The sequence below is a fragment of the Amycolatopsis sp. WAC 01375 genome, assembly GCF_003947325.1.
In the GTDB taxonomy this organism is placed as follows: Bacteria; Actinomycetota; Actinomycetes; order Mycobacteriales; family Pseudonocardiaceae; genus Amycolatopsis.
The window spans coordinates 1-55045 of record NZ_QHHW01000062.1 but is presented as its reverse complement, the minus strand read 5'-3'; the positions used below and the strand labels follow the sequence as shown (position 1 = coordinate 55045).

The following is a 55045-nucleotide window of genomic DNA, read 5'->3' as shown; positions in this document are numbered from 1 at the left end:
TCACACGCCGGGCCGCAGTATTCAGCGTCCGGGGTGGCGGCAATGCTGGTGTCGCAGTACCCGCAACGGTAGATCTCCCCCGACTCCGGGTCGATGCCCAAGGCGTGCAGCCGTGCGGCGGTCTCCTCGGGAGTCTCCTCGGCGGGCGCGGCCTCGGTGGCAGGCTCCGGCGCGGCGGTCTCCTCGGCGGGCGCGGGCAGCTCGGGGACGGTGACGCCGTTGGTGTGGCACTCGGTGCACAATCCGCGCTGGCGGACGCTGCGCCGCTTCTCGGAGTCGGACAGCACGAGGTGGCAGTCGGGGTTCGAGCAGAGGGAGATCGCGCCGTCAACGAGGGTGAGGTGAGCGTTCACGGGAGCGGCGACGGTGGTGGTCATGTTTGCGTTTTCCTTTTCGCTGTTGTGGGGTTGTCGTCCGGAGTTTTGGCGGCTCCGGGTGGGGTTTTCGTTTCCCCCTGACAACGACAATATTACCTGGTTTTGCGCCGAAAAGGGAGTGCTATCGGGTCATTTTTTGGAGATATTTTCGACGTCTGGCCGAGCTGAAGAATGGGGCTTTTTTGCTTTTAGTCCTTGCCTGCAAAGGTGGGTCTTTGTGCTTCATTCCCTCGGCCTGATGTCGTTAAGCCAGGGGTGTCAAGGGCGCTTTTTCCCTTGACACCCCTGGTAGACATCAGGAAGGCCGAGGGAATGAAGCACAAAGACCCACCGAACCGCCGCTTTCCTGCTCCATTCCCGAGGCCTGCCTGGGGGGTCCGGGGGGTGGCGAACGCCCCCCGGGACAACCGATTAACTGCGGCGCCATTTTCGACGTTATGACTCGTAAACCATTCTTTAGAAGCCGACGAGAATGTGCGGCCATCTTTGCCGCGCGATTTGTCTACCAGTCGCCGAGGAATAGAACGCCGCCGAATACATAATGAGGCCGAGCATTGTTGCCAGCAGCCAGGAGATCGGATGGTGAGCCAGGGCGAACAGTCCCTTGTAGACAACGGTCGCGACAAGGGTGGCGAGGGTGTTGCGGATGAGTTTGTCTCGGGTCACGGGAAAACTCCTGGGATGTGAGGATGGCGCCCGACGCCGGCTCGATGCCGGTCGTGCCGGGCGCCGCTACGCGGGCGGGTGGACTGGGTCAGGCGGCGGCTCCGCCCTGGTCCGTGGCCGGCACGCCGAGTTCCCGGGCGGCTTGCCAGATGACGGACGAGACGTAGCGGGCGCTGTCGGAGCGGTGCAGGCTCATCCGGCGGACGCGCTGGCCGTTGAGGACCGCGGCAGTGGTCTTGGCGTAGGGGCGGGTGGGGATGAAAACCCCGCTGGGGAGAGTGACGCCGTGGCTGCGGGGGTCATCGGGCCGTGTGGTCCAGGTGGCCTTGATGCCGTCGATCATGAGGCGGATCCCGACGGCCTGGGCGAACGCCCACGCGGCGAAGCGGTCTACCGTTCGCGCGGCTGCGGGGTCGCCGTTCGCGCGGTGTTTGGCCGCGACGGCGGCAAGGGTGCGGGCTAGGTGCTCGCGGTTGTCCATGTACTTGAGGAGTGCGGCGGTGGGCATGGTGCGGCTCCTGGCGAGTCGGCGGTAGGTACGGGCGTGCTGGGCGCGCCGCGGAGCGGCGCGATGACGGTGTGCTGGGCGTTGCCGCGCCTATGTGTGGGCTGGGGCTCCTCTGGGTGGCCTGGCGGGCCGGTCACGGCCCGCCAGGCCTCGGGCTCACCAGCCGGCGGCGGTGAGGTCGTCGGCCATCAGCTCGAAGGCGAGCCGGTTTTCGGCGGCTTCGCGGTCGTCGTAGTCGCGCCACGCTTCGACCGTGGCGGAGTCCGGGGTGTGTTCGATGACGTGGCCGCCGAGGAGGTCCTGGATCAACTCGGCCGCGGCGACCTCGGTGTCGATGTCGGCGAAGAGGGTCTGGCTGCGCATCGGGTCCTCCTGGGGCTGGGGTGTCTGTGGAACGCGGCTCTGCCCAGTGCGCCGTAGGAGGGGGCCGAAGGTCGGCGGGGGTTCTGGGTCGGCCATTCCGGTGTGATCGCCGCAGGCGACCCCCGGAGGGGGCTTGTCTCACCGGAATGGCCGGCCCAGGTTCATCGCCGCTTGCCCCTGCTGCGGTGTACTGCCCTCGGGCGATCCACTGGCGGTCCAGCTCGGGACTCCGATGAGCGACCAGACCCGGGCGGGACAGGGCCAGCGGTGCGCACGGTTCCGGGAGTCGGGGCCGTGGGCCCGCACGGCACCCGGCGCCTGCCGCTGAAGCCTGGTGGCGGGTCGGTGACGGTGACGCCGCACGGGTTGTCGCCCGACGGTCCGGGACTGTCGGGCGACAACCGGCTAGCGCGAAGGTTCCAGCGGCGGTCGCGGCTCTGCGGGCGGGTCAGGCGGTGAGACCGTTCAGCGGCCGCGGGTTGGCTTTCCCGCGCTCCAGGCCGTTGCGCACGTGACGCCGGGCCTCGGCAGAGTTCCAGTTCTGCACCCCGTCGTGGTGGTGGGCGGCGTTGAGCAGCGCGGTTTCGGCGGCCTGCTCGTCTAACAGTCCGTTGCCGACCAGCTCTCCCAGCGCGGCCGCCGCGGCGAACAGCGTGTCTGCGCGGGTTCCCGGCTGCGCGTGCTCGACGTTGGCTGCCTCGTTGGCCACGGCGGCTCGCACGTAGGCGTCGCGGCGTGTGCCGCGGGGCAGTTGCAGCGGGATCCGTGGCTGCGGCGGCGGCGGCGGTGGTGTCAGCTTGGTGACCAGCCAGTGAGGAAGTGGAGCGACCGGCAGATCCCGTATGACGTGGTAGAGACGTGGGCGGCCGTTGACCCGCCGGACCGATCCGGTGGCCACGATGAAGCCGCCGTCGGCGCGGGTGTCGACGTGCCAGCCGAGTCCGTTGCCGCGGTCTCCGGCCGTGTTGCGCAGCGTGACCCCGGCGGGTGCGGTGAAGTAGCGGTGCTCCCCCGTTCCTGGCGGTCCGGTCTTTCCCGGGGTGATCACGGAGTAGGTGTTGACGGGCTCGGGTTCACCGGCACGATCGGCGAGGATGCGCAGCACGTCACGACCGTGGGTGACTCCCCGCTCGGCCCATTCCGGTGGCACGGGTGATCCGCGTGCCGGGTCGAGGTCAATCACCACGAGACCGGCCCGCCGGCAGGCAATCCCGACGTTGTAGGCGGCCTGTGACCAGATGTCGGTGATGGCGTCGGCATCGGTGGTTGCGGCGTTGTCCCAGTCCTCGACCGCCGGGAAGGTCGAGTACGGGTGCAGGGGGAAGACCGGCCAGCCGCGGCGGGCGGCGGCCAGCGCCGCCTTCAGGCGCGGTGGTGGATTCTGTTGCCGAGCCGGTGTTCCTGTGCCTTTTCTGGGGTCCATGGTGTCCTCCTCCCCTGGCTGGTCAGGGTAGGTGGTGGCGGGGTCGCCGCGCAGGAGGAAACCGCTGCTCACGGGGTCACCACCTGGTCGACGAGCAGGGCGGTCGCGTTGTCACGGCCTCCGTGTTCCGTGCCCGCGCGGCCGATCACGGACGCTGTGGCGGTCGCGACGGTGGTGGTGACCATGTGCTCCCACCGCGGGAGGTGGTGGGAGCACCAGCCCGGCGCCGCCTCGTGATGGGAGTACGCCTCGCGTAGCCAGGCGCGTGCTTCCTCGGCGACGGTGTGGTCGGTGGTCAGCTGGTTCAGGCGGTTGTCACGAAACTCGTAGCCGCGGCAGTCCCCCACCCACGCCAGTTCGTACCCGTCGCCGCCAGCACGGGCGGCGGCCACGACCATCACGGCGTCTTCCACCAGCTCGCGGCGGGCCAGTTCGTTGCGCGCGGCCAGCACGGCGCCCGCGGGATCGAGGCGGCTGCCGTAGCGGGCATGTACCGCGGTGGAGGCGGCGACTCGTGCGGCGTGAGCCGCGTCGGGGTTGTCGCCGATGCCGTCGGCGACGGCCCATGCGGTGACCTCGCCGGTGACGTCGTCGACGAACACGGCGGCATGGTCGGCGTTGACGCGACGGTCGCCGGTGAGGCTGGCGCGGCTGCGGTGGAACACCGGCCGCGCTGCCGGTCGCTCCAGGTGCTGGCGTGCGAGAGCGCGCGCTTCGGCGTGATTACCGGGCGGGGCGGCGGTTTCCGTCCAGCCGCACAGCCCGCACAGTGCCCGTGGCGGCTCGTCGGGGCGGGGCTGGACGGCGGCGACCTTGTGCAGGGCTTGGCCGGTGGTGGCGCGCAGGACGTGGAGCATGGTGATTCTCCCAAGCAGGTAAGGAAAGTGGCGGGTGGAGCCCCGGTGCTGGCGGGGCGGGAGCGCGTCCGCCAGCACCGGGGAGCGAGGGAGCTGGTCAGAGTCCAGCGGTGAGCAGGATCTGGTTGAAGCGCAAGCGCAGCGGGAAGGTCGGGGCGGTGTCTTCGACGGGATACCGCGGGCTTTCTTCCAGGCGCAGCTGTTTGGTGGAGTTCTCGTCGAGTAGCACGAGGCAGGTTCCCTCGTGGGTGTCGACAGACTGCACAGCACCGGTCAGCCCGGCGAGGAACTGCGGGGTGACGTCGGTGACCATGATCGGGTCGCCTTCGCTGATATCGGCGGCCAGTTCGTGAAGGCGCTGTTTTCGGGCAGCGTCGATGGAGGTGAGTTCGTCCGGTGCGGCTTCGTTGATCAGGAATTTCGCCAGTTCGCCGAATCCGTCAGGCGCGTCGCGGACTTCGAGGGCTTCCACCGGAATGCCGTCCAGCGAGTGCCTGGTGGTGCCCTCAGGCATCCAGACCCGGTTGCGGCCCGTGTTGCTGGCCAGCTTGTCGGTGGACTCCTCGTCCAGGAGAACGGTCGCGTGCTTGCCGTTCTTGGCCTGCACGGTGCCGGAGAGTCCGCGGTACCGTGCAGGGTTGATGATGTCGCGGATCGAGACCCGCGCGCCGACCGTGACCAGGGCGGCGTACAGGGCGTTGGTCGCGTCGTTGAGCAGTCGGTGGCGCAGCCTGATGGCGTCACGCAGGGCGTGGGCCTGCGGTTGGGTCAGCTCGTGGACCTGTTTCACGGCGAGATCGGCGTGCATGCAATTTCCTCCGGCGTCGGGGTGGTGGACGCCGGGAAGCAGCACGCCCGGACAGCGGGGTCGCGGCCGGGCCACTGGTGCTGTGTCCTGCACGGCACCAGTGGCCCGGACCGCGACGGCGAGGCCACCTCAGGGGCGCGGCCAAGGGGGCGAGATGGGCGGAACGCGGCTGAACACGGTGAGGCGATGTCTCGCCCGCTCCGCGCCCCTGAGGTGGCATCGGCGCTCGCCCCGCCCGGGCGTGCTCGGCTGAACGCGGTCACCACCCGACGCGGGCGGATGCCGAGCCCCCTACTTGGGGGTGGCGACGCCCGCCGGCGCTCGCGGCCCGAGCCACGGGATCGCAAGGGATCCTCATGAGCCACGGTGTGTGCGAAGGCTTTCTGTGCCCGGCCGTCCGGGCCGTCATTGAGGGCAGCGTGCCTTCGCTGCCTACGTCGAACCGGGTAAGGGCTCAGCGGCAGGACGGCTCGCGGACCAGTGCTTCCCTTGGGTATTCAATCGATCTCGATTGAATACCCAAGGGAGGGGCGTTAGAGGTTCTCGAAGGGGTTGTATTCGGCGTCCGTGCGGATCACGAACTCGTCCGAGCTGGTCGGGATCGCCCAGTAGAGCTGGCCCTCGAAGGTGAATTGCGCGGCATGTGCATGCGGCTTGGCCTTCATCGCCGCTATCGCGACTGCGTCGATATCCCGGTCAGCCGCGGTTTCGCGGGCCCGCATCCAGGCGTTGTAGGCGGCGTCCGGGTCGTACTCGGCGGGATCGGTTCCTGAACTGGCCGTAACATGTCCTTTCCTGTTTAGGGCTTTGTGTGGGCCTCGTGGGGAGGTGCAGGGCACACCGCGCTGCGGTTCCTGCCCTGCCGACGGTCCCGGGGTGCTGCGGTCACCGGAATTCGGTGCGAGTTCCGGGGTGCTGGTCGGCGAGGAGCGCGAAGGTGGTCATTTCGCTGCGGACGACTTTGGGGACTCAAGCGATGGGGCGCCGGGTAGCGGCGTCGCGGAGGTCGAGTTCGACGGTGGCGCGGTTCGGTGAGACCCGCGCCACCGCGGTGACCTAGTCGAGCGTGCGAACGACGACTTCGCGCCGGCGGAGCGGAGGGATCCGGAGGGAAGGGGGCCGGTCATTCCCGTCCGAGGTGGATGTCGAGTTCGGACACGGCCGCGAATCCCTCGGCCAGGAGCGCGCCGGTGGTGAGGTTCGCGACGCGGCGGTGACATTCGCGCAGGAACGTTGATGGCACCGGGTGCGGGCGGCGGCTGTTGCGAGACAGCGCGACCGTGAGGGGTGTCCGGACGATGACCGCGCGGGCCGGGACGCAGTGGGAGCGGGCGAGGGCGAGCCAGGTCCGGCGGTCGGAGACGGTGGTGGAGGTGGCGTCGATGGTCACGTCGGCGCCAGCGGCGAGCAGGATCCCTGCCTGCTCGACGACGTAGGCGACGGCCTGTGCTGTGACGCTCTGATCGTGTGGGCCCACACCGAATTCGCCGCGGGCGGCGTCGAGGGACAGGACGTTGTCGATCCGTCCGGCTTCGAACTCGCGCGTGAGGAAGTAGGTCTTCCCGGCGCCGGGCGCGCCGATCATGACGGTGAGGCCGTTGCTGGTGCCGATCGGCTGGGGTGCGGTGCTCCGGTGGCGACCCATGATCCGGGCCCCTCTCTGTGCGGTGGCGTGTGACGGCCCGTGACGTCGCCATGCCGTGGAGGGGTCCGCCAGGACGGCGGGGGTTCTGCTCGGTGGGGCGGGTGGCCCGCAGCGGAGCGAGGACCGTCACCCGGCCCGGCCGGGCTGGTTCATCGCCGCTTGCCTCTGCACGGTGTGGTGATCTCGTGCGTCAGCCGCGACGCACGAGAGGGCGCGGTGCTGTAGTCACCGCGCCAGCGCGGACGTCGCGAGAGGCGCCTGTCTTGCTCATGGTGTGCGGAGCTGATGATGTGCTGGTGGGAGCGCGCCCGGCGCTCCCACCAGCGTCGGGTCAGGCGGCCAGGTCCATGTCCTGGCCGGTGGCGGTCACCGCGCTACCTGTGCGCTCGCCAGCGTCGGTGTACGAATCGTCCTGGCCAGCCGGCACCTCATCGCCGCTGATAGTCGGCTCGCGCGAGTCGTCTGCCCCGTCGGGCTCCTCCTCGCCGGCTTCGCCTTCCTCCTCGCCATCGATGGCCGTGGAATCGGCTTTCTCCACCGCGGCTGTGGCGGTTGCCGAGGTGTCACGGGGAGCGACGACGAGTTCTTCGACGGGCGAGAGCGCGTAGCCCCAGGTCTTCAGCTTGGTGAGGTAAGAGACCTGCGCGGCGGTGGGGGTGTCCCAGGTGCGGCGCCGGTCGGTTCCGGCTTCGAGCGCGCCCAGCAGCATCATCAGGTTGATCATCGTCGCCCGGCCCGGGGTTGCCTTGGCGGCGGCGTCGGCGATCGGGTGCGTCGCCTTTCGGTTGTAGCGGGTACGCCCGGCCTTCGGCTTGATGTTCAGCAGCGTGGCGGCGAGTTCGTGGTCGGCTTCCATCGCCTTGCGCAGGTCGGTGCCGCCTTCGGCCCACATCTGGGCGATCCACGAGGCGGCGTCCTTCGGAGCGGTCTTGCGGGCACCGAAGGTCTTCATCCACTTCGTCCGCACCTTCACCGCGGAGTCCCAGGCCTTGCCGTTCTTGATCACCGTGCGCCGGGCCTCCTTCTCCTTCTCGCTCATCGGCCCGGCAACCCGTCCGGTCGTGCTTGAGGAGAACGTGGTCTTGCCTGCGCCTGCGTTGCGCTCGGCGTGGCCGTGACCGGCGAAGTCGGTGCAGACGTGCACGGGGATCACGCGCTCGTCGGCTGGCTTCCATCCGTGGTAGTCGAGGTAGACGGCGTGCCCGGTGCAGGATTCGTGCCGCTTCGGGGAGATCTTGATGCCCGGCTTCGTGTTCGGAGCGGTGCGCAAGTCGGTGAGCCTGCGGGCTTTGCCGAAGGAGAGGTTGTCGGGCCGGTCGACGACGGTGACGCCCTCGGCGGTCAGCTTGTCGGTGGTCTCCTGACGCAGCGCCGTTTCCTCGCGGCGGTCACGCAGTCGCTGTGCGAGATGGTCGAACTGCTCCAGGCGCGTGGTGGCGCACTCGGTCAGCGACGCCACGGCCTCGTCGTCATCGCTGAACTCGGCCACCACCGCCGCCTGGGTCAGATCTAGAGCGCCTTCTTCGAGGGCCTTGCGGGCGAGGTCGCTCTTGGCGACCCGGACGGTGGTCTCGACTTCCTTGAGGGGGATCGAGCATTCCCGGGCGATGGCTCGGGCATCCAGGCCCAGCTCCAGCAGCTGCTGGGTTGCCCCGACCTGATCGGCGCCGGTGATGTCGAGGCGGTGCCGATTCACCACGACCTGGTCGACGATCCGGGTCCGCTCCAGCTCGGTCTCGTCAGTGTCGGGCCGCGGTTCGACGATGACACGCACGAACTCTCGCTTGATCTTGAGCGCGGCGAGTGTCCGCCGCTGCCCGTCGTGCACGACCAGCGTTCCGTTGCTGTCACGGTAGGCGCGGATCGGCTCGCGCACTCCGTGGCGGCCGATGCTTCGGACGAAGTCCTTGTCCAGCACGACATCGCGGCGGGTGTTCGCGCCGATGGACAACTCATCCGGGCTGACCTCAAGCAGTTCGGCACCGCCGAACGACGGGCTGGTGACGCTGGTCGATGCGAAGGCCTCCTCGATGGCGGCCGCGGTAGTGTCGGTCGCCGGCCCGGACACCGCGGGAGGTGTCTCGACGACCGGTGCCGGCGGCACGTCGCGGTCGAGTACGGCCGGACTCTCCATGGTGGTCACTGGCATGCTCCATCTCGTGGGTTCGCGGGCCCTGCGTTGTGCCGAGTGCCGGGTTACCGCTGGTGCGTCGCACGGGCTTTCGCGGAATCCGTGCGTCGTCCTCGTGCGGGACGCACTCGGTCATGCACGCGCGCCGCGCCCAGGCCCCACCGGGATGGGCCGCTTCAGCCGGGTGAACCAGCCGCGCGGATCTGGTGACAGTTAAGGAATTCTGCGGCTGGTTCAGCCGTCGGCAGCCTTGACTTTCGGGGCCTGGGCGCGGCGCGCGTGCTAGAGTGCGAGTCCCGCACCACGGACGTCGCGCGATTGCCGCAGCGCTTCTGCCGTTGCCGATCGGTTGGTGCAGCTCGGTTTTCGCTACGCGACGCCACGCGTTCCGTGTAGCGCGGAAGGCGTCGACCATCGACGTGTACTGGGGCCGATCCGGTGCCGGGTTCTCTGCCGCCCACCGCAGTCAGCGGCGTGGCGCGGCGCACTGCGGCGCAGGGGTGTTGGTAGTACGAGCCTGTACCTGCGGCCCGGCCTCGGATGTACTCACACGGTGGGCCTCGACGGTGCGGAGCCGCCGGCATCGCCGACCGCTAAGCCATTGGCGCGCAGCCGAACCGTGAGGTAACGCCTGCGCGGGCGTTTCCTGGACTACCCCGCGACGGAACCAGGGTCTGAGCGCTCCAGCCAGAAGCCCGGCGAGTGGTGGTCGTGGTGTTCGCGGCCGGGCCGCCATCCCGTGATGCGGGCCAAGGCGTCCCACGACCACTGGCCTCGGGGATGTCCCAGCCCTGGTCAGGATCGGCTACCACGTGCGGGATGTCGAACGTGCGCGTGGCGAGTCCGGAGCCGACGGTTCGGTGCTCGATTCGAACGAGGACTCGGCTGTGTGGACTGTCGAGTGTGGTCGGCGCCGCGGTGAACACCGGGCAGGTCCGGCAGTCGGGGTACTGCGGGGAGGTGTCGCGCACGCAGCGCCCGTGATAGCCGAAGGTGGCCAGCTCGGTGGTCCGCAGGGTTTCGTGCAGTGTGGGGTAGGTGCGTGGCCGCAGCGCGCATTGGGCTGGTGGGCGTCCGTAATGCGCGCCGAGGGTGAGGCGGTTCCAGCCACGACCGTCGGGGCCGCGCGGGACGGAGTCCGGCGCGGGCAGATAGAGCGGCATGACGGTTCTTCCTGGATCGGGGATGTTCGAGGCGTGGCTCATCCAGCCGGGGTCACTCGGCCGAATGAGCCACGTCCCGCGGGGTTCAGGGCTGGCGCGGCCGCCGGGTTCCGGGTGCGGGGGTCGGCATCTCGCCTTGCCGCACGGGGCAGGGTGGGAAGCCGTCCCGGTGGACGACCAGGAGCACACGGGGGTGTTCTTCGAGGTGTGCCGCGATGCGTCCACATCGGACACAGGGTCCAAACGTGTGGATGTACTTGATGGGTGGGGTGTTCATCGAGTGACCTCCTGGCTTTGGTGGTTGAGCGGAAGCGCGGTGGCGGCGTGACCGTTTCCCCGCGCTGGGAACAGCGACCGTCCGGCCGGCGCCCGATGGCGCTGTGCAAGGACGTCAGCCCGGCCGCCCCGCGGAGTCGGGGCACACGACCGAGCGCAGCGAGGCCCACTTTCCCGGCGGCCGGGCTGACGTCCTTGCGCGCGGCGCGGAGTCGGTCAGGGTGCGCGCGTCCCCCAGCCGGGTCATGGCGGACCAGAGCCACCGGATTCCGTGGCGGGCATCGCGGCGCTGCGGTCCGCGGAGTCGGTCAGCTGGTCAGTTGAACGAGGACGCCCACCTGGGTGGCGAATTCGATGAACAGGTCGATGCTGACCCACTCCAGGGACCAGAACTGGTGCCGGTCATCACCGGTGTATCGGCGCGACCGGTGGCCGTCCTGCAGGACGGTTTTGTAGGGCAGCGCCGCGGAGGGGTCGATCCCGGACTCCAGCAGCAAATGTGCGGACAACGACGGGGCCAGATCGAACCGCACGATCGGAGTGGCTTGCGGGACCACTAGGTCGTCGCTGTCGAGTATCTCGGCGAGCGTGGCGGGCAGCTCCGAGCTGGGTAGCTTCCCGTCGGGGTGCCGCTCGGGTGCCGGGTCGGACCAGGCGGCTACTGTGCCGTCGGGAAGGACCGCGATCAGCCGGAGTACCGGTTCGTGCCCGCCCGGTGCGGTGGCGAGTGCTGGATCTCCGGACGTGTGCGTGCGTCGTCCGGATACGAGGACGGTCTCCCGGGGGAAAGTGACGTCACCGGCCTGGACCGAGACGACGTTGTCGCGCACGATGAGGCGCCACCGGTCGTCGGCATCTTCGCCTTGGGCGTCGATCACGCCGTTGCACGAGTGGTCGAAGGTGAAGTGCTCCACGGCGTTGGCGAACTCGTAGCCAGAGGGGCGGCGAGCCAGGTCGTGCTGCAGGCTCGCGCCGGGCTTGAGGAAGGTATCGATCAGGTACACCATCCAGTCGGCGCCGAAATAGAACTTCTCCTCCTGGTCGTATTCCAAGGCGTCACCGGACTCGGTGGGAATCCACTGGCATGCCGAGGTGGGCAGCTTGTTGTCGGCTGTGAGGCCGGGCGTGGCCGCGGCGAGAGCACTGTCCGATGTGGTCACTGTGGCGGATAGTCCGTATTGGACGAACTCGTTGAGATGGGCTCGCTCGTGCTCGTTGAGTGGTGGATCGATGGTGATCGAGCCCCAGAAGAAGGTGTTGTAACCCAATGGACTGCGCCTTCCTGGCGGCCACCTGAAAGGTGGCGGGTGGCGCCCCCGGAGCCGGGGGCGCCACCCGCACAGCCGACGGCTGCCGACGCCGCGCCAGGTCGACGAGCCTGGAGCACCCTTGATCGCGCGCGATGTCACATCGTCGACCTGGCGCGGCGTCGGCTGGGAAGTCGGCCAGTCTGGTGCGCCCCGGCTCTGGGGCGTCAGTCCGAACCGGACGTCATCAGCAACCAGGCAGGACGTTGCTGCCGCGGGGTGATCTCGAGGACGCGCAGCGCTCTGGCAAGCCGGCCGTCCCAGTTCCTGCTCAGCCTGCGCCGCTCCAAATCGGCGAACCGGACCTGGGCGGGACTCTCCCAGCTGACGTCGATCACGTGAGCGGCCAGGGCGTAGGACGGCTGTTGAATGTCGCCGTGTGCGGTGAAGGTGACCCCGACTGTGTCGTGTGCGGCGTCGCGGCGCTCGCGGTATCCCTCGACCGTCCAGTCGGTCTCGGCGAAACCCGCGATCCGTTCACGAAGACGCTTCTCGGCGTGCTCGACGAAGTCGTCGTACTCGTCGAAGTGCCAGCTCAGGTCGAGCTGCCCGGACTCGGTGAGGTTGCTGATGTACCAGCCTGCGTCGCCTCCGCCGAGGTCGTAGCCGTAGGCGAGCATCCCGTGTGGACTGTTTCCCATGTTCTGCTCCTGGTGCTGAGCCCGACGCGCTCGGGCAGGTGCGGCCTCGCGGGGTGCGCGGAGGCACGACGGGCTTGGCCGGGCGACGTCGCGGAGCGCCTGCGACTTCGGCCCGGGCCGGCGCGCGGGCGCTCCGCGGCGTCGTCTGGCACGGTCCGGGGCCTCCGGGTCTCCCGGGCCAGATGGCCGCCCGGGAGATTCCGCCGCGTGGTGCGGTCATGGGTGCGTCTGCGCGATGCTGGCCCCGTGCGTGTCGTCGCGGGCACGGTCGGTCGGGTCGGGGTCGAACGTCAGCGGGACGACGGGGTCAGCCGAGCCGTAGAGCTCCAGGGCGACGACGAGATTCTCGCTGCGGCACCGCTGTTTCGCCCGGTTCATCGCCAGATCGGCCGCGTGCATGAGCCGGTCCAGCCGGCCGCCCGCCGCCGAGAGCGTCTTGCGGGTCGGTGTGCTGGTCGCGTCGTCTCGCCGGGCGAGGTCGATCGGGCGGGCCAGTCCGAATGCCGCGCCGCAGACTTTGCCGGCCACTTCGACCTGGCAGGCTGTGACGGTCGATCGCAGCGTTGTCTGCCAGTTGCCGATGGCGTCGAGGTCCAGGAGGGCGACGAACTCGTCACCGCCGATCCTGCCCAGTAGTGCCTTCTCCCCCAGCTGGGCACGCAGCCGGTTGGCGATCTCGCGCAGCAGCCGGTCACCGGCGCGGTGGCTGATCGTGTCGTTGAGCGGTTTGAGTTTGTTGACGTCGACGAACAGGACCGCGGGCTGGCTGAGGGACGGCAGCGCTGCGCTGGCGGCGTCGGTCCATGGCTTGCGCAGCAGCAGGCCGGTCACGGTGTCGCTGCGCAGCCGGGTGTTCTCGGCGTTCAGGCGAGTGTTCTCCGCCCGCAGCGAGACGTTGGTGCGGCGCATGGTGCCGAGTGCGCGGTGCGCGCGGGCGAGCAGGACCAGTACGGACAGGGCTACGGCGCTGATCAGCGCGAGCAGAAACGGCGAGGACATGACGTGGGCTCCCGGAACGCGCCCGGTATGCGGGCGCGGGCGGTTCAAGCCCAGGGCCTGTTCCGCCCGGTGACAGCGGGACCAGCGGCGGCAGGCGGCTGCGGCGGGTCTCGCGCGGACGCGTTCCCTGGCCAGCAGTCCCGATTCCGGTGGCGTCAAGGGACCCGCTCGTGTCCGGGACGGCACGAGCGGAAAGGTGCCCTTGACGCCGCCGGGGCGGACTGCCCGGCTTGTGCGGCCGCCGGGTCACCCGTGGCAGGCGGCAGCCGTGTGCGAGAGGCTTGACGCGGCGAGCGCACGCATTGGTGAACGGGAGCGGCGATGGCGGGCAAGGAGCAGGGCGGCCTGATCGAGCAGATCTACGGGCCGGGCTGCATGATCGAGTGCATCAGCGCGTCCGTGGCTGAGGATCGGGCGCTAACGCTGGTCGAGGCCTCCGGCGTCGCCCGTGTGGGGCCGGCTGAGGCGTACCTCGCAGTCCATGCCGGCAGGCTGCTGGCGGTCTATTTGCTGGCCGCGGCCATTCTCGGCGATGACGCCGACGTGATCCTCGAGTGGGCTCGGACAGACGCCGACCGGCCGTGGGCCGCGCTGCAGTCACGTCCGGATGTCGTACCGCACGAGTGGTCCGGGCGCCGGGATGAGCTCGAGTCCGGTCCTGCGGCCGAGACGACAGCCGCGCAGCAGCTCCTGGTGGCAGTGCTCCGTTCCCGTCCCGTGGCGTCTGTTGATCTGCGCCGCTAGTGGTACTTCGGGCAGGTGAGCGGCGGCCGCGTCTGTGTTGCGCTTACAGCCGTGCCCACCAGTGGGTGCCGCACACGCATTCGCAAAAGTGCTCGCATCCGAGCGGAGCGATGTAGCAGCGGTGAACGCCGTCGCGGGAGCCGGGACATGGAGGTGCGTCCCAGGTGCGGTCACACCGGCATTCAGTGGTGCGCGCCAGATCCAGCAGCTGACCGGCAGCCGCGGCACGGGTGTCTTGCACGGGCATGCCGCGTCCGTCCGCTGCACGCCAGGTGCCCCAATCACCCCACACGAAGCGGGTGACGCTGCCCAGCAGATGGCGGCCGAGGAACACCTGGTAGCAGTCCGGCCGCTCACCGTGTGCCTGGGCGGCCAGAGTGGTGTAGACGGGCCGGTAGACCACGTGGCGAGGGTCTCGAACCGTCGGGCCATGGCGGTGGCCCGGCGGGCGGTTCGCGCGAATCAGCTCATGCAGGAACGCGAGCTCGGTGACGGTGCCTTCCACTGTCGGTTCTCCTCACAGATCGACGAAACGGGCGTGAGCGTGCTGGTGCTGCTGCAGACACGGCAGATCTCGGGCAAGCCCGCGATGCCCCCGTTCTCGACGGGGGCCGCGGCGCCTCAGCGAAGGAACGTCACGACGACGGTTCGACGCCCCGGAGCGCATCCACCTGCGTGGTGGCCTGCACCGCCCGCCGCACGGTCGCGGCGTGTGCGTCCAGTTCGCTGCGCAGGTAGGTCATCCAGGCGTCCAGCGAGACCAGAACTCGGATCAGGTGCCACCAGTCGAAGGGCCGCATCTCGACGGTGCCGACGTCGGGGTTCTCCGCGCCGTGGATGACGAGCTCCGCGCGGTGGGAGTCGGTCTGGTCGATGAGCAGCCGCTTGGCGAGGACTGTCCAGGTCGTGCAGTGTGGGCTGTCCTGTTCGTCGGGGCGGATCAGCGGGACGTCGATGTAGCTGTGGCCGCGCAGTTCGGTGGGCTTCACTTCGGGCAGCGCCAGCAGCCTCGAGGCCAACACCTTGGGCTTGGCGGCCAGAAGATCGCCCATGCCGTCCATGACCATCAGTGTCGAGTGGCGCACGCCAGCCACCGGGTGGTCGTGAAACGTCACGCCTTTGCTGTCGAACACGACCAGCGAGTGCGCGCGGGGCGGCCGGGAACGAAGCTGCTGGGTGGCCTCGGGCTGGAACGGATCGGAGATGTGGTGCATGGGCGAGGGCCGCCTTCCTGCTGTGGTGGTGAGCTGACGGGCCTGGCCTCAGCACAGCGGGGAGGGGCCCGCAGGGCAGGCAGGGAAGCGAGCCGATCGATCCCGGTGTGATCGCGCGTAGCGCGACCCCGAAGGGGCTCTGTCTCGCCGGGATCGATCGGCCCGCGCCCTTGCCTGGTACCGCCTCCCCGCTGTGGTGACCTCGTGCGTCAGGTCGCTCCGCAGCCGGAGGCGAACTCTCCACGGCCCAGGTCAGCCGGCGGCGGACGCGGCGGATGCTCGCTGAGCCAGGTCGGTCAATCGGGCGGCGAACGTGCCTGGGCGGCGTCTCGCCAGGTCGCCGGGTGCACCGATGCCGCCCTGCCCCCGGTCGTAGAGCGTCACGATGTTCCCGGCGGTAGTGCCAGGTCAGGGTCGCCGTGATGGCCGGCCCTGACTGGAGGGGCAGGTCAGTCCCACCAGACTCGGATCCGGTACGGGTTCTCGCCGGGCTTGCCGACCACTGGCGCCTCGGTGGCGGGGTGCTGCTGCACTGTGATCTCGTCTGCGCGCATCGCGCGAGCCCACTCGATGACGCGGCGGGCGTAGTCCTGACGCTGGAGAGCGGTGTACTTCTCACCGGAGTCCACGGCGGTCGCGTCGAGACGCTGGCTCGTGGTGAACGGCACCTCGATGTAGAGCACCGCCGAGCCCTCGGCGCCGAACTCGACCTTCATCGCCTCACCGAACAACGTGTCGATCGTGCGGGCTACCTGGTCGGGATCGAAGTTGTTGCCACCCTGCGCCGCGGCCATGACCGCGTCGAAGGTCGCGCGGTTGCGGATGGGCACGGTGAAGTTCAGAGAGACCCTCTGGCCGAGGCGAACGAACTCGACGACGGCGGTGTCGACGGTGTGTCGTGTGAGGTTCATGGGCTTCTTTCCTGGTCGCGGTGTGCGTGGACACCGCGACCAGGAGCAGGGCGCCAGGCGGCGGTCACAGGCGCGGCGCAGCCGGCCGCGCAGCGGCCCGGCCTTGACCGTCCGGCCTAGCCCTGCTGCGCTGCGCGGTCCAACGCCCGCGTGACGAGGACGTGCCGCTGTCGGGGCAAGCCCGGAGACTTTCGACGTCGGTCTCTTCCGTCCGCGGTCGCTCAGTCGTCTGACCGTGCAGTGGGTGCCGTAGGTGCGTTCTCCTCGGAAACGGTTGGTCGCGATTCCCACCGCACCGCCGGATCGCGCAAGATCGCGAAGGCGCGCTTGTAAGTGATGTGGCTGTCCTTGCGGCCGACCCACGGTGCGGGGACGTCGCCGTAGATGACGCCACGGTGGTGCAGCGTGAGAAACTGGTGCCGGTCGTAGGTCTTCTCTGGCCACCAGCGTCGTGGGATGCCTTCGGGTGTGGTGCGGTTTTCGGTGTAGCGGATGGTGAATCCGTAGGGAGTGGAGACTCGTTCCCAGGTTCCGTGGTGCAGCGCGTCTTTCATCTCCTCCAGCAGCGCCTGCTGGGTCTTGGTCAGCGGCATGGCGAACTCCTTCACAGGGCAGTGGCCCCGGCGTGGCTGGCCGAGTACCGGCTGGACGGCGGGGTGGCGAGGTGGGGTGCTCGCGGCGTTCGCAGTCGGCGAACCTGTCGGGGTGGCGCACGAGCAGGCGTCGCCAGTGGGCCTGGCCGCCGCACACGCACATGCCGGAGCAGTTCGCGTGGGCGAAAGCCCTCCTGACTGGCCGCGGGCGGGGGTCGGGCCGAGCGCGCGGGCCCCGGCGTCACCAGCGCTAGCGGACGGAGTGTCGAACGCTGGAGAGCCGGAAACATGGCAGGGACAGTTCAGTCCTCGTGCCGAGGCGAGCTGGGCAGGTCGGCGGGTGCCGGTGCTGAGGTTGCCGTCCGGCGGACACGTTCTGCACGTGTCCGCCGGACGGCCGGTCCCACTAGCGCTTGCGGGTGCCCTTCTTCCGCGGGTTGGTCGCGTCGAGGTAGGCCTTGATCACCTTCTCGGGGATACGTCCGCGGTCGGCGACCTGGTGCTTGTTTTCCCTGGCCCAGTTACGGATGACCTCGTTCGGCGGCAGCGCCTCAGCTGCGGGCGACGTGTCCTTCTCCGCAGCGTGCGACTTCGACGGGGTCGCACGGCCTCCGGTGCGCCGGGCTTTCGCCACGTATGTCCTCAGCACGTCGTCCAGGTGCGCGATGTTGTCGGCATCGAGGTCGATCTTGTAGTGGACGCCGTCCAGCATGAACTTCTTGGTCTCTACAGCGGGCGTGCCGTCGATGTCGTCGACGGTGACGACGGTTTCCTTCTTCGCCATGGGCTGTGGGACTCCTTCTGGTGAGCTGGTGTTGCTGACGGCCGTGGCCTGAGCACAGCGGCCAGGGGTCCGCAGGACGGCACAACGACACCACGGGCGTTCGTTCGGGTGTGATCGCGCGCAGCGCGACCCCGCAGGGGCGTGTCTCACCCGCAACGGACGTGCGGGGGTGTCGTTGTGCCGCCTGCCCCTGGGTGTTGTGCTGGCCTTGTGCGTCAGCTGCGCCGGTCACCAGCAGGACCGACCGCCTCGCGGACGGGAACCGTTCCCCGGACGGCTGACATTCCGCTCTCGCTGTCCGCCCCGTTGAGCTCGACGGCCAGCACGGACGTCGGTGGCGCTGCACCTGCAGTGCGCGGGCGGGAGACACGTACCTGGCCAGTGGGACTGGCGCCGGGGAGACATGGTGGTGTTCAGGACACGAATTCCCACACCCATGCCCGAGCTCCGATGCCGTAGCGGCCCTCGTCGTCGGGTTCGACGCGGTCAGGGTCGTAGTCGGGGTCCGAGTGGGTCAGGACGACTGTGTCGCCGTCCCAGTGGGCTCGTGCGGATCCGTCGGGATAGCTGGCGTAGGTGTCGTTGATCCAGTCGACGACCAGCTCGGCGACCTCGAGCCGGAACCTGGGAATGGCCGCCCCGTTCCACAGCTCATCGGCGACGAGCGCCGGGAAATGCGGGTCCGCGCCGTCAATGGAGATGGTGACCAGCTCTTCTCCTTCGCGCGGTGCGAGGATCTCGCGACGCCGAGCGGCCGCGGTGTCTCTCGGCGGGTTCGGCATCGCCTGACCGGGGTCACTGGTTTCCATCAGAGGCCTCCTGGCAGACGAGGGAAAGTCCATCGGCCGGCGTGGTGCGCCGACCGATGGACAGCTGGGCTGTGGCTCGCGCGGAGTTCTGCGCGCGGCGCCGCGGGAGGTCTAGAGAGACGGGGTGACGGCCGCCTCCGGTGCCACGGTGGTGGCCAGTGTCGGATGTTCGGGACTAACGGCGTGGCGTTGCAGCAGACCGGTCTCGACCAGCAACCGGAGTTCGGTCGGGTTGTCCAGCCAGTAGTCAGCGAGTGAAACCAGAGTTGTCGACAGCACGCCCGAGATCAGGGCCGGTCCGCCCCCGCCCGCGTGTGTGGTGGTGACGATGACTACCTCGTGTTCGTCGGCTCCGAGCTGCCGTGACCACGCCCCTGGCGTCAGCAGTTCGGTGTATCCCGGGCCAGGTGACCACGGCGAAGGGGCGCGGTCGAACGCAGGTGCAAGCGAGGCGGTCACGGAGGACTCCCTTGTGGGTATTCGGAGGCGTCAGCGCGCGCTGGACCTGGACGTCGAGCCGAGTCCTTGTCGCGCTGGGGCGTGGACGGGCGCGGTGTAGCGGGCTCGTCCTGGACCGGGCGGGGGTTTCCGCGCAGCGGCGCGGATGCGCCCTTGCCCGGTCCGGGACGGGTCTGCTCCGGTTGCCGGATCACGAATGTGCGCCGGGGCAGGCGTCCCGGGGTGGTGCGGCGTTGTGCCGCACCACCCCGGCTTCCCGTGGGCTACCAGCGATTCCGGCCCCTGGCTGCGGAGCGCATGACCCGGCTTGCCACGATCCGGCCCTGCCGTGCGCCGCTGTGCGACCGACGTCCCGGCTTGATGTAGTCGCGGGTGCGGATCGACTTCGCGGGGTCGGGACCGTCGCCGTCGTCGACGCTCGCGGGTGTCTCGGTCGGCTGCGGCTCGGCGGGTTTCGCGGCCGCCGTGGGACGTCCCGCAGGTGGCCCTTCGGCAGCGGAAGCGCCGGACCGGCGGCGAGGCACCTGCTTGCGTTTCGTGTCCCACGCCTCGAACTCAGCCGGCCAGCGCTCCCACGCCCAGCCGGCAACGGTGGTATCACCGTCGATCGTGGGCATCTCGACGTCCGGCGCCGGGAACGGTGCCGCGCTGTCAGGGCCCCAGCGCTTGCGCATCATGGTGACCGAGCTGCGCTTGATGCCCCACCAGTGGGCGATGTGCGCCATGGTGAAGCACCGCATCGGCGCCGGCGGCTCTGCCGCGGGTGACCTGGATCCTTCCGAGGGCGCGTTGTGGTCGGATGTCATGGACGCTCCTTGCCGTGTACGAATGTGGATGGCTGGTAGCGAGTGCTCACCCACCGCGAAGAGCGGGCAAGCACTCGCCTGCTCACTCGCCAGAGGCGGCCTCGCCGCCCGGCGCCGGTTCCACCGCCCCCGGCGGTTCGGCCGATGCCGCGTCCTCGCTGCTGTCCGCCAGCTGCGCCCCGGCGGCGTTGATCCGGCGCCGCAAGTCGACGTTGTCCGGCTCGGCCCGCCGCGCGACCCACCAGAGGTCCCGCAGAGCTTCAACACCTGCTCCTGCAGCTTCGGCCAGTGCGGCGTCCCAATCGATCGGGTCGCTGTTGAGTACGGCCTCCGCGACACCTTCCGTGTCGTCGAGGTCGTCCACAATGGACGCAGGGGTCGTGACCACGATCTGCTCGCGTTCCGGCTCGGCGGCCACCTCCTGATCAGGCGCGGGACGGGCATGCTGCTGTGCCTTCTCCATGGCCTCGTCGAGCGTGGGTGCGGCACCGCGGTGGTAGCCCGCGCCATCGATGTCCAGCAGATGGCCGGTCGGGTGTCCGTGTTCGTCGATGTCGGCGCCGAGTTCCTCGGGCGTGTACTGCAAGCCGAAGAGTGCGTCCTGGCACGCGTCACGGGCGGCTTCGGTGATCGCGCGGGCCTTCAGCAGCGCGGGGGTGTAGCGCTCCCACGGCATGGGCCGCCCCTTGCTGTCGCGTGCGACAGGGCGGCCGCGCTCGATGCGCACCAGCTGTGACTCGTGGGCCCGCTGCACGGTCCAGTCCGACCGGAAGGCGAAGTCCGGGTCGTCGTGGCGGATGATCTCCGCGAAAGCCGGCTCGGTCCAGCTCTGGCCTCCGCGCACGCGCAGCTTGTGGCCCGCGCGGCGGACCAGGAAGCCGATGAGCGACGCCCTGGCTGTGGGGCTTCCGTCGACGACGTACACACCGAGCATGGCGGCCATCGGCGGGATGCCGAGCATCCGGCCGAACTCCACCGCCCACAGGATGTTCGCGGGGTTGCGGCGGTAGTGCGAGGGCAGCAGCACCGACTTCGCCAGTCGTTCGGCGTAGGCCTCGTCGGTGTCGAGAACGTCGGCGGATGGGGTCACCAGCCGGCGCTGGACCGGAACGAGTTCACCGCGGCGGGCGCGGCGCGTGTCTTCGAGCTGCGCCCGGAGTTCAGTGGTGTCCACGTGCTTTCTCCTTGTATGGCGGCGACCAGCGGAACTGGCCAGTGGGTCGGATGGGTTCACGCGAAGTTCTGCTTGGGCAGGAACACCCGTGCGCGGAACCGCGCGTCGGCCGGACGTTCGGCGACCACGGCGCGCCAGTCGATGACGTCCTGGGTGCGGGTGAAGGCGCGCACGATGTCGGGATCGGTCGCGGCGCGCCAGGCGTCCTGGTCGAACCGGCCGGTATGCCGCCAGGTAGCGGCGGGCATCCCATGCACCGTCAGCGTTTCGGCCTCACCGGTGATGGCGAACAGTTCAGCCATCACGCCGTCGAGCTCGGCTTCGAGTTCCTTGATCTGGGCCTTGATTCGTGCCTGGCGGCGCAAGGCGACCGCGGCGGCGTTCCCGCCTTCGCAGCTGGTGACGCCGACGGTGGGGTGCAGGAGCCGCAGGATCGGCCCGGCGCCGGCGTCCAGTGGTGGAGCGACCTGTGGCAGCACGTGGTCGTGCCAGAAGTCGCCGCCGAGCTCGACCAGGAGAGCGATGAGCTCGTCGTCGCGCTCCACACGGCGGTAGACGAACTTGCGGGTATCGAGGAACAGACACGCGATCCACCCCTGCGTGCGGCCCGAGACCTTGAGCTGCCACTGAACCTGCAGCAGGTAGTGGCTGGGCAGCGAGTCGTTGCCGCGGGCGTCGGTCCACTGGTCGAGGTACTCGCTGGTGGTGGTCTTGGCCTCGACCAGTCCCCCGTCGGAACTGAGGCCGTCGAGGCTGGCCAGCATCCACGGGTGCTCGCGGCTCGCGAGCATCCCGACCCTGCGGGTCTGCAAACCGGTGGCTTCCCTGAACCTTGCCAGCACGTAGCCTTCAAGGTCGCGGCCGACCCGCATCTTGTCGTTGTCGGGCACGCTGATCCCGTGGACCTTGTCCGCGTAGAGCCGGGTCAGATCCGACCACGGGTTGACCCCGCCGACGGTGCTCGCGTCCGACGCCCCGAGTCCGTCACGGCGCCGGGCCAGCCACTGGGCGTGTGAGGCTGAAGCGGGTAAGACGAGTTTCCCGGCTGGGCAGGTCCACGAAGGACCAGGCGGTGGCGCAGTTGAACGGGGTGTCGGCGGTGCGATCGGTGGTGCTGTCACGTGACTGCTCGCTTTCGGTCGGCTGCGCCTCCCGGACGGGGGCGCAGCCGACCGGCCGGCGCGCGAGCGGTGGTCCAGGCCGTGGGCTGGGCAGACCGGTGTGATCCGGCATCACTCGACCGCGGCGAGCCGGGACGCTCGGTGCCGGATCACCCGCGTCGGCTCCGGCCCGGTCGCGCCTGGACGACCGCGCTGGGCGCAGGCACGGTGCGCGCCCTCCACGTCCGGGCGGCCGACCGAACACCGCGGGCGTGGAAGGGGCCCGCGGCGATCGCTCTCACAGCCAGGACTCGTCGTCGCCGGCGATAACCAGCGCCGCGATACGGGCGCTCATCACCGCGTAGGAGATGCAGCCGACGAAACGCTCAGCGTTGAGCAGGGTGTACTCGGCCTCAACGGGCCGGTTCCGGCGGATCAGATCGTCGATGTCGCGGTGCAGACGGTCGTAGCGCTCGTGGATGTAAGGAAGCCACGTGCCGGGAGGGAACTGGCGCCAGAATTCACCTTGGACGACCTGCGCGCGTCCCTGCGCGGCGAGCACCTGGTGCTTGGGGACCTCGGGGACCGGAGTGATCGACTCGGCGCGGACGTTGCGCAGCGCCACTGCTCCGGCGTAGGTGGTCAAGGTGCAGCGAGGGCCATCAGGTGTGGTTTGTTTGTCAGAGACGAGGTAGCGGCCTTCGGCGTCGATAATGCTGCCGTTGTAGAAGACCCGTTGTCCGATCATGAGCACGCTCCACTGTGGATCCGCAGGGTCGGGTCGGTACTTCAGGCGGTGTCCCAGCCCGACTTCGCTGGCCGGGACACCGCTGTGGCTACAGCTCGGCCATCTGGCGGAGCCACTTGTGCACTTCTTGGACGGCGGCGTCGATGTTGTTGAAGACGTAGCTACGCCCACCACCGCCAAGGCAGTAGGTGAAGATCTCGACACCGATCCGCTTGTCGTTGTTGGACGACCCGTAGAACTCGGGAAATAGCAGTCTGATTGCGCCCTCGCTGTTGCGATGGCGGTGGCCGGCGCGTTCGTGTTTGTAGGCCTCGGCCAGAAGCTGTTGCAGCAAGGTGAACGTGTGCTGGAACTTGTGCGTGCTGAACTCGCGATTGCGGGACATGAGGAAGGCGTCTCCTCGCTGGTGGGTGGTGCGTTGACGACGCATCAGCCAGCGGGGCATCTCCGGACGGCACAAGGGTTTCCGCGTCAGCGGCGCGAAGCGCCCTTGGGCGGGCCGGAGGGACCTGCTGCGCTTCTGCGTGTCCGAGCACCGCACCCGCCGCGGCGCCTAGAGCACCGTTGCGGCGCTCACTCGGGCAGCGGAGACGACACTGACGCGCGGCGAGATCAGGTGTCAGCGAGTCTGCGCGGTCGGGTACACGTCGATCGGGAGCGTCATGAACGTGCAGTTCACCCAGCGGCAGACGTCTTCCGCCGCGGGGCCGTATTGGATGTACCAGGTGTCTTCACTGACTCGATCCTGCGCGGTCAATCGAGGATCGCGGTGCGTTTCGGCCTGCCATTGTTCGTCGGTGGTCGTCCACTCCTGCCGGTGTTCGACGAGAATTCCGAACGCTGTCACGAGGTCGGTCCCGGTGTGCGCGACAGCGGTACCGGTCTCCACGACCAGGTCGCCGGGCGCCGGGGCGGTCATCCGTTCGTACATGCGGTGCACGACCGGAACCGGATCGGGAACTTCGCACGCCGTGCGCAACTGAGCCGCCATGGCGACCAGCGCTGCACGGGCGCCGAGCGCAGGCTCTTCGAGGCTGAGGAGGGAGAGGTCAGATCGGTCCGTGCCGGTCACGTCCTGGCGAGGCTGCTTCACGTCAGCGTGCGTGCCGTGGGGCGTGGGATCGGGGGTCATCACGGGCCTTTCGTGCCAGAGGGTGCCGGGACAGGGTGTCATTCGCCGCGTGCAGCGGCAACGCAGGATGGTGCGCGGTGACGCGCCCATCCTGCGCTCGGCGCCTGCATGGCAGGCCGTATGCGTCAGCCTCGTGGCGAGGCACCTTCGGTCAGCTGCGCGGGTCCGCCGCGCGCAGGGAGGTCTTGCGGTGGAGGACGTCGAGGCGGATGATCGGCATGCTCGGCGGGATCTTCTTCAGCGCCTGCCAGGTACCGCCGGAGGTGCGTCGCGGGTCGACGACGGCGATGATCGCGTCGCAGTCGCGGATCATCCACGACGACCTCTCGTGCAGGACGTCGACGCTGAACCGCGTGCCCAGGGTGTCGACCCGGGACGCCTCCCGGCGCGCGGCCGTCAGCCGGTCGCGCCAGTCCTGGTTCCAGCGTTCGTCGTGGCCGGTGTAGGGCTGGTACAGCCACACCGGCACGTCGGCGTCGCGGGCGGCTTCGGCCCAGATCAGATCCGCGCCGGCGGCAGCGCCGCTGATCGCGACCCGTGTTCCGTGCTCGGTCGCAAGCTTCGCCGCGATTCGGCGCAGTTCGTTCTCGAGCCACGGCTCCGAACCGGGCGGGAGGCCTTGGGGACGGTGCCCGGTCAGAGACACACGCGTCCAGGCCCCTACTGGCGCGGATGCCAGCCGCGCACGGTGGTCCATCAGGTAGCGGCCGAGCAGGTTGCGCCCGGGGACCGCTTGGTGCCGCGGGCAGGAGCAGCAGCCCCATGTCTGGTCGTGCCAGGTATTGCGCTCGACCAGCAGAGCGTTTCCGGTTTCCAGAAGCCGGGTGCGCAGCGCGGGGTCGGTGAATTTCGCCTCGATCACGTCCTGCATGACGGCGTACCGGTGAAGGTCGTCCCAGTCGTCTCGTAGCTGGACTTGGCGGCCGCGGCGCTTGGCCTCCCCCGGGGATGGAGCGGCGGCGATCCACGCTCGCTGCTGCGGGTCGAGGGTCTTGCCGGCGTTGTAGCCGGCCTCACCGCTGGGGTAGGTGATGCCGTCCCAGGTGACGGGCTGCTCGTGGAAGTTGGAGAGGAACCGGTGGTGGCCGTGGAATCCGTTGATGAGGTCGAGCATGTGGTGCTCCAGCCGGTGGGGTGCGTTGACGAGCGCACGCCGAGCGGGAACGGCGGTTGTGTGCAAGGGTTTCCGCGTCAGCGGCGCCGAAGGCGCCCTTGCACACACCCGCAATGCCCGCTGGACTCCGCGCCGTCAGCCATCCCCCTACCGCGTCAGAGCACGCCACTCTTGACGTTCCTCGGCGGAGAACCAGATGCGGCGGCACGGGTACTCACGCACGCCGGAGCGGGCACGCCGTCCTAGCCAGAGGACGCATCAGCTGTCGCCGGATGGATCGTCGAGCAGTGCGTACGGCATCTGTTCGGTCCGGAGGTAGGTGTCGAGGAACGTCGCGAGCCGGTCACGTGGAAGCCACTTCCAGCCTTCGACGATGAACCCGGTGTCGTCCCAGGCGCCCTCGAGCGGACCGGTGTAGCCGGGCGCCCACGGGGACGGCTTCGCGCTGGTGCCGGTCTCATCGGCGCGGCGCACCCGAGCTTCGGGTGTGTCCGACGGCCCACGGCCGGTGGCCTCCTGGAGGTAGGCCACGATCTCGGCTCGGGAACCGATGAAAGTGGGAGCGTCGACTCCCGTGTCCCATTCCATATACAGGTCCCGATCTGGCGCTGCCTTGATGATGAACTGTCCCATAGCTGACCTTTCTGATTCCCACGGCAATTTTCATACTGATCAGGCTGGGCGTCCGGCTCCGCGTCGCGAGGCGAACTCGGCGCGATAATGGACATGGGATGCCTGTTGTTCGATCGGTCCGTCGGGGCACTGCTGCATGAACTCGCCACGAGGTCCTGCAGCAGTGCCTGAACTTGGCCACATCGACCGACAGGACCGTGCCCGACTATTTCGAGTAGTAGTCGGCGGCGTCGTGAATCGCGGATTCCAGGCTGTTATTGACTGCCTTCGCCTCTTCGAGCGCGTATTTCGCAGCCTCGATCAGGCTGTAGATTTCGTTGGCGCGCTGGGTGTTGGTTCCGAGAATGAGCTGCAGTTCGCCCCGGAGGGTGTCGAGGGAGTTCTGTGCTTCGGTCAGGACTTCGATCGGGATGGCCTGCGATGACGCGAGGCTGTACAACTTCGAGGCTTCGTCGGGGATCGACATGCACGGTTCCCTTTCACGTCGTGCGTCCCGCCCGTGGCGGCGGGACGCACGCGCTGAACCCCCGGGGACCGCCGGGATGCACGCCGCGTGCAGTTGGGGGCGTGCATCCCGGCGGTTTTCGGGGCAGAGTGCTGTCGCCCTGTCGCCGAGGCGGGGGCAGCGTCGCGGGGAAGCTCGTCAGGAAAGCGGCCGGACCGAAGCCGCTCCCCCGATGCCGTGCTACGCGGTGCGCAGGGCGCGGACGGCGATGGCCCCCACCTGATGGGGAATTTCCGTGACGTCGACGACCGGCACGGAGATCGCACCCGGCGGAACGATCGTGGAGGTGTGCCGTGCGCTCGCTTGGAGGTCCAGCCACAGCACGTGCACGCCGCAGCGGACGAACCGGGCAACGATGCCTGCGGCGCTGTCCTTCTCCCCCGGTGCCACGAAATGGCCGTCGCTGACGACGAACACCAGCCGCGCGCCGGAGCCGCTGGTGAGCCGGAGGCCTCCGTCGAGGGCCCGCATCGCGTCGGTGAATCGTTCGTGCCCGTCATCGGCCACGAACTTCTGCACCATCACCGGCGGCACGCCCGGCTTGGTGATCGCCGTGACCCGCTCGCCGAACGCGACAGTGGCCGAGGTTCCTCCCGCATCGTCCACCGCGTGCGCGACCAGCCAGGCCGTGCTGGCCAGGGCTGAGGTAGCCCAGCTCATCGACCCGGAGATGTCCACGGCGATCCCGACCGTCAGTGGCGGTTCCGGCGGCTCGCGCCGGACGACCTGCCGGAACGGCCGGGCGGTGACCGGCATCTTCCGCGCCCGCTGCGCCGCCCCGAGCATCGCCTCCCGTCCGGACAGACGGCCAGGCGGAACCGCCGAGGCGACAACGATCCGTGCCCGCTCCCGGAACTTCGCGCGGCGCAACGCCCGTGCGGTGCGCCGCGCCAGGTCACGCTCCGCGGCCGTCGGCGGCCGGGTCCCGGCACGGGGATCACTCCCGCCGGTCGAGCTGTAGCCGTGGAAGACCTCCTCGGCTGCCCGTTCGGCGGCCGCCTCCTCCCGCCCGTCCCCGCTCGACGCGGGTGTCGTGCCATATCCCTCGTCGTCGAGTTCGGCGGCGGCCTGCGCGATGCCACGCGTCCCGGACTTGTCCATCGCGTCCCGGAACGCCCGCGTCAAGGCCTCAGCCGGGGAGCCCGGCGCCGGTCGCTCCGCGCCGTCCTCCCCAGAAGCATCCGACCCGGTCCCGCCGTCACCACCGGCGGCGGGATGTTCCTCTGCAAGGCCCATCGCGCACACGGGCGCGGGAACGTCAGCAGGGTCCTCGACCCCCACGACCTCAACCCAGCGGGCCGCGATGTCGAGGAGACCGGCGACATCACCGTCGGAGAGGTCGAGTGCCTCACGCCAGAGGGCACGCAATCGCGTGAAGTCCCTACGCCCGAGCGTTTTCTGGCACAGGGCGACGACCGTGCGCACGTCGGTCTCGTCCAGGGCTCCCGCGTCGACGCGCCCTGCGGTCAGCAGGGCCGCCTGCGCGGCGTGCCACCGGCTTGCCGCCTCGGTGTGGGATTCCGCGTCAGGCAGGACGAGTAGCTGGCTGGCCGCGCGCAGGTAGAGCTGGTCACCAGGACGGCGTTGCAGCTGCCGTCGCTCGATGCGCGGTTCTTCCAGCAGTACGACGGCTCGGGCGACCACGACCGGGATGTCTCCGTCGAACCCGCTCTCCCAGTGAGTGGAGTGGGCATGGGCGGCCTCGTGGCACAACAGGCCGACAATCACCGGATGCCGGCGGCGCCCATCAGGTGTGAGCGGGTTGATCTCCCACGGTTCGGCTCCGGCCAGCGCGACGGGACCGTTGAGGCTGACCTCGGCCTTGGGGAAGGTGAACCAGGCCGGCGGGGTCGTCGCTCCCGCGTCCCACTGCACCGAGACGATCAGGTCGTCTCGGTCTGCCAGCAGGTTGACGCCCTTGTTGAGCCGCACCACGAGCAACTCGCGGGCGTCGTCCAACGCAGAGTTCGTGCGTGTCATGCGGCGAACCTCCGGCCCAGACGCAGGTCGCGAACCCGTGAGCCGAACTTCTTCGTGAGCGCTCCGCGGATTTCGTCGCGGTCGTCGTGCGGTGCCTTGGCTACCAGGTTCCCCAGCGCGTATTCCTGGCCGCGGCGGCGCTCAGTGCGGGCGTAGGACAGCAGGGTCCGCATCTGCGGTGACCAGGTGAGCTCCCCTGCCCGGCGTTTCATGTCGAGGTGTTTGGCGACCTCGACGATCTCCCGTGACACACCCAGCTCTGTGCACAGTTCCCAGTCGGTCACCACTTCGATGTGGTGCTCGAAGCGATCCCTGAGCGCCTCGGACATGCGCGCGCCGGGCACATCGGGGTTGTAGGCGGCCATGACGAACCAGCCTTTGCCCACCGGCAGCGGCTCGAGGTCGGGGTTCATCGGGATCCGCAGGACATTCCGGCCGTCCATCAGCGGATACAGCACACTCAGCACGCGTGGGTCGATGAGGGCGATCTCGTCGACCAGCAGCGGGACATCGAAGAGCACGGAGCGATGCAGGGGCCCTGGCCGCCAGGTCCACGCATCGGTACGCGAGTCCTGGACGAACGTGCCGACGAAATCGGCCTCGGTAGTGTCGGCAGTGCCGACGATGGACTCCATCCCCTCGTGTTTGGCGGTGGCGTCCTGAGCGAACGCCGCCTCGCACAGCGCGGTCTTGCCTGTTCCCGGCGGACCGGAGAACAGGACGTGTTCGCGGTACTTGCGGGCATCCCGCAGAAGCGCGATGTCTTCGAACTCCCGCGCGACCGCGCGCGGCTGGTAGACCTTCCCGTTCGGTCGCCGCTGTGGTCCGAAGGAATGCATGCGCGCGGCTCGCTCGGCCGTCGACGGCGCGGCCGGGACACTCCTGCTGCTTCCATCGTCATCAACATACGGCTCTGCGGCGGTGGAGCTGGAGGAACCCAGGTAGCCCTTGCGCAGCTTGGCAACCATGTCGTCGCCGACGCCGTAGCCGCTCACAGCGACGCTCCCACGGTGGCGGTGCCCTGCTCGTCGGCCGCGCGTCGGAAGCGCGCGACGATGGTCTCGCGAATCTCCGCCGGAATCCTGTTGGCCCGATGCGGGCCGTAGCCGAGATCGGCCAGTAGGGCAGCATGCGGCCGGTCGACTGTGAATTCCGTGAAGTCCCGTGTGATCCGATATCCCTTCTCGGACTTCGCGTTCGTCAGAATCCGGGCCTTTTCCTGCGCGGTCTTAGCAGCGTCGCCCACACCGGCGAAGCAGTGCGCGACGAACTGCCCCGTCGTGTTCTTCGGGCCGTAGTTGATAAGCGTGACGGTGTCGATCACCAAGACCCGGTAGAACTTGTCGCTGCCGTCCTTTGTGGAGTGCAGCTCCCATCCGTGGGCGATCATGGCTGACTCGGGCGCCATGTCCACCGTGCATCACCTTCTTCCGCGTCGTGCGCCCGCCGGGGCGGCGGGGCGCACCCGCGCGCCACCAGCACCGGCAGCGGAGCGCAATCCGCGCGTAGTTCCGCGGATTGCGCTCCGCCGGTGCTGGTGCAGAGTGCGGAGCCCCGGCCGTTCCCGGCGGACTCGACGCGTGGTCGGCCTGCGCTGACCGGCCTGGGTCATAGACCGTGTCTGGGGGCATGGCCAGGCTCCGTCGCGACGCTTTCATCCTGCGAGCACATGACGGGAGAGGGCACACTCCCGAAATGACTGTGTCCCGCTCGTCCCGCAACCACGGCGCCCGACCCGGATACGCGCTCCATGACGCCATCGACCTGGCCGGCTGGGGCGACCGAAGCATCTGGGGCTGGGATGACGGCATCGGCAGTTTCTACGCCCAGCTCTGGCGCAACGGTTCCTCTTCGGACGCACCCGACATCTGGCTCAGCGGCGCCAGTAAGCCCTACCCGTGGCCTGGATGCGTCGCCCTGGACATCGTGCAGCACACCGGCGCAGCACCACTTTCCGTCGTTCAGGCACTGGGCATCGCCGATCCCGTTCCACGTCTACGAGACACCACCGAGATCACACAGCAGATCGACGAGCTGAAACCCCTCGACGACACCGACGGCTACATCGGCGGCCAGCTCTACGCGCTGGCCTGGACCCAGGGCATCGAGACGCTCTCCCCGAGCACACGCGGGCAGGATGACCACAGCAGGCCGGCCCCGGACCGTGTCGACGCCGAACATCACCTCATCACCGGCCGCGTCTACCTCGGGGGTGACGCGGAACGCACACAGGCTTTCTACAGCGGCGCCGACGAAGCGCTCTGGTGGGCCTTGGGCCGCTGAGCCATCCTCAAGCCCGCTCTACCGGGGACATGTGGTCACACGTCCATCAGAACGTCGTCGCCGCAGATGCGCTGCCACTGTTGCTCGAACGACGGCCGGGCCTTCGGCGCGATCCCCGCGGTTGTCGCGACAAGGAAATGCTCAGCTCGTGGATACACGTCGGGCAAGTCTTGGCGCAGCCAGAGCCGTCCGTCGTCGTCGGCGTAGCCGCGTCCCGCCAGCCAGGCACGTGCATTGTTCTCGGTGCCGGTGTACAGCGTCCGCACCGAGCGCCACGATGTCCCCTTGCGCGCGGGGTCGGGCAGGCCGCTATCCTTGTCGCGTGAGGCGAAGTGCAGCCGCCGGACCTCATAGACCGACCATGGCTGTTGGGCGAGGCGGGCATGGAACAGGTCGACGGCGAGAGTGTTCCCGTCGGCGATCAGCCGTTCCAGCAAGCTGTGCGTCCCGAACAGTTTTGACCGGGGATTCAAGGCGATCGCCGGGGCCTCCAGCAACAGTGCGGTCGCCGCTTCGTCGGGGCTCTCCCGCATCCGCGACAACGTCGAGTTCAGTGATCGGCCGCCTGCGTACGGGCAGAATACGCACGCCGACTTCTGGAAGATCACCCCGAATTCGGCCAGCAGGCGCGCCGAGCACGCATCCCTTGTCCAGCCCCAGCGAATCAGTGGATGCGACGGGCTACGGGTCGCGGTCGCGTAGACCAGGTCACGCTTCGCCCTGGTCATTTCCTCGACGCTGTAACCGATAACGTGCTCATAGGGACGGTCGCCGAGGTTGGCCGAGATCCAGGTATCCAGCGGCCAAGCCTTGAATTTCAGCGAACAGCGCCGATGCGACAGCTGCGGCACCGTTCCGGACAGTGTCGATTCCTCGGCCAGCGTCCAAGGGCCGCGGCGATGCAGCCGCTGCGGGCGTGTGGTGTCGTCGAGAACGACGATGCCGTCCGACTCGCGCGGGCCGCCTCGGGCGAGCTGAACAGTTCGTACGCCGCGGTCAGCGAGAAGCGGGAGCAGAAACTGCTCGGCGTCGGTGTAGGTCTGTGCCCATTCCGATCCGACGACGGCGTGCAGCACGATCATGGTGGACGGGTCGATGCCGTGACGGTCTGGATCGGACAGAACCTCGACGAGATAGGCGGAGCTTTCGACGCCAAGACCCCAGCTCACAACATGGAGCGGGCGGGCGTCGCCGGTGATGCCGCGGTGGGGTAGCTCCAGCGGGAGCGCGGGCTCGCTCACCGGCCTGTCCCGGTCGGGGTGGCCGGTTTCGCGTCCGCGAGGGCAGTGAGCGTGGCGACGTGCTCGTCGTAGAGCTCCAGCTTGCGGGTGCGGGTGATGCCGGAGGATCCCGGGCGTATGAGGTGGTCTTTCGCCCAGGCGCAGTCCGCGGCGCGTTCACGGAGCGCCCCGGCCAGGTCCAGGGTTCCGCCGCCGGGGGGCGGTTCATGGGGGTCGGGGACGTAGCGCCACCGCGCCTGCCGGCGCCAGCCATCGACATCGGAGCCGGCCGGTTCCTGGCGAGCTCCGGTGCAGATCCAGGTGTGCCGCTGGTCGTGGCTGGCTTGGGACCACTGATGGTCGTGCAGGATTTCCAGGACCTGGAGGGCGAATCCGTGCAGATGCCGGGGCAGTGTCCAGTTCTCGAGGTAGCCGCGGCTGTCCCTGCGCTGCAGGTTGACCCAGTTCGCGAACGCCTGGCTGCGTTGGTAGAGGTAGTCGACGTAGGCGTCGGTCAGCGTTTCGGAACTGGAGTGGCGGGTGAACTCGCCGACCGCCGCGGGGAAGTGCGCCGTTGATCCGGTCGCCGCTTTCGAGATCCACGGCAAGGGGTGGTCGGTCGCGGCTTGGATGCTCCAGCGGATGTCCTCGTCCGGCCGCCGTTGCAGTTGCTCGATGCTGAGCCAGTTCTGCAGCTGCGCCCGTCCGCCTGGGGTGTCGATCGCCCAGAGCGTGGCTTCTCCGTCCGGCGAGTCGCCGGTTCCGAAGTGCGGGTCACCGAAGCGGGTGGTCAAGCCGTGATAGCTGGCGCGGAGGGCGCCGCGGGAGGTCAGGCCGTGCGCAGGCGTTCTGCACGGTGTGGCCTGGATGTTGAGATCGTCGTGGATGACAGCCATGTCTGGCTCCGCTCTGCGGGCCGGGTAGACCCCCGGCGGGCTCGCCCCTGGTCGGGGCGCCCGTCGCGGGACCGGCCCGGTTCAGCGCAGGACAGACCGGCGCGCTCACCCGACCGGCGTGATCCGGCCGGTCGCCGGCGATAGCTGTGTCCATCCGGCGGCCGGATCACCCGTGTCGGGTCGGGCGCAGCCGGCTTGGCCGCAGCCAGCGGGCCGGTCAGGCTCGGGTCGCCGGGACCGGGGGCGCATCCGTGTCGTCCGGGGCTTCCCGGCGCCGGGGGGAGTCGACGCCGAGCCCGGGTGGTCATCGGGTGAACGGCGACAGCGCGTCCAGTCCGGGGATCGCAGTGGTGGCCAGATTGCGCAGCGTCTGTTCGTGTTCGTCGAACAGTTCGACGTCGAGCCTGGGGTTGCGTTCGATCAGCAGGGGACGGTGGTCGCGGCAGTTGTCGGCGAGGCGCAGCAGCATTCCGGCAAGGTCCGGGTCACCCCCGTGCGGATACCGGACGGTCTTGATCGGTGAATACAGCCAGCGGCTTTTCTCGCGCCAGTGCTCGAGCTCGGACGCGGAGCCGCCGGGGACCGGTCGGCCCATCGACGCCCAGACTCGGCGCTGGGCGTCGGTCGCCTGCGACCACTGGTAGTGGTGCAAGACGGTCAGGAGCGCGTTCGCCGCAGTGTGCAGCTGCGCCGGCCAGTGGCGCCACATCGGGTAGCGAGGGTCATTCCAGTCTTGGCGGTCGCCCCACGCAGCCGCAGCGTCGGCACGCTGGAACAGGTAATCGGTGTAGGCGGATGTGAAGGTCGCCAATGTGGACTCGGAGAAGTGCCGTTGCGCGCCGGCCACGAAATTCGCGGTCGAGCCCGTCACGGCTTTGAAGGCCCAGGGCAGAACTGCGTCGTGGGCGCCGAGGATCAGCCAGCACGACGAGCTGTCGCCACACACGAGGGTGGTCCGGAGCTGCCGGGCGGCGAGGTGCACTCGTCCGGCCGGAGAGTCCAGCGTCCACGCGCCTGGTTCGGCACCGCCGGCGAGAGAACGCGCGGGTTCGCCGAACAGATCGCGCAGATGTGTGCCGCGGGCGTGGATGTGTCCTTGGACCATGAGCCCGTAGGCGGGCGTCGTGCAGGGCTCGTGGTCGATGGTCAGGTCGGGATGGATGCGGGCCATGGCGGGTGCTTCCTCATCGTCGGCCAGGCCACCGGGCCGGTGGCGGCGGGCGCCCCGGGATCGAGGGCGCCCACCGCCGAGCCGCCGGGTGACCGCGCAGCCACACCCTGGCGCTCGCCCGACCGGGGTGTGATCGCGCGTCAGCGCGACCGAGCGCAGCGAGGCGTGTCTCACCCGGACGGCGCGGGCAGCGGGGTGTGGCTGCGCGGTCACCCGGCGGCTACGGTCGCTGCCCTCGACCTCGCTGCCCACGGCTGGCAGTGCCGCCTGAGATGCCCTCAGGCCGCTGGGTCCCGCAAGGGCATGAGCAGGTGCCGGAACGCCGTGGGGTCCAGGAGCTCGGGAGGGGTGTCGGTGAGCACCAGCGGCCGCTCCGTGTTTCCCGTCGGGTGCAGGGTGACCATCTCTTCACCGAACGACTGCAGGGCGTCGACGACGTACTCCGGGTTGAACAGGAACTCCGTCGGTTCGCTGATGCCGGTGACGATGGCGACGCGGCCCGGCGCGCTGACCTGGTCACCGCGATCACCCAGCACCGGTGTGATCCGCACTGCCAGCGGGTCGAGCAGAACAGCGACTCGCCCCGGGATCTCCTTCTTCGCCGTGAGCACGGCCGCCGCTCGCTGAGTTTCGCGCAGCATCCATTCCCGGTCGATGACCGTGTTTCCCCGCGATTCGGTGGGGAGAACGTGCTGATAGTCGATGTACTCAGGGCTGGTCGACGTGGTGATCAGGGTCGTGTCGCCGCAGCTGAATGACACGATCGGAGGCTGCCGGTGCCCGGACTCAGAGGCAGCAGTGCTGGCGTGCCAGCCGACCTTGATCCGGTCGGCGGTCAGGCGCTTGAGGAATTTCGCGAGCAGGTCTCCCTGCACGACGGCGCCACCACGTGTCGTGTCGGTGAGCACGGTGATGGCGGGCACGCGGGTCGTCGCCAGCCGGAAGCGATCGGTGCCGGCCAGGTTGATCGCACCGTCGAGTACCTCCAGATGCAGCCCGGACAGCATGGGCAGCGCGGCGTCATTCCGGACGGCGCGCAGCACCCGAGTGGCCTGGGACGCGAAGAGGTCGCGATCCAGCTGCGCCACGGTCGCGAGCTCACGCGGCACCGGAGGGAATCCGTCCATCGGTACCGCGGTCAGCGGGACCGCGTACCCGGCCAGTTCCAGGACCGGCCTGTCCGGGTCGGTCGCGTCGATGGTGACCCGCATACCGGCGAGATCTTTCTTGCGGTGCCCTTTCACCAGTGCAGTGAGCAGCTTGGTCAGCTCGACCCGGTTGAGCAGGACGCGGCCGTGCATGGTGTCGGCATCGGGGACGCGAACCTGGATCGTGGTGTCCCCGTTGGCGCCGGTGACGATCAGATGATCGCCGCGGCCTTCCAGCAACACACCGCCCCAGCCAGACCACGACCGATCGATCGGCACCAGCCCGGTCGTCACGAGTGCTTCGGCAAGCGCGCCGCGGTCTGTCGACAGGCTCAGCGGCTCAGCCGGACCTGGCGTGATGACGGGCGCCGCCTCCGCGGAGTACGCGGTCATGAGATGTCCTTCCCCTGCACACCACCGAATCGGGCGTTGGTGGCGATCTGATGCCGTCGGGATCGAGGGCGCCGTCACTCAGGGCGGATCGCGACGGGCCACGTGAGCGGCAAGGATCAGCGCGCTCGGCCCGTCGCGATCCGCCATCGTCGGCGGCGCCTCGATCCGGACGGCGCGTGGCGGGCGCGGTGGCTCAGCCGGCCGCGTCCGCCACGCACCACCGGGGGCTACCCGACGCGCAGTGCCAGGCCCTGCAGGAGCGTGTACACGCGAGCGACATTGGCGTCGGCGGCGAGGATCCTCTCGACGACCAGTTCAGGGGCCGACCGCCAGTCCCCGGTGGCAGGGTCGACGCCGACCACGACCACCGGGCCGAACAGCGGCAGGAAAGCCGGTCCGCTGCCGAACATGTCACGGGCGAGTTCGACGTCCGAGGGGCTGGCCGGGTGGGTACCGTCGATGACCGTTTTCCACACGCCGGCGCGGAACGCGGCGGCCCGCACGTTGTCATAGCGGTCAGGGTCGTCGGTGTAGTGCCCGTCATCATTGATGAGGAAGTCCACTGTGGACAAGCAGGTGGCTGCGTCGATCGGGCTTCCCAGATAGGCGGCCAACGCGGCGAGCACGGTCCCGTCCTCAGAGCGCTTCAGCGAGATCCTGCGCACCGGATCGGTGAGGTCGCAGGGAATCAGCAGGGCGTGGACGGCATCGTTCTCCTGCTCGGAACTGGCTGTCCACCGCATGCCGTCGGCGATCAGACTGTCCGATGTGGGTACCGTGCTGTCGCCGTGATCGTGGGGCCGATCGCGTGCGGCAGTGTTGGTCACGTCGAGGCTCTGCTCGCGGTCGAACCGTGTCGTCGGGTGGTGCTGGGCCATCAGGCGCGCTCCTTCGGCTGGGCGTCAGGGACACGACGTCATGAGCACACCGAGCGGTGGTCCGGAGGACGGCGGAGGTTCTGCCCGGAGGCCCGATCCGTTGCCAGGCGAGAAACTGTGCTCACCTGGGCCCTCCGGGCAGGTTCATCGCCGCACCGCCGCCGCGCGGTGTGCTCGGCTGAGTTGGCCCGGAGCCTGCCGCTGGAGCCGACGTCGATGCCTGTGGCCACGAGACGTGCGAGCGCGGTAGGCTGTGCACGCGTTTCCTTCCCGGGGTAGCACCCCGGGGTTGTGGGGTCATGCAATGCCGGACACGTTTTTGGCACCTCGTTGCTAGCGAGGGACCTTCGGGTCGGACGTGGCCGGCCAGCCCACCCCGGGAGACCGGGGTGGGCTTCTTTCGTTCCGATCGGCGTCAGGCGGCGGGTTCCTCCTCGTCGGCGAGTTCCCGCGCCGCGAGTTCCTCCGCCTCGTCCGGATCCGTGGCCACGACGAAGATCGAGTGCCGCTGAAACTTGCCGCTGCCATAGCTGTTGTCCACAACAGGCACCTCGCCCCTCAGGACCGCGGCGACCAAGAACGGACCGCCGTCGTACTCGCTCAAACCCACAACGGTGTAGGGAAGCTCGTCCACGCCTCCTCGTGTCACCATCGTCGGCGTATCCGAGCCGTCGCCGACGTCGGCGATCGAGCGAGTCCCCCGGAGGTCGGGGTGCCCGGTGGAGTCGGCATCGCGGCCGAGGGGGATGAGAGTGCGGCCGAGGGCCAGGATCGCCGTGCCGACCGCACGGCAGGTGCGCAGAGGCGACCGACGTTGCTGGAGTCGATCGTTGGTGCTCGACGCCCGGCGCAGGCCGGGATCGTTCGCGTGCATGGTGACTCGCTTTCCGGTAGGTGGAATGGCGCACGGTGGGCGCCTGAGATGAACTGGCCAACTGCTAGGGCGGGTCTGATGGGCAGTGGGGTTCGTGCAGCAGCACGCGGGAGCCCTCGTCCTCGCCGGGGTAGGACGTGGCTCGGCAGACTCGGCACCTCTCGACTTCCCAGATCCAGCTATCGCCGATGACGTAGCGGCCGGACGGGGTCGGGGTGATTCGTTGGAGGCCGTACTCCTCCCACTCGGTGTCGAATAGCAAAAGGTCGTCCCCATCCCAGACCGCGGCCGCGACACTGTCCGGGGCCTCGGCGTGGAGCCGGTTGATCCAGTCCACGACACGCTCGGCGGCTTCGCGGCCGAAGTGCGGCACGGCCCACCCGTTCCACCGGTGCGGGGACACCCACGCCGGGAAGACCTCGTCGCGATCGTCGGCGTACAGGCAGATCAAGACGAACCCATTGTCGTGATCCGCCTCGTCGTCCCCCGTGGGTTTCGCTCGGCGTTGTCCATTGAGGACCGACTCGCTCCGGACCGGTGTGGTGGCGCGGTGGTGTTCCGGGGGCGTCGTTGCCCGAGGGTGCACGACGAGACGGAGCTCGGTCGCGATCTGTTCAGCCTGGCCGGTGATCTCGTCGCGAGTAGTTCGGTAGCTGACTCCTGTGGCTACGTCGTCGAACAGGCTCATCAGGACTCTTTCCTTCCAAGGTGCGCGACAGCGCCCGTCCTGCACAACGCCCCGGAAGGGCGATGCGCAGGACGGCGACGCCGTCAGGTGGTCTGTCCACGTGTGATCACCGGCTCAGCTCTTTAAGCGCGGCTTTGATGAAGTCCAGGTGGACGAAGTCGGACGTCGGGCCGTAGTGAGCGAGGAGCTGGGCCCGTACCGCGGACGGGCTCGCGTCGATCGCTCGCTGGGCGTCGATGCGCTCGACGGCGTGAGTGACGTAGCTAAGCGGGTGCGCAGCTTTGACCAGGCGGGCGATTTTCTGTGCGACGACAGCGGCTTTCTCCATGAAGGTCTCTCCCGGTCCTGCGCTCGGCACACCGAGAGCAGGTGCTCATCGGCGGCCCCGCGTGTGGGGCGGCGCCTGAAGGACCGGGCCCGCACACGGCCCCGCCGCATCGCGCTCGGCGGTCCGGGGTGGGATCGCGCGTCAGCGCGACCGAGCGCAGCAAGGCTCGTCTCACCCGGACGGCGCGGGCATGCGAAGTGGCGGGGACGACGCGGGCGCCGGTCATCCTGAGCGCGCCCCTGATCGCTGCGGGGCCGGCATGGGCACGGCGACTAAGCCAACTCCGGGACAGGGCAACGGGTCCGCAGGCTGACGTGCGACAGGAGACGCTTCCCGCGCTAGTGTGGAGGATTTCGGCTCAGTGCTGCTGTCCTACCGGCGATGAACCGGATGTTCACGCCCGTCGACCCACACGCTCCAGGAGTCCGAGTCCGTCGGCGGGGTCAAGACCCATCCCCCGGCGGCGATGAACCCTTCCACCGTCGCGCGGACCACCCCTGGCCCGTACGCCTCGATCACCCGGTCGTCGTCTGCGCTGTCGAGGATCGCCGCGCACTTGGTGGTGTAGTCGATTCGCACCCGGAACCTGCCCCGACCGGTGTCGTCTCTCCTGCTTCGGGTGTTCCGCTGGTGAGTTGCCATCTGTTCTCCCCGTAAGCCGGTGGCTCCGTTGTGGACAGACGGGCCTGAGCGGGCCGGGCCGGTTCCGCGCAGCGTGACCGCGGGCACCTCGCGTCGCGAGGGTGTCCGGGGGTGCGCGGAACCGGCCGGTCTGCTGGTCTGGCGTCATCCACAACGGAGGCCACTGGCGCCGGGGTCAACACAGCGCACGGGCGGGGTTGGCGAGCGCTACATCGCCTGTGCGAGGGCAACCGTCGGGCCAGGCGGGTTCGGCAGTGCGCGGCTACAACAGTCCTTCGCGCACTTCACCGCTCGGACGGCTTTCTACTCTCCGACCAGCTCCCAGGACCAGGCTTTCCCGAGGATGCAGTACCGGCCGCTCTTGGAGGGCGTGATGCGCTCGGGAACGTAGCCGGGGTCGCGAACCTTGTCCGTTTCGGTGACGACGAGGGTGTCGCCGTCCCAGGCCGCTCGTGCGGTTGATCCCGGCGAGTTGATGTGGGCGGCGACCAGCTTCGCGATTTCGCGGCGGAACAGCGGGACGGCCGCGTTGTTCCACGTTTCGTCGACGACCGCGGGGAAAATGGGCCCGTCAGCCGGGCCGGGGAACCGCACGAGCACTTCGCCCGCCTGCGGCCTCTTCATGATCCGGTGACGATTCTGTGCGATCCTGATCAAATCGTTGTGCCTCATAAGGACTCCTGCGATCGGGAAAGGCTGGCCTTGCAGCTGTAAGTGGCGGCAGGGGTGGCGCAGCCGGACGGCCGCGCCACCCCTGCCGTTGGTCAGTGGTCGATGCCGGTGCGGGACCAGTGGGTCACCGCGTTCCGCTCCGTCTGGGTGCGCTGGTCGACCTTGTCGTGGTCGTCCTGGAGCGCCCGGAGAAGACCGCCGGGGATGTGGGCATAGCGCTTCACCTTCGCGATGACATTCGTGGCGCTGGTGATCTCGCGCGGCTTGGTGTGACCCACCCAGAGCGTGGGGCCGGTGTTGCTGCTGTGGCTGGCCTTGGCGAAGAAGGTGCTGAGCACGTGGTCGTATCCGACGACGACGCTGTCGGCGTTGGCCGGGTCGCGGGGGGTGAGGTGGTGCATGGTCACAGGGGCCTCCCGGGGCTGCGGTTGGTGAGCTGACGAGCTGCGGTTCAGCACGCCGGGCAGGGGCCCGTAGGGCGGACGGCCGGGAGCGTTCGTCCGGCCGGGTGGGATCGCCGGAGGCGACCGAGCGCAGCGCGGCTTGTCTCACCCGGCCGGATGGATGCGCCTGGTCGGCCGTGAAACCCCCGACCGGTGTGCTGGCCTGGTTCGTTAGCGCAGTTCCGCAGGCCCCGGGGCGGCGGGATCGACGGGCATGCACCCTGGTTCTCCGCGGCACACCAGCCGTGACTTGTCCAGGTCCGGTGCACGCCAGAACCCACACGGTGCGACAGTCCATGTGAGGCAGGTAGCCGGATATCGATCGGGGTCGTCCGCGGGTTGTCAGGCAGGCATGTCCCGTGCGGCCGCGTCGGTTCGTCGCCGTAGCTCGGCCAGTGGCAGTGGTCGCACGAGGCGGTTGCGCTGTTCCTTGAGGATCGCGACATCACCGAACTCGGCGCGGAACTGTTTTTCTTTGTGCTCGTAGTCGGCGTACCGGTCGGGGTGCTGCTCGATCAGGCGTAGCCAATGTGCCTGGCCGCCACGGACACAGCAGCCACCACGGTTCGCGTGGCTGAAGCCTTCCTGGTACGCGGCTGGAGGGGGCAGGCCGAGCTCGCGGGCCTCGGCGAGCATTGCGTCCTTGGTCAACCCTGGCTCTTCGGTGAGCGGAAACTCAACCTGCCATGGCGCCCAGCCGCGGCGGATCCCGGGGACACGGCGCGCTTCGGTGGCGTCGATCCCGACGTAGAGGGTGGTGGTGTCGGGATCGGAATTGGCCTCCAGCCAGCGCCGCGCCGGAACTTGCTTGAGGATCTTTGAGCACGGGGCGATGCGTGCGTTCCCGAGAAACCGGGAGTCCCAGTAGACCTCGAACGGTGTCCTTCCGTCGGCGCCCCTGATCAACGGGACGCCGAGCTGATCCGCCGAGGCGGACAAGAATTCGTACAGCGAGGGCTCTTCGATGCGGGTGTCGGCGAAAAGGAGGACCAGGTCGCCGATGCCGTGTTGTGCGGCGACGCGTTGGGCCGTGCACCAGCTGCCGATGCCGCCTGAGTATTGGACCACGTGCACGTCAGGTCTCCGTTCCGTGTCCAGCGCGACCGCGCAGCGCAGTACGGCGCGCCGAAACTTCGGTTGCTGGGCAAGGGGTTGTGCTGGGGTGGCCGGACAGCTCTGCCGCCGAACCACCCCAGCAAGGGGCGAAGGTCAGTTCGCCTTCCGGCGGCGCAACTCCTCGTTGGCCGCCCGGCTCCCTTCGACAGCCCTCGTCATGTCGGTGGGCCGACGTTTACTGCGGCCTTCAGCGGCGTCTCCCGCAGCCGCCTTGGCACTGTTCTTGATGTCCTCGGTGGAGAATCCCTCGGTGGGCTGGCCGCTCATCGACGTAGTGGCCTTTCATGGCTGCGCGACGAAGTCGCGGCTCGGAAGGCAGCAGGCATCGTCGTCTCATCCTGGCCGCCTTGCCCGCCGGCTGGCGGGGCAAGGCACGAACAGGCCTATCGGCGTATGGACAGCCTGGGCGACGTGCTCGGCCGTGCGGGTGGGATCGCGCGTCAGCGCGACCGAGCGCAGCGAGGCTTCGTCTCACCTGGACGGTGCGGGTGGTCGTCGTTGTGGCTGTCCGTACGCCGATGGGCCACAGTGTCGCCGCACCGCTCTGCGGCGATGGCGGCCTGAGGCTGAGTCAGGACTTGGCGCTGACAATGAGGATCGCGGCGACCGCGCGGATTCGTTAGCAAGCCGGGAGACGTAGAGAAGGTGAGGCGGTGGGCCCGGCCCGAAGTCTGCAGGCCGGGCCCACGATGCTCAGCCGGCCTTCATCTCAGACCGGTGCCAGCGGCGGACGTCATCGAGTGCGCCGTCGATGGAGCCGTACCGGGTGACCCGCTCGGCACCGAAGGCGCTGCTGGTGATCTCCACGGTCACCCGGCCGTCTAAGTCCTGCTTCCAGAACCCCACGGGGAAGTGAAGCGCGATCGCACCGTCATTTCCGACAGTGACGCCGCGGCCCTCCAAGTGCTCGTATGCCTGACACAACAGCCACTCCAGCTCGGTCACCTTCGCTTGGAAATCGTTGTTCACGTACTCGGTGAAACCGCCACGCAGGCCGTACTCGCGGGCCACACAGAGCCTGCCGCGGTGATACAACCGCTGAACCAGTACCCGGGCCGCGACGAGAACCACGATGACGAGCATCCACACGATCAGGAAGTTGAGCCAGTTCAACCAACCCCAGTCCGCGAGGTTGAGTAGGGATTCACTACCGGGCGGCGGTGAGGCACTGGCGAGTAGCTGCGGGAATTGATTCACACGGGTCTCCTGTGGACGGTTACCTGCCTCGTCCCGGCTGGGGCGAGGCGTCACCGTGAGACCGGCGCCGGCGATGAACGCCGGGAGCCTTCTGCGATAGCCGTCAGGGCAGGGGGCACGTCCGAGCGCAGCGAGGCGGGGCTCCCCTGCGTCGGCTGTGGTGAAGGCTCCCAAAGAGAACGCCGCGCCGGTCTAGGCTGTGACGCCCTCCCCTCCGGACGGAGAGACGGGCGTACGCAGGCCGCTGCGGCGGAGCGAGGTCAGGAACGGGATGACAACTTCGTGACCGCTTCCTCGATGAACTCCAGTTGCGTGAACGGCGCGTTCCTGCTCAGCGTCTCGGTGAGCTCGCCCTGGATGAACGCGGGCGACGGATTCACGACGCGGACGTTGTCGATCATCCTGATCGCGCTGATCACGTCCTTCTCACGTCGGTCTGGCGCAAGGTGATGAAGCTGCTTCGCTACGAACTCGGCTTTGTCCATGTCCGGCTCCCGGTCGATGTCCTCGGCCAGCGTGAGCTGGCGGCGTGGCTTCCCCTCCTGTTTGCGGGGCGGCACGACCCAGACCGGTGGCCATGGACCGGCCGGGGTGCTGTGCTCGGCCGTGCGGGTGGGATCGCGCGTCAGCGCGACCGAGCGCAGCGAGGCCTGTCTCACTCGCACGGCCGGGCGAAAGGACTTCGGGCGCAGCCACGGGCACCGGTTAGCGTCGGTCAGCCTCGGCCTGGACACTCGACGCCGAGCGGCCTATGGATTACGACGCCGCGGCGGCCGACAGGTGACAGACCGGCGGACAGTGGCAATTGGACGCACTGCGCACGCTGCACGAGCAGAGAGAAGCATGGCGTTGTGGCAGCCCGCCGGGCCGTGGTGCCCCCGGCGGGCGCTTGCTTGGCGGAGAACGCACCTACAAGGACTGGCTCCAGCGTGCTTCCACGAAGCTCACGAGTCGTTCTGCTTCGTGCACGGTTTCTGGGGCTGCCGGGACCCGCTCTGCGCTCTCACGGGCTGCTGCGAGTGCGCAGAGCGCCTCGTTCAGGAGGCCGGCTGGATCGACTTCACCGCCCAGCGAAGGCGATGAGGTTCCGGTTGTCGCCCGCGTGGGTGCTGCCCGCGACGTAGCCGAGCATCACCAACGTCATTGCGACGCCGGCGGCATCGTATTCCGCCGCCCGGCTGAGAGCTGAGCTATCCAAGGCCAACTCCGTCTGGATCCGAAACGTAGGCAGCGACATCTGACCAGAGGATCGTTGCCCTGGTCACGTCAGCCGGGTGCACGTCGGCCCAGCGACCGGACGACTCGCGGTAGAGGGTGCACACGTGGTCACCGGCTTCGGTGAAGACATCCACCCGGTCCGCGCTGCGTTCGTCGTACGCCGCGGAGTCACCGTCGACCTCAGCCCACCAGCGCATAACAAGATCACTCACTCTTACTCCCTATTGGTGCGGTAGGAAAGTACGCGCTCGACCGTCCGTAATGGACGGTCGAGCGTGGTGGTCTCGTCTCCTTCGGTTGGGAGACGAGACCCGCTGACGGGGCTAGACCGCCTGAGTGGCCACCAGTGCGGCATCCGGGAGACGGACATCGCAGTCGAGGACGCCGGTCCGGATGACGCGGCGGACCTGCGCAGGGCCGAAGAAGAAGTTGGTGCAGGTCTCCTGCATGTCGCAGTCGACGATCTCCCCGACTTCGATCTCGTGGCCGTTGTACTCCTGCATGCAGCCGCACCCCAGCTCGGCGAGGGTGATCGGGCGGGGATCGATGGCGTGACCGTCGAGGATGATCATCGCGTGCTCCTTGCTGGTCGGTGCTGTGTGGACTGCCGCAAGGCCTGCAGGCGGGGCGGGGGCAGGCAGGGGTGGCCGCTTGCGGCCATCGCGCAGCGACGCGAAGCGCCTTTGCGTGTCCCCGCCCGGTCTGCTGTCCTCTGGAAGTCCTCACAAGGCTCGACCTGCTGGAGGGAGGTGTTCACCTTGCGGGTTCGTACACGAACTCGAGATCGCGCCAGTCGCGTCGATGATGGGGAGAGTCAGCGCAAGGGGTGCACGGAAACGATCGGTGCGGTTGGGTTCGCTGGTAGCCTACCGCCAGCTGGTGGCCTCGCTGGCCCGCTGAACGAACAGCAGTCACCGTTCGGACTTGTCTGCTGGGTCGCGCCCGTTGTGCTAGTGCTAGCTGCCCGCAGGTCGCGTGATCGGGCGGGGTACTGCGTCCGCAGCCACAACGTCGCCTACTACACCTGATTCGCGATCGGTTCAGGCAGTCGTCATTCGCGCAGAGTGCTCACAGCGGCGCAACGCCTGGTCGCTGGCGCGGCTCGAAGAGCATCGGCCAGTAGCTTCAACGCGCTACAGCTGCCTGACACTTTCGTCGGGCGGGCAGTCTCGACGTCGTCCGGCATCATCCGACTGGGCTTGGTACCAGCCTAGAAAACGGATGCAGGGTGGATTGGAGTCGACCAGCACGTCTACCACGCAAGGTTTCTACGGCGACCAAAACTAGGCTGGGTGAAAGGCGCGGGTGTCGTCCCCGGGCCTCGCCGGGGACGACACTCGCCAGAACTCAGCGGCGGCGGTCGTTCGCGGCGCCCTTCAGCTCCAGAACGATCCTCAGAACCAAACCCTCGGCCAGTTCGATGGCGTCGATGGCTTCCTTCGCGGCCGATGCTATCCGCTCCTTCCGCTCCTTCTCTGCCTTCCCGAAAGACTTCGACGCATGCCCAACGGGCACGGCGATGTGTGCACTGGCCTCACGCAAGCCGTTGAGGCCCTTCTTGATGGTCGCGGCGAGAGCGTCGAAATTGGAGGCTTCTTCGGAGTTCGCCATCGGATGGTCCTCTCGGTGTGCCCCGCCCGAGTTGACGGGGCCCACCCTGCGAGCACCGGGACCGGGGTGACCACAAGCCGCATTCTGTTCGCGGCTTGTGGTCACCCCGGTCCCGGTGCATGCTGCGGTAGCCCTGTCAGCCCGGCAGACATTCCGCAAAGAGCCCGATGTCGCCCCTTCACTCGGGCGCCTGGCCCGGAGCTTGGCCGAGAATTTCGCACGGCACGAACCGCGACATATTCGGGTTGGCACGCCACCATGCGGACATCGCATGAAGGCAGGGAGGTCAGCGGAGTGCCTGTGGCGTTGTGTGGTGCACGCAGCGAAACGCGGGCACGTCGGTGCACTCGTTGGTGCTGCACTTTGCCCGTGAGGTCAACCGTTGTGTCTGCATTAGACAGACACAAACGACACCAAGGGTCCTGCGGCGAGTCACGACCGGTGAGGTAGCGTCACCCTGTCCGCGGGACCCAAGCACTTGCGCCCGCGGTGCAGGCGACCGTAGAACGGCCTACCGCAGGAGCACGGGCGGAGCGACTCGTCACTGCTTCGCTGAACTTGTGACCTCAGAGGCGCGTTAGCGCGCTTGACTGCCTCTTTCGCTGGATTCGTCACTGCTTCGTCGACAATCTCATTGACAGCCTTCTTCGCGGCGCGAGCGATTTTGCCCATTCGTCAAGCTCCTTAGTCTGATGCGTCGCCGTGAACTCCGGCGAGGGTGCGGGTTCCACGGTGTTTAGGGGCGGAACCAGCAGGAGCGGCGGTCGCGGACCGGCCGGGGCGTGGCCGCTCGGCCGACCGGGTGGGATCGCGCGTCAGCGCGACCGAGCGCAGCGAGGCCTGTCTCACCCGGTCGGCTGGGCGTTCAGCGCTTCGGGCGCAGCCGCGGACGTCGGTCAGCGTCGGTGAGCCCTCAACACGGGAGCAGCAACCGCTGTGTCCACGTGACGCCCGACGAGGCCCAGCCCGAAGCCCTGAAACGCTCTGGTCGATCACTCGGCCGTGGAGTTCGCCTGGCCGTCGTCGGCATAAGCCGAAGTCTGCGGAACTTCCGAGTATTAGTCGTATGTAAGCGTTATGCGCGCCGCAGGTGACTCACGGCATGGTCCGACACAAACAGATCGAACCGGCCCGAGTTCAGAGTCAGATATATGACCTGCTGACGATCACGGCCCTACCGGGGCGTCCGGTAGACAGCGGTGCCCCACTTCCGGCACGTCTGGTTCAGCGGTTCCCACGGGTTCGCGCGCAGGAACCCTGCGCCGGCGAGTGCCGCATCGGCCGTTGCGGCGGTCTCCAGGTTGCCGTGGTCGTCCACTGTGGCCAGACACGTCGCTTCAATGAGGACGTCGGCTCCGTCCTGTCCTGCGGCCAGCACGATCACCCTGCCGTCGGCGGGGGTCCACTCTGTTTCGTGGGGTACCGGCTCGGCCATGGCGCCCTCAGGCATGGTGGCGATCGCGTTCACCCAGGGGATGCCGAGACGGGCTTGCCGTTCGCCCGGCTCCAGCTGGTCGAATTCGAGAATCTCGTCGACGGTGAACACCGCGTTGCCGTCATGGTCGGTCGCCGCGGTGAACCGCCCCAGCGGTGGCACGACGCGATCGACAGTGCCGAGCCATTCATCGGTCGCGTCCTCGTACACGGTGAACGCCGCTTCCGGTGCCACCTGGGTCAGGTCGTCGATCAGGACGGCTACGTCACGCCCCACGAGGTCGGAAGACATGTAGGCCTCACCGAGGTGAAGAGTCTGGCGGGAGTCGGGGTCGTCGTCGGTGAGCCCGCGGGCGCGGAGTACCGCGGCGACGGCGCGGACGCGGTACGGCGGGCACGAGTGGACGATCAGGGTGGTGTTGGTGTCGCTCATCAGCTGCTGCCTTCAAGGTTCGGCACCGCCAGGCACCTGGCCGCTGCCGGGTGTCTGGCGGTGCGGGGTGCCGGTGTCAGAGGTCGAGCAAGCTGCCCAGGACGCGGTTGGTGAGGCGTTCCTGCAGCAGGGCGCGGGAGAGCAGGCGGCCGGCGGCGAACTCGTCAGCGACGAATTCGGCGATTGCCTGCGGGCACACCCGGGCGGCTTCTCGCATCCACGCCCCGCGTTCGGTGCCCGTGCCGTCGGTGACTTGGCCGTTGAGCAACATGCGGAACTGTGTGACGTCGCCCCGTTGGCTCAGGGGTCTGCTGTATCCGGTGAGGCAGTCGGTACAGCCGCAGTCGTGTGGGTCGATACGGTTCAGCGATTCCGCCATGCCGGTGCTCCTGATCCTCGCGAGGTGCATGGACCAGGTCCCCGGAGCGGGCGACCGTCACCGCCGTCCAGGCAAGATGTTCGCAGCCGCGCGGCGGTGCAGCCTGGACGGCGGTGACGGCGTATACCGGGTCCGCACCGGGGCGATCAGAAGTGCCGCGCGGGTGTCCCGAGCGCCGAAGCCCAGGTGCGGATCCGGTCGAGATGATCTGACTGGATGCCGGTGCGTGGATCGACGTGGCTCAGGAGGGTCGGTGCCGCGAGGCGCTGCTTGTCGAAGTCGGCTCGCGCGGCCGCGAACGCCGGGTCGTCGTGGTCGTCATCAAGCCATGCCAGAGGCCGACCCGCCGCGTAGCGCGCGACCGTGGCCCATTTCCAGTTGCCGTCGCGGCGCCAGCCCTGCGCGCCGGCGCCATAGGAGAGAAGGTCTTCCTCTGGAAACTCGATCACCGGTAGCCGTGGCAACCCGATCGCCGGTCCGATGTGGGTGTTGGCTTCGTGCTGCCAGGTGGTGCACCACATCAGCTGGAGACCGGTGTCGGCGGCCAGGTCGAGTAAGGCGGTCCCGTGTGCCGGGTTGAGCCACACGCGCATCCCTCTGTGTTTTCTAGTCTGCCGTCCGGAGAACCAGCCGCCACTGGAGGTGTAGCGGAAGGTCTCGAACCCCCGCGGGCGGCGGTGCGGCGGTGCCGCGTAGGGGTTGAGGGGGCCGTCGACGTCGATCAGCAACAGTCCCGTGTGGTTCATCGTGTCCTCCGGTTGGTCGCGGTGCTGAGCACGCTGTCGCTGGTGGGAGGCCATGGCGTCCCCTGGCAGGGACGCCATGGCCGCTGGCCGGATCAGGCCGTGACGGCTACGAGCCCTTTCCGGCGCTTCAGGACAGCCTGGTAGCAGTTGCTTTTGTGTTTGTGCTGGTACTTCGGGCAGTCCTGCGGTACGCACCGCCAGGTGTGCGTGTGCGGTGACAACGTGCATTTCAGGCTTGGCTGAAAACACTTGTCGATGTGCGTGTGGCTCACGGCGTCTGTCCACTTCGGTCGTGCTGGAGATGGGACGAGCGCGCCGGAGCACGGTGGATGGGGACCGCAGGGCGGGCAAGAGCCGCGCGCTCGGCCGTCCGGGGTGGGATCGCGCGTCAGCGCGACCGAGCGCAGCGAGGCTTCGTCTCACCCGGACGGCGCGGGCGTGCGGTTCTTGCCGCGAATCCCCGTCCTCCGTGCTGGTGTCACCCGTTCCGCCTCTGCGCTGAAGTGTGGCGAGCAAGCCGCGCGGCAGCTGCGAGTGAGGCCAGCCGGGCCTGGTGCCGCCGGATGCCGGTCAATCGTTCAGCTGGGACGAGATGGCGGGCAGGCGGCCTGAGGTCAAACGGTGCTATGGGAGGTCATAGATGGTGGTGGAAATCTCGCGAGCGGTGAGCTGCCGGTCGAGAAGAGTGGCGATCTGGTCCCAGCTACCGCCGGCGCGACCGGTCCCGATCCGCGGCAGGTGCACGGTTGCGTCGAGTTCGACCGCGTGGTCGGCGAGAGTGGCCAGGCAGGTGTCGAGAGCTTCGTAGCGCAGCGGCACAGGGTTCTCGCGGGTGCGGTAGCCGTGCTGGGCGACGAGGTTCGCGACCCAGGTGTCCGTCTCGACCTGCACCAGCTGCACCGCGCCGAGCTCAAAGCCGGACGTTCGGCTCCATTGCCGGTAGTGGTGTTCGGGCTGCGGCCATCGTCGTGACACCGCGAGGACGAAGCCCCGTCCCCATCCGCCGCGGTCGTTGCAGACGTGCCCGATTACCTTGTTTCCCAGTGCGCCAGGGCGGGTCGCGTCACCGGTCACGTACTCCAAGGGCATGAGCTGATCCTTTCAGAATTCAGGGTTCCTCGGTGCCATGGCCGGGTGCCGCAGGTGGCCGGTGTGGGCAGGTTCCGCTCGGTGCCCCTGCAGGAAGATGCGAAGGTGGCCGCTCGCGTCCGTTGTGGACACGAGCGGCCATCGGCGCCTATCCGGTTTAGAGGGCAGAAGTCAACTCGGCCGGGTACCGGAGCGCGTCCGAGTCGATGTCGAACGGCTTCCCGTCCATCGTGAAGGGCGCCACGCCTAGGTGGGCGAGACGTTTGGCTTCCTCATCGTCTTCTGCGTAGTCCCAGCGTTCGTCTTGACGAACTTCGGCGTAAATGTGTGAGTGGCCGAACTCGCAGGTGGTGCCGCGGCCATCGGGCAGGTGCCAGGACAGGCCGCCGCATTCCACCGTGTAGGTTTCGCCGTCTTCGGGGTTGGTGCGGGCCACGAGCCAGTCACAGGCCCAGACCAGCCCGGCGGTGCAGCAGGCGCGGACGGCGTCGATCGTCGCGTGGATGGCGGGCTTCCCATCATCATGGCCAGCACGGTTTCCGCAGGTGATCGACATGGGTTCTCCTGTTCGGGGTGATGCTCGGGGACGAGCGTGGTCCGAGCGGAACCGCGTGTGGCGTGGAAAGGGTGGGCCGAAGGCCCATCGCGCGCGACGCCGAAGGCGCCCTTGAAGCACCACACGCGGTTCCGCTGGCATCGGCTTGTCCTCCGGCTCAGCACCGCGACAGCGAGGACCAGGCCGCCGCGCGACCGCTGGCCCGGCTCGCTGCCGTGCGGACCACGAGACGAGATCCCGGAGCGGATCCGTCTTCTAGCCCTTCCGCAGCTTGGCCAAGTTGACGTCTCAAGCGTGGCTGGCCGGGACACAGCGCGAGGCTCATCCGAGGCTGTCGTAGAGTGGTGGCCGCTCGTTCCCCGTAGTAGCGGGGTTGGTTCGACGCCACCAATACGCGTGAGGAACGAGATGAATTCCGAGAATCGACAGTCATTCGACGCCTTCATGGCGTCCGTTGGCGCCCAGCCACAGACCTACCTCGAGGCCTTCGCCGCGGCCCAGCGCGACGGTCACCCCCGGTTCGGCGACTACCTGACACCGGCCGGCGGGGACGCTGATACGCCGACTGCGTACCGCACTTGTCAGCTGACGGCGTTCTGGGACGACCAGAGCTGCGGGCGTCTCGGCGAGTTCCTCTTTCCCGATTTCGCGGCGCTTCTGTCGTCCCCGAGCCGGGTCGTCCTTGCACTTACCAAACGAAGCCAGGACGACCCGGCTGGATCAGTACCCGGCGCCGGGCTCGTAGTTCGGGTCGTCGACGGTGCCGGCTGCGACGTAGCCCCAGAACGCCGAGATCGGGAAGGTGGTGCGCAGGGGCTCAATGAGGTCTGGATCGGTGGGGCTCGCGTCTGGGTCGGTGGCGATCCAGGCGTGGTACGCGCTGAGCGGGAAGCGGTCGCGGAGTTCGTCCCAGACGTGGTCGTCGGCGAGGATGCCGTCCGGGTTGACGCCATTCTCGGGATCGTCGCCGTCGTCGAGGGCGAGGAATCCCGAGACGACGGCGTGTGCGGCAGCGGAGAGGGCGACGGTGGTGACGGGGGCGCCTTCTTTCCCGACGTCGGTGGGGATGGCCATCTGTCGCGACTCGGTGGAGGCGACGAGGTAGGCGATGACGGCGATCTGGTCATGGGTGAGGGTCAAGGTCAGCGCCTGTGCGTCCGGGTCGGTGATCGCGAGTGCTGTGCGGTAGGCGTGCGCGATGGACCACGGCGGGGAGTTGAAGCACCGGCGGCACAGCCGGCTGGGTGTGACGTCGAGGCGCAGGAGCTCGGTGACGAGGTCGGCGTTGGCGGTGACATCGACACGCGCCACGATGATGTCGACGGTCTTGGCTGAGCTGGTGTTGCAGTGCAGAAGCCGTGACAGTCCGGGGTGGTTGGGGTCGGCGTAGTTGCGATGCAGTGTCTTCTTGGGTTGCCCTTTGCCGTTCTTCTGCGGGCTGCTGGTGTAGCCGAGCTGAACCACGGTGGCCGACGTGTCCGTGCCGGCGGGGAGAGAGTTCATTGCGATGTCCTTGGCCGTTGGCGGGCAGGGACCCGGCACCTGCAGTGCGATCGCCGTCGGCATCTGTCGTCGGCGCGGTGACGGGTACGTGCCCCGACGCGGGACACCACCGGGTCCCGCGTGTCTCCTCGCTGCAGGGCTGATCGCGAGGGGTGCGGGACCCGGTGGCGGGCTGCGATGCTGGCGCGTCTCCGTCACCGCACCGCGCAAAGGACGACATCGGCTCGCGGTGGCCGGTCGTTGATCGGCGCTGCGGGACGGGTGTCAGGCGGCACGCGCGGCGTGCAGATCCGACGCTCGGTCGTGCCAGTCTTCCGCGTAGAGCAGCCAGCTGGAGCAAACCCGGTGCCATGCCGTGCATTCCGGATGTTTGGCGCGCCGGGCGCGGGCGGCCTTGCTCCAGCTCATCGAGTCGACGTCATCGAAGAGGGGGCTGGCGTCGGCATGGACACCGAAACCGTGCAGCGTGGCTCGGGTGCGCTCGCGCAGCGCGGCGACAATGTCGACGACTTTCGGCAGGTCGGTCTTCTCGAGCTTGCAGATGGATCCGACACCGACGAGCTCGGCGGACGCGAGGTCGACGCCGCTTTCGCCGAACATTTCCCAGCACCGAAGGTAGGACTCGACGGTGTCGCCTTGCACGACGAGCCGGAACGGTGAGGGGCGGTTCGGCGCGAGCCGCTGCCACCATGCGGTCAGGTCCAGGTAGGACTGGACGGAGAGGGTCTGGTGATCCAGGGCGGTCAGCCCTGTTCTCGCGAGCGCTTCAGGTTCACAAGGGTAGTCCTGTGTGGAGGCCCATTGCAGGTTGCGGATCTGCATGTCGTAGGTCCGCACCGCGCGAGCGTAGGTTTGCGCGTCGTCGGGGAAGGCGCCATGGCGGCTGATGACGTCGTAGGCGCCGTTCCCCAGAGTGCGTTGTCTCATGAGACAGCGCATCTAGTACCAGTTGCGTGACCTGCTGGATTTGCCAATCCGAGGGCCGCTCTCCGGTCCTGTTGCGATAGTGCGGCTCGCACAGTCTGGCCTAGTACTGCAACGGCACTCGGGTGGTGTGTGGTAGATCATCGTGGTGGTGGTCGGTGTGGTGATGGATCAGCTGGATCGGGTGCATGAGCGGATCGCGGGTCGGTTCACGCGGTCGGAGCCGCGTGCCAGGGCGCGGGAGTATATGTCCGGGCTGGTCGCGGGTTTGGAGCGGAAGAACGGCTGGACGCTGGCCGAGCAAGCCGGGGAAATGTCCCCGGACGGCATGCAACGGTTGTTGCGCTGGGCGGACTGGGACATCGACGGAGTCCGCGACGACGTGCGCGACTACGTGATCGAGCATCTCGGTGAGCCGGATGGTGTGCTGATCGTGGACGACACCGGGTTCCTGAAGAAAGGTGTCCGGTCGGCGGGAGTGCAGCGGCAGTACTCCGGGACGGCGGGCCGGATCGAGAACTGTCAGATCGGCACGTTCCTGGCGTATGCCTCCGAGCACGGGCATGCACTGATCGACCGGGCGCTGTATCTGCCCGAACCGTGGATCGCCGACCGTGACCGCGCCCGGCGAGCGGGGATCCCCGACGGGACCGAGTTCGAGACGAAGCCGCGGCAGGCGATGGGGATGCTGGCACGGGCGTTCGAAGCGAAGGTGCCGTTCGCGTGGATCACCGCCGATGAGGCCTACGGGCAGGTCAAGTATCTGCGGGCGTGGCTGGAGAACCACGACGCCGCGCATCTGCTGGCCACCAAGGTCAACGACCTGTTGGGCACCACCGACGGCGGCGAGGCACGGGCCGACGAGCTGATCGCGGACCTGCCCGCCCGGTCGTGGCGACGGTTGTCGGTCGGGGCCGGCGCGCACGGCCCACGCGAGTACGACTGGGCGCGGATCCCGATCCGCTCCAGGTGGCGGGCCGGTCGCGGACACTGGCTACTTGCCCGGCGCTCGATCAGCGATCCGACCGAGATCGCCTACTACGTCTGCTACGGGCCCCGCCGCTCAAGCCTGCTGGACCTGGCCTGGATCGCCGGCACCCGCTGGCGCATCGAGGAATGCTTCCAGCAAGCCAAAAACGAAGCCGGGCTCGATCACTACCAGGTCCGATCCTGGCGCGCGTGGTATGCCCACATCACACTCTCGATGCTCGCCCACGCCTGGCTCGCCGTCTCCCGATCCCTTGCCATAAAAGGGGAATCGGCGTCGGCGAACCAGGCATGATCGGATTCACGCTACCGGAGATCCGACGCCTGCTCACCAAACTCATCCTGCGTGTCGCCGACACCGCCGAACACATCTGGCACTGGTCACCCTTCCGCCGCCGACGACAACACCAAGCCCGCCTCAGCCACTACAAACGACGAGGCTACCCACTCACCGAACTGCCGTTGCAGTACTAGGGCGGTCAACCAAGTGAGTTCCTCGGTGGTGGGCCGCCTCCGCGTGGTCAGCGGTGCTGTTTACCGGTGTTCTCAGTTGAAGCGGGACCCAGCCGTGCCGCCAAGTCCTCGAATATGCTCTTCACGTTGGACTCGCGCCGGGCGATACGACGCAAACGGGCGGCACCTGCCGCGCGCTGGGTTGCTGTGCCGGTCCGGGCGGCGATCTCAATCGCCCTCCGCGCGTCCGTGTCGGATTTGTTGTCGGCTGACGATGTGGCTGCAGAGATCGCAGCACGGACAGCGAGGAGGTACGGGCCGACGAATGGCGCCTGCAGGAGGTCCGGCGCGGCGCGCAGTAGCTCCTCCAGGGACTCGATGTCCAGTCGTTCCAGGCAGAGCATGGCTTGGTCGGCGGCGATTAGTGGGTCAGTGACTGCGTCGTAGACGTCGTCGATCGACCCGATGGCCGACTGGTGGATCAGCCGCAGAATGCCGAGGTGCTGGCGGGCCATCGGGTGCTCGCTGGCGGCTTCCAGCAGGGTAAGCGTCCGGGGGTCGGAAATGAGGCCGGGGTGGTTCTTCAGGAGCGTGCGGGATTCCTCCCAGGTCGACGTTGTCAGCCAGGCCTCTAATTCTGCCGCGTGAGTGTGCGTCGCACGGTGAGTGGCTAAGGTTGCGTCCAGCCCACCTGCGCGAACCGCGTCTAGCAGGTCGTGCAACTCGCTGAGGCCTTCGAACTCCGGGTATAGGAATCGTGCCAGCGTGACGCCAGCTGTTCCATCGTCGGAGAGCAGTGTCGTCGCGTTGTCCCGGATGAAGGACTCGCGGGCTTCCCCATTCTGGCTGCCGAGCCACTGATTCAGCAGGTCTAGTAGAGGCTCCGATAGGTCTGCGCAGGCCCAGGTTGGCAACCGCGCACGCAAGGATGTCGCCGCGTCTGGCAACGTTTCTACCACCTTAGCGACGGTGTCGCGAATTCTACGGCGGGCGGGACCGCTGCGTACGGGGAGATCGGGCTCAGCTGCTGTTGATGCGGCCAACGCTAGATCGTCGAACACGCTGTCGATATCAAACGGTTGGGCAGTGGGATAGACGTTGAGATCGTGCAGGCGCCACTGAGCTCGCATGGCAATTAGTTGGGATTGCGGTCCCGGACTTAAACCTCGCCATACAGTCAGGAAGACTGCCAGTGCCCCCGCGCGGTCACCAGCCTCGTTATGCAGGTTGGCTTGGGTGTTCAACGCCGTAGCAAGGTAGGGCAGGAATGCGCCGGGGTCGCTCTCGGCGAGTCGCCGCCGCAATGTGACGGCTTCGTTGCTGGCGGCCAGTGCCCCCGCGCGATCACCAGCCTTATTGCGCAGGTTGGCTTGGGTGTTCAACGCCGTGGCAAGGTAGGGCAGGAATGCGCCGGGGTCGCTCTCGGCGAGTTGTCGAAAATGGGCGACGGCTTCGTCAATCGATGCCAGCGCTCCCGCGCGATCACCAACTTCGCTGCGCGTAGTGGATTGGTTGTTCAACGCCGTGGCGAGGTTGGGCAGGAATGCGCTGGGAAAGATCTTGGTGAGTTGTCGATAGTGGGTGACGGCTTCGTCGCTCGCGGCTAGTGCTCCAGCGCGGTCACCAGCTTCGCTGCGCGTAGCGGCTTGGTTAGTCAACGAGCCAGCGAGGTCGGGTAGGAAGGCGCCGGGGTCGCTCTCGGCGAGTCGCCGATAGTGGGTGACGGCTTCGTTACTGGCGGCCAGCGCTCCGGCGCGGTTACCAACTTCGCTGCGCGTAGCGGCTTGGTTGTTCAACGAGCCAGCGAGTTGGGGCAGGAAGGCGCCGGGGTCGCTCTCGGCGAGTCGCCGATAATGGGTGACGGCTTCGTCAATCGCGGCCAGTGTTCCCGCG

The 55045-nt window shown here is 68.4% G+C and carries 62 protein-coding genes and 1 pseudogene (1 of these 63 cut by a window edge); 4 read left to right on the top strand and 59 right to left on the bottom strand.

Going from position 1 to position 55045, the window contains the following annotated elements; genetic code table 11:
* The 13 genes from DL991_RS41260 to DL991_RS41200 form a co-directional block, all read right to left on the bottom strand.
* A protein-coding gene (locus tag DL991_RS41260) for a hypothetical protein (protein ID WP_125789782.1) crosses the window boundary here: on the bottom strand, window positions 1-377 show its 5' portion. Its footprint begins 304 nt before the window's first position; 377 of the gene's 681 nt are visible here — the first part of the coding sequence; it begins with the start codon at window positions 375-377; its stop codon lies off the left edge, out of view.
* Between the two features lie 456 nt (window positions 378-833).
* Window positions 834-1043 (bottom strand): hypothetical protein, encoded by a 210-nt coding sequence (locus DL991_RS41255; protein ID WP_125789781.1) that lies wholly within the window; start codon window positions 1041-1043, stop codon window positions 834-836.
* Between the two features lie 88 nt (window positions 1044-1131).
* Window positions 1132-1551 (bottom strand): hypothetical protein, encoded by a 420-nt coding sequence (locus DL991_RS41250; RefSeq protein ID WP_125789780.1) that lies wholly within the window; start codon window positions 1549-1551, stop codon window positions 1132-1134.
* A gap of 156 nt (window positions 1552-1707) precedes the next feature.
* Window positions 1708-1914, bottom strand: coding sequence for a hypothetical protein (locus DL991_RS41245; RefSeq protein WP_125789779.1), 207 nt, complete (start codon window positions 1912-1914; stop codon window positions 1708-1710).
* Window positions 1915-2362: 448 nt separating this feature from the next.
* A complete protein-coding gene (locus DL991_RS41240) occupies window positions 2363-3337 on the bottom strand; it encodes a bifunctional DNA primase/polymerase (RefSeq protein WP_125789787.1) in 975 nt (324 codons plus the stop codon).
* Window positions 3338-3405: 68 nt separating this feature from the next.
* Window positions 3406-4194 carry a hypothetical protein gene (locus tag DL991_RS41235; RefSeq protein ID WP_125789778.1) on the bottom strand — a complete coding sequence of 263 codons (789 nt, stop codon included), beginning with the start codon at window positions 4192-4194 and terminating at the stop codon, window positions 3406-3408.
* Window positions 4195-4291: 97 nt separating this feature from the next.
* Window positions 4292-5002 carry a hypothetical protein gene (locus DL991_RS41230; RefSeq protein WP_125789777.1) on the bottom strand — a complete coding sequence of 237 codons (711 nt, stop codon included), beginning with the start codon at window positions 5000-5002 and terminating at the stop codon, window positions 4292-4294.
* Window positions 5003-5535: 533 nt separating this feature from the next.
* Window positions 5536-5724 carry a hypothetical protein gene (locus DL991_RS41225; RefSeq protein WP_125789776.1) on the bottom strand — a complete coding sequence of 63 codons (189 nt, stop codon included), beginning with the start codon at window positions 5722-5724 and terminating at the stop codon, window positions 5536-5538.
* 401 nt (window positions 5725-6125) lie between these two features.
* The gene (locus DL991_RS41220; protein WP_125789775.1) at window positions 6126-6647 is read right to left on the bottom strand and encodes an ATP-binding protein; all 522 of its coding nucleotides are present in this window, start codon (window positions 6645-6647) and stop codon (window positions 6126-6128) included.
* A gap of 331 nt (window positions 6648-6978) precedes the next feature.
* Window positions 6979-8781: a ParB/RepB/Spo0J family partition protein gene (locus DL991_RS41215; protein ID WP_370309483.1), complete on the bottom strand. Its 1803-nt coding sequence runs from the start codon at window positions 8779-8781 to the stop codon at window positions 6979-6981.
* A gap of 1744 nt (window positions 8782-10525) precedes the next feature.
* Entirely contained in the window at window positions 10526-11485 is a 960-nt protein-coding gene (locus DL991_RS43170; protein ID WP_199754305.1) for a hypothetical protein, read from the bottom strand.
* 206 nt (window positions 11486-11691) lie between these two features.
* Window positions 11692-12165, bottom strand: coding sequence for a hypothetical protein (locus DL991_RS41205; protein WP_125789773.1), 474 nt, complete (start codon window positions 12163-12165; stop codon window positions 11692-11694).
* Window positions 12166-12381: 216 nt separating this feature from the next.
* Window positions 12382-13164 (bottom strand): GGDEF domain-containing protein, encoded by a 783-nt coding sequence (locus DL991_RS41200; protein WP_125789772.1) that lies wholly within the window; start codon window positions 13162-13164, stop codon window positions 12382-12384.
* Between the two features lie 321 nt (window positions 13165-13485).
* On the opposite strand from DL991_RS41200, the gene DL991_RS41195 reads away from it, so the two are divergent.
* Window positions 13486-13908: a hypothetical protein gene (locus tag DL991_RS41195; RefSeq protein ID WP_125789771.1), complete on the top strand. Its 423-nt coding sequence runs from the start codon at window positions 13486-13488 to the stop codon at window positions 13906-13908.
* Window positions 13909-13951: 43 nt separating this feature from the next.
* On the opposite strand, the gene DL991_RS41190 is transcribed toward DL991_RS41195, so the two are convergent.
* The 19 genes from DL991_RS41190 to DL991_RS41100 all read right to left on the bottom strand — a co-directional run bounded on the left by DL991_RS41190 (window position 13952) and on the right by DL991_RS41100 (window position 29278).
* The gene (locus tag DL991_RS41190) at window positions 13952-14413 is read right to left on the bottom strand and encodes a hypothetical protein (RefSeq protein WP_125789770.1); all 462 of its coding nucleotides are present in this window, start codon (window positions 14411-14413) and stop codon (window positions 13952-13954) included.
* A gap of 130 nt (window positions 14414-14543) precedes the next feature.
* Window positions 14544-15122, bottom strand: coding sequence for a hypothetical protein (locus tag DL991_RS41185; RefSeq protein ID WP_125789769.1), 579 nt, complete (start codon window positions 15120-15122; stop codon window positions 14544-14546).
* Window positions 15123-15571: 449 nt separating this feature from the next.
* Complete coding sequence (locus tag DL991_RS41180; protein WP_125789768.1) at window positions 15572-16033, bottom strand: hypothetical protein; 462 nt, start codon at window positions 16031-16033, stop codon at window positions 15572-15574.
* Window positions 16034-16254: 221 nt separating this feature from the next.
* The gene (locus DL991_RS41175; protein WP_125789767.1) at window positions 16255-16626 is read right to left on the bottom strand and encodes a hypothetical protein; all 372 of its coding nucleotides are present in this window, start codon (window positions 16624-16626) and stop codon (window positions 16255-16257) included.
* Window positions 16627-17032: 406 nt separating this feature from the next.
* The gene (locus DL991_RS41170; RefSeq protein WP_125789766.1) at window positions 17033-17410 is read right to left on the bottom strand and encodes an Lsr2 family protein; all 378 of its coding nucleotides are present in this window, start codon (window positions 17408-17410) and stop codon (window positions 17033-17035) included.
* A 413-nt stretch (window positions 17411-17823) separates the two neighbouring features.
* A complete protein-coding gene (locus DL991_RS41165; RefSeq protein ID WP_125789765.1) occupies window positions 17824-18219 on the bottom strand; it encodes a hypothetical protein in 396 nt (131 codons plus the stop codon).
* Between the two features lie 111 nt (window positions 18220-18330).
* Window positions 18331-18678, bottom strand: coding sequence for a hypothetical protein (locus tag DL991_RS41160; protein WP_125789764.1), 348 nt, complete (start codon window positions 18676-18678; stop codon window positions 18331-18333).
* Window positions 18679-18941: 263 nt separating this feature from the next.
* Window positions 18942-19484: a hypothetical protein gene (locus DL991_RS41155; protein ID WP_125789763.1), complete on the bottom strand. Its 543-nt coding sequence runs from the start codon at window positions 19482-19484 to the stop codon at window positions 18942-18944.
* An 82-nt stretch (window positions 19485-19566) separates the two neighbouring features.
* Window positions 19567-20658, bottom strand: coding sequence for a hypothetical protein (locus DL991_RS41150; protein ID WP_125789762.1), 1092 nt, complete (start codon window positions 20656-20658; stop codon window positions 19567-19569).
* Between the two features lie 56 nt (window positions 20659-20714).
* Window positions 20715-21779, bottom strand: coding sequence for a YqaJ viral recombinase family protein (locus DL991_RS41145; protein ID WP_158634509.1), 1065 nt, complete (start codon window positions 21777-21779; stop codon window positions 20715-20717).
* Between the two features lie 277 nt (window positions 21780-22056).
* Entirely contained in the window at window positions 22057-22506 is a 450-nt protein-coding gene (locus DL991_RS41140) for a hypothetical protein (RefSeq protein ID WP_125789760.1), read from the bottom strand.
* 88 nt (window positions 22507-22594) lie between these two features.
* Window positions 22595-22891 carry a hypothetical protein gene (locus DL991_RS41135; RefSeq protein WP_125789759.1) on the bottom strand — a complete coding sequence of 99 codons (297 nt, stop codon included), beginning with the start codon at window positions 22889-22891 and terminating at the stop codon, window positions 22595-22597.
* A 234-nt stretch (window positions 22892-23125) separates the two neighbouring features.
* A complete protein-coding gene (locus DL991_RS41130) occupies window positions 23126-23599 on the bottom strand; it encodes a hypothetical protein (RefSeq protein ID WP_125789758.1) in 474 nt (157 codons plus the stop codon).
* Window positions 23600-23789: 190 nt separating this feature from the next.
* Window positions 23790-24752 (bottom strand): NADAR family protein, encoded by a 963-nt coding sequence (locus DL991_RS41125; protein ID WP_125789757.1) that lies wholly within the window; start codon window positions 24750-24752, stop codon window positions 23790-23792.
* Window positions 24753-25010: 258 nt separating this feature from the next.
* On the bottom strand, window positions 25011-25340 hold the full coding sequence (locus DL991_RS41120) for a hypothetical protein (RefSeq protein ID WP_125789756.1): 330 nt from the start codon (window positions 25338-25340) through the stop codon (window positions 25011-25013).
* Window positions 25341-25590: 250 nt separating this feature from the next.
* Complete coding sequence (locus DL991_RS41115; protein ID WP_125789755.1) at window positions 25591-25851, bottom strand: hypothetical protein; 261 nt, start codon at window positions 25849-25851, stop codon at window positions 25591-25593.
* A 219-nt stretch (window positions 25852-26070) separates the two neighbouring features.
* Window positions 26071-27870 carry a hypothetical protein gene (locus tag DL991_RS41110; RefSeq protein WP_125789754.1) on the bottom strand — a complete coding sequence of 600 codons (1800 nt, stop codon included), beginning with the start codon at window positions 27868-27870 and terminating at the stop codon, window positions 26071-26073.
* The gene (locus DL991_RS41105) at window positions 27867-28865 is read right to left on the bottom strand and encodes a MoxR family ATPase (protein WP_125789753.1); all 999 of its coding nucleotides are present in this window, start codon (window positions 28863-28865) and stop codon (window positions 27867-27869) included. Before DL991_RS41105 ends, DL991_RS41110 begins: the two co-directional genes overlap by 4 nt.
* Window positions 28862-29278 carry a WGR domain-containing protein gene (locus tag DL991_RS41100; RefSeq protein ID WP_233599308.1) on the bottom strand — a complete coding sequence of 139 codons (417 nt, stop codon included), beginning with the start codon at window positions 29276-29278 and terminating at the stop codon, window positions 28862-28864. Before DL991_RS41100 ends, DL991_RS41105 begins: the two co-directional genes overlap by 4 nt.
* 287 nt (window positions 29279-29565) lie before the next feature.
* On the opposite strand from DL991_RS41100, the gene DL991_RS41095 reads away from it, so the two are divergent.
* Window positions 29566-30153, top strand: coding sequence for a hypothetical protein (locus DL991_RS41095; protein ID WP_125789751.1), 588 nt, complete (start codon window positions 29566-29568; stop codon window positions 30151-30153).
* Window positions 30154-30188: 35 nt separating this feature from the next.
* Here the strand turns inward: DL991_RS41095 and DL991_RS41090 are convergent, their stop codons facing one another.
* From DL991_RS41090 to DL991_RS40975, 26 genes are all read right to left on the bottom strand, one after another.
* Window positions 30189-31394 (bottom strand): hypothetical protein, encoded by a 1206-nt coding sequence (locus tag DL991_RS41090; protein ID WP_125789750.1) that lies wholly within the window; start codon window positions 31392-31394, stop codon window positions 30189-30191.
* Window positions 31391-32269, bottom strand: coding sequence for a hypothetical protein (locus tag DL991_RS41085; protein WP_125789749.1), 879 nt, complete (start codon window positions 32267-32269; stop codon window positions 31391-31393). The genes DL991_RS41090 and DL991_RS41085 overlap by 4 nt, the downstream gene beginning before the upstream one ends.
* A 304-nt stretch (window positions 32270-32573) precedes the next feature.
* On the bottom strand, window positions 32574-33440 hold the full coding sequence (locus tag DL991_RS41080; protein ID WP_125789748.1) for a hypothetical protein: 867 nt from the start codon (window positions 33438-33440) through the stop codon (window positions 32574-32576).
* A 278-nt stretch (window positions 33441-33718) separates the two neighbouring features.
* Window positions 33719-34981, bottom strand: a complete 1263-nt coding sequence (locus tag DL991_RS41075) for a DNA polymerase III subunit beta (protein ID WP_125789747.1) — start codon at window positions 34979-34981, stop codon at window positions 33719-33721.
* A 227-nt stretch (window positions 34982-35208) separates the two neighbouring features.
* Complete coding sequence (locus tag DL991_RS41070; RefSeq protein WP_125789746.1) at window positions 35209-35859, bottom strand: hypothetical protein; 651 nt, start codon at window positions 35857-35859, stop codon at window positions 35209-35211.
* Window positions 35860-36274: 415 nt separating this feature from the next.
* Window positions 36275-36733, bottom strand: coding sequence for a hypothetical protein (locus DL991_RS41065; RefSeq protein WP_125789745.1), 459 nt, complete (start codon window positions 36731-36733; stop codon window positions 36275-36277).
* Between the two features lie 64 nt (window positions 36734-36797).
* The gene (locus tag DL991_RS41060; RefSeq protein ID WP_125789744.1) at window positions 36798-37421 is read right to left on the bottom strand and encodes a hypothetical protein; all 624 of its coding nucleotides are present in this window, start codon (window positions 37419-37421) and stop codon (window positions 36798-36800) included.
* Window positions 37422-37527: 106 nt separating this feature from the next.
* Complete coding sequence (locus tag DL991_RS41055) at window positions 37528-37749, bottom strand: hypothetical protein (protein ID WP_125789743.1); 222 nt, start codon at window positions 37747-37749, stop codon at window positions 37528-37530.
* Window positions 37750-38121: 372 nt separating this feature from the next.
* Window positions 38122-38328 carry a hypothetical protein gene (locus tag DL991_RS41050; protein ID WP_125789742.1) on the bottom strand — a complete coding sequence of 69 codons (207 nt, stop codon included), beginning with the start codon at window positions 38326-38328 and terminating at the stop codon, window positions 38122-38124.
* Window positions 38329-38694: 366 nt separating this feature from the next.
* Complete coding sequence (locus DL991_RS41045; protein ID WP_125789741.1) at window positions 38695-39015, bottom strand: hypothetical protein; 321 nt, start codon at window positions 39013-39015, stop codon at window positions 38695-38697.
* Between the two features lie 140 nt (window positions 39016-39155).
* Window positions 39156-39470 (bottom strand): hypothetical protein, encoded by a 315-nt coding sequence (locus tag DL991_RS41040; protein WP_125789740.1) that lies wholly within the window; start codon window positions 39468-39470, stop codon window positions 39156-39158.
* 378 nt (window positions 39471-39848) lie between these two features.
* On the bottom strand, window positions 39849-40580 hold the full coding sequence (locus DL991_RS41035; RefSeq protein WP_199754303.1) for a hypothetical protein: 732 nt from the start codon (window positions 40578-40580) through the stop codon (window positions 39849-39851).
* A 135-nt stretch (window positions 40581-40715) separates the two neighbouring features.
* Window positions 40716-40889, bottom strand: coding sequence for a hypothetical protein (locus DL991_RS42825; RefSeq protein ID WP_158634508.1), 174 nt, complete (start codon window positions 40887-40889; stop codon window positions 40716-40718).
* Window positions 40890-41315: 426 nt separating this feature from the next.
* Window positions 41316-41873, bottom strand: coding sequence for a hypothetical protein (locus DL991_RS41030; RefSeq protein WP_125789739.1), 558 nt, complete (start codon window positions 41871-41873; stop codon window positions 41316-41318).
* Between the two features lie 206 nt (window positions 41874-42079).
* The gene (locus DL991_RS41025; protein WP_125789738.1) at window positions 42080-42484 is read right to left on the bottom strand and encodes a hypothetical protein; all 405 of its coding nucleotides are present in this window, start codon (window positions 42482-42484) and stop codon (window positions 42080-42082) included.
* A gap of 395 nt (window positions 42485-42879) precedes the next feature.
* Window positions 42880-43017, bottom strand: a complete 138-nt coding sequence (locus tag DL991_RS42820; protein ID WP_158634507.1) for a hypothetical protein — start codon at window positions 43015-43017, stop codon at window positions 42880-42882.
* Complete coding sequence (locus tag DL991_RS41020; RefSeq protein WP_125789737.1) at window positions 43010-43249, bottom strand: hypothetical protein; 240 nt, start codon at window positions 43247-43249, stop codon at window positions 43010-43012. The genes DL991_RS42820 and DL991_RS41020 overlap by 8 nt, the downstream gene beginning before the upstream one ends.
* Window positions 43250-43360: 111 nt before the next feature.
* Entirely contained in the window at window positions 43361-43609 is a 249-nt protein-coding gene (locus DL991_RS41015) for a hypothetical protein (RefSeq protein ID WP_125789736.1), read from the bottom strand.
* A gap of 775 nt (window positions 43610-44384) precedes the next feature.
* A complete protein-coding gene (locus tag DL991_RS41010) occupies window positions 44385-44648 on the bottom strand; it encodes a hypothetical protein (protein WP_125789735.1) in 264 nt (87 codons plus the stop codon).
* 1174 nt (window positions 44649-45822) lie between these two features.
* Window positions 45823-46515: a hypothetical protein gene (locus DL991_RS41005; protein ID WP_125789734.1), complete on the bottom strand. Its 693-nt coding sequence runs from the start codon at window positions 46513-46515 to the stop codon at window positions 45823-45825.
* A 76-nt stretch (window positions 46516-46591) separates the two neighbouring features.
* Window positions 46592-46894, bottom strand: a complete 303-nt coding sequence (locus tag DL991_RS41000; protein ID WP_125789733.1) for a hypothetical protein — start codon at window positions 46892-46894, stop codon at window positions 46592-46594.
* 146 nt (window positions 46895-47040) lie between these two features.
* Window positions 47041-47640, bottom strand: a complete 600-nt coding sequence (locus tag DL991_RS40995; protein WP_125789732.1) for an HAD domain-containing protein — start codon at window positions 47638-47640, stop codon at window positions 47041-47043.
* 624 nt (window positions 47641-48264) lie between these two features.
* A complete protein-coding gene (locus DL991_RS40990; protein WP_125789731.1) occupies window positions 48265-48729 on the bottom strand; it encodes a macro domain-containing protein in 465 nt (154 codons plus the stop codon).
* Between the two features lie 157 nt (window positions 48730-48886).
* Window positions 48887-49285 carry a hypothetical protein gene (locus DL991_RS40985; RefSeq protein WP_125789730.1) on the bottom strand — a complete coding sequence of 133 codons (399 nt, stop codon included), beginning with the start codon at window positions 49283-49285 and terminating at the stop codon, window positions 48887-48889.
* A 720-nt stretch (window positions 49286-50005) separates the two neighbouring features.
* Window positions 50006-50788: a hypothetical protein gene (locus DL991_RS40980; protein ID WP_125789729.1), complete on the bottom strand. Its 783-nt coding sequence runs from the start codon at window positions 50786-50788 to the stop codon at window positions 50006-50008.
* Between the two features lie 264 nt (window positions 50789-51052).
* The gene (locus DL991_RS40975) at window positions 51053-51715 is read right to left on the bottom strand and encodes a hypothetical protein (RefSeq protein ID WP_125789728.1); all 663 of its coding nucleotides are present in this window, start codon (window positions 51713-51715) and stop codon (window positions 51053-51055) included.
* A 163-nt stretch (window positions 51716-51878) separates the two neighbouring features.
* Between DL991_RS40975 and DL991_RS40970 the strand changes: the two genes are divergently transcribed.
* Window positions 51879-52994 carry an IS701 family transposase gene (locus DL991_RS40970; protein ID WP_370309455.1) on the top strand — a complete coding sequence of 372 codons (1116 nt, stop codon included), beginning with the start codon at window positions 51879-51881 and terminating at the stop codon, window positions 52992-52994.
* Window positions 52991-53173, top strand: a complete 183-nt coding sequence (locus tag DL991_RS40965; RefSeq protein ID WP_125789727.1) for a hypothetical protein — start codon at window positions 52991-52993, stop codon at window positions 53171-53173. The genes DL991_RS40970 and DL991_RS40965 overlap by 4 nt, the downstream gene beginning before the upstream one ends.
* Window positions 53174-53220: 47 nt before the next feature.
* On the opposite strand, the pseudogene DL991_RS42815 reads toward DL991_RS40965, so the two are convergent.
* Window positions 53221-55045, bottom strand: a pseudogene (locus DL991_RS42815) (hypothetical protein); the annotation flags it as partial.

Bases quoted from the DNA above. Each gene is read 5' to 3' on its own strand.
- DL991_RS41175 (WP_125789767.1), bottom strand. From the start codon at position 16,626: ATGCCGCTGACCAAGACCCAGCAGGCGCTGCTGGAGGAGATGAAAGAC.
- DL991_RS41180 (WP_125789768.1), bottom strand. From the start codon at position 16,033: ATGAACCTCACACGACACACCGTCGACACCGCCGTCGTCGAGTTCGTT.
- DL991_RS41010 (WP_125789735.1), bottom strand. From the start codon at position 44,648: ATGGCGAACTCCGAAGAAGCCTCCAATTTCGACGCTCTCGCCGCGACC.
- DL991_RS40990 (WP_125789731.1), bottom strand. From the start codon at position 48,729: ATGCCCTTGGAGTACGTGACCGGTGACGCGACCCGCCCTGGCGCACTG.
- DL991_RS41235 (WP_125789778.1), bottom strand. From the start codon at position 4,194: ATGCTCCACGTCCTGCGCGCCACCACCGGCCAAGCCCTGCACAAGGTC.
- DL991_RS41185 (WP_125789769.1), bottom strand. From the start codon at position 15,122: ATGCACCACATCTCCGATCCGTTCCAGCCCGAGGCCACCCAGCAGCTT.
- DL991_RS41015 (WP_125789736.1), bottom strand. From the start codon at position 43,609: ATGATCATCCTCGACGGTCACGCCATCGATCCCCGCCCGATCACCCTC.
- DL991_RS41060 (WP_125789744.1), bottom strand. From the start codon at position 37,421: ATGAGCCTGTTCGACGACGTAGCCACAGGAGTCAGCTACCGAACTACT.
- DL991_RS41250 (WP_125789780.1), bottom strand. From the start codon at position 1,551: ATGCCCACCGCCGCACTCCTCAAGTACATGGACAACCGCGAGCACCTA.
- DL991_RS41125 (WP_125789757.1), bottom strand. From the start codon at position 24,752: ATGCTCGACCTCATCAACGGATTCCACGGCCACCACCGGTTCCTCTCC.
- DL991_RS41100 (WP_233599308.1), bottom strand. From the start codon at position 29,278: ATGGCGCCCGAGTCAGCCATGATCGCCCACGGATGGGAGCTGCACTCC.
- DL991_RS41070 (WP_125789746.1), bottom strand. From the start codon at position 35,859: ATGGCCCAGCACCACCCGACGACACGGTTCGACCGCGAGCAGAGCCTC.
- DL991_RS40975 (WP_125789728.1), bottom strand. From the start codon at position 51,715: ATGAGACAACGCACTCTGGGGAACGGCGCCTACGACGTCATCAGCCGC.
- DL991_RS40995 (WP_125789732.1), bottom strand. From the start codon at position 47,640: ATGAACCACACGGGACTGTTGCTGATCGACGTCGACGGCCCCCTCAAC.
- DL991_RS41170 (WP_125789766.1), bottom strand. From the start codon at position 17,410: ATGGCGAAGAAGGAAACCGTCGTCACCGTCGACGACATCGACGGCACG.
- DL991_RS41110 (WP_125789754.1), bottom strand. From the start codon at position 27,870: ATGACACGCACGAACTCTGCGTTGGACGACGCCCGCGAGTTGCTCGTG.
- DL991_RS41200 (WP_125789772.1), bottom strand. From the start codon at position 13,164: ATGTCCTCGCCGTTTCTGCTCGCGCTGATCAGCGCCGTAGCCCTGTCC.
- DL991_RS40980 (WP_125789729.1), bottom strand. From the start codon at position 50,788: ATGAACTCTCTCCCCGCCGGCACGGACACGTCGGCCACCGTGGTTCAG.
- DL991_RS41080 (WP_125789748.1), bottom strand. From the start codon at position 33,440: ATGGCCCGCATCCATCCCGACCTGACCATCGACCACGAGCCCTGCACG.
- DL991_RS41225 (WP_125789776.1), bottom strand. From the start codon at position 5,724: ATGCGGGCCCGCGAAACCGCGGCTGACCGGGATATCGACGCAGTCGCG.
- DL991_RS42825 (WP_158634508.1), bottom strand. From the start codon at position 40,889: ATGAGCGGCCAGCCCACCGAGGGATTCTCCACCGAGGACATCAAGAAC.
- DL991_RS41195 (WP_125789771.1), top strand. From the start codon at position 13,486: ATGGCGGGCAAGGAGCAGGGCGGCCTGATCGAGCAGATCTACGGGCCG.
- DL991_RS41085 (WP_125789749.1), bottom strand. From the start codon at position 32,269: ATGGCTGTCATCCACGACGATCTCAACATCCAGGCCACACCGTGCAGA.
- DL991_RS40965 (WP_125789727.1), top strand. From the start codon at position 52,991: ATGATCGGATTCACGCTACCGGAGATCCGACGCCTGCTCACCAAACTC.
- DL991_RS41215 (WP_370309483.1), bottom strand. From the start codon at position 8,781: ATGGAGAGTCCGGCCGTACTCGACCGCGACGTGCCGCCGGCACCGGTC.
- DL991_RS41095 (WP_125789751.1), top strand. From the start codon at position 29,566: ATGACTGTGTCCCGCTCGTCCCGCAACCACGGCGCCCGACCCGGATAC.
- DL991_RS41065 (WP_125789745.1), bottom strand. From the start codon at position 36,733: ATGCACGCGAACGATCCCGGCCTGCGCCGGGCGTCGAGCACCAACGAT.
- DL991_RS41155 (WP_125789763.1), bottom strand. From the start codon at position 19,484: ATGACATCCGACCACAACGCGCCCTCGGAAGGATCCAGGTCACCCGCG.
- DL991_RS41115 (WP_125789755.1), bottom strand. From the start codon at position 25,851: ATGTCGATCCCCGACGAAGCCTCGAAGTTGTACAGCCTCGCGTCATCG.
- DL991_RS41205 (WP_125789773.1), bottom strand. From the start codon at position 12,165: ATGGGAAACAGTCCACACGGGATGCTCGCCTACGGCTACGACCTCGGC.
- DL991_RS40985 (WP_125789730.1), bottom strand. From the start codon at position 49,285: ATGTCGATCACCTGCGGAAACCGTGCTGGCCATGATGATGGGAAGCCC.
- DL991_RS41165 (WP_125789765.1), bottom strand. From the start codon at position 18,219: ATGGAAACCAGTGACCCCGGTCAGGCGATGCCGAACCCGCCGAGAGAC.
- DL991_RS41135 (WP_125789759.1), bottom strand. From the start codon at position 22,891: ATGTCCCGCAATCGCGAGTTCAGCACGCACAAGTTCCAGCACACGTTC.
- DL991_RS41230 (WP_125789777.1), bottom strand. From the start codon at position 5,002: ATGCACGCCGATCTCGCCGTGAAACAGGTCCACGAGCTGACCCAACCG.
- DL991_RS41240 (WP_125789787.1), bottom strand. From the start codon at position 3,337: ATGGACCCCAGAAAAGGCACAGGAACACCGGCTCGGCAACAGAATCCA.
- DL991_RS41000 (WP_125789733.1), bottom strand. From the start codon at position 46,894: ATGGCGGAATCGCTGAACCGTATCGACCCACACGACTGCGGCTGTACC.
- DL991_RS41045 (WP_125789741.1), bottom strand. From the start codon at position 39,015: ATGAAGAGGCCGCAGGCGGGCGAAGTGCTCGTGCGGTTCCCCGGCCCG.
- DL991_RS41220 (WP_125789775.1), bottom strand. From the start codon at position 6,647: ATGGGTCGCCACCGGAGCACCGCACCCCAGCCGATCGGCACCAGCAAC.
- DL991_RS41120 (WP_125789756.1), bottom strand. From the start codon at position 25,340: ATGGAATGGGACACGGGAGTCGACGCTCCCACTTTCATCGGTTCCCGA.
- DL991_RS41245 (WP_125789779.1), bottom strand. From the start codon at position 1,914: ATGCGCAGCCAGACCCTCTTCGCCGACATCGACACCGAGGTCGCCGCG.
- DL991_RS41005 (WP_125789734.1), bottom strand. From the start codon at position 46,515: ATGAGCGACACCAACACCACCCTGATCGTCCACTCGTGCCCGCCGTAC.
- DL991_RS41140 (WP_125789760.1), bottom strand. From the start codon at position 22,506: ATGATCGGACAACGGGTCTTCTACAACGGCAGCATTATCGACGCCGAA.
- DL991_RS41055 (WP_125789743.1), bottom strand. From the start codon at position 37,749: ATGGAGAAAGCCGCTGTCGTCGCACAGAAAATCGCCCGCCTGGTCAAA.
- DL991_RS40970 (WP_370309455.1), top strand. From the start codon at position 51,879: ATGGATCAGCTGGATCGGGTGCATGAGCGGATCGCGGGTCGGTTCACG.
- DL991_RS41075 (WP_125789747.1), bottom strand. From the start codon at position 34,981: ATGACCGCGTACTCCGCGGAGGCGGCGCCCGTCATCACGCCAGGTCCG.